This is a genomic window from Ruegeria sp. HKCCA4812 (assembly GCF_013034245.1).
In the GTDB taxonomy this organism is placed as follows: domain Bacteria; phylum Pseudomonadota; class Alphaproteobacteria; order Rhodobacterales; family Rhodobacteraceae; genus Ruegeria.
This window is the reverse complement of record NZ_WQFQ01000004.1, coordinates 114,411-170,100: the sequence shown is the minus strand read 5'-3', so window position 1 is coordinate 170,100 and position 55,690 is coordinate 114,411. Positions and strand designations below refer to the sequence as shown.

Here is a 55,690-nt window from a genome sequence, read left to right as displayed (position 1 = left end):
TGCCGCATCCGCGAAGCCGGCCCGACAGTCACAGCAAAACTCGGGCGCATCCTGCAAAACGCCCGAAGCCTATGCGGCCCTGCGTGATCTTCCAGCCGGCAGATTCCTTGTTGATTTCGACTTTGCCGCAAACGTGCTGCGCCATACCGACCATTCCGTTCTGGCGGGCAATTATCACCGGAATCAGGCTGGAATTCTGGCGCAGATCGAACTGTTCCGATCGGACGCGGACCAGATCGGATCTCGCCTGACCGAGCTGGACGTGGATTACGTCATGCTCTGTACGTCCGCGCCGCGTGCCGAATTCTGGTCCTGGGCGTCACAGGGTCGTGGTTTGCAGTCGCGATTGATTGCGAGTGAAATCCCGGCCTATCTCAGACGGATACAAGCTGCGGAAGGTGCAGCCTTTCAGATCTTCCAAGTGACTGGGGCAGGCTAGGCCAGACAAGATCGACCGTCAGGCGTGGCGCTTCACGATCACCGACCCGACCGAATACCCGGCGCCGAAAGAACAGATCAGGCCCAGATCACCCTCCTGCAAGTCGTCGGAATACTTCGAAAACGCGATGATCGACCCCGCAGATGACGTGTTGGCATAATCCTGAAGGATGTTGGGTTGCTCGCCCGGCTCGGGTTCGCGGCCCAGAACTTTCTTGCCGATGAAGTCGTTCATCGTCTTGTTGGCCTGATGCAGCCACAGGCGTTTCAGATCAGAGTTTCCGACCCCTTCGGCATCCATGTGGTCGCTAATATGGTTGCTGACCATCGGCAGTACTTCCTTGAATACTTTCCGACCGTTCTGCATGAACTGCATGTCGCGCCGGTCGGTCAGCCCGTCTGGGCGCGAGCGGCGCAGAAAGCCGTTGTTGTTGCGGATATTGTTGGAAAACGCAGTGGCGCAGCGCGTCGACAGAATTTCGAAATGCGGCCCTTGTGCGTCTTCGATCCGTTCGATCAGCGTTGCCGTCGCCACATCGCCAAAGATGAAATGGCAATCGCGGTCGCGCCACTCCAGATGGCCCGAGCAGATTTCGGGGTTCACCACCAACGCCGCCCGCACCGATCCCGACCGCACCATATCCGCCGCGGCCTGAATGCCGAACGTGGCCGACGAACAGGCGACGTTCATGTCAAAGCCGAACCCGTTGATCCCCAGTTCCTGCTGGATTTCGATCGCAATCGCCGGATAGGCGCGCTCGTGGTTCGAAGCCGCGCAGATTACCAGATCAACATCCGCCGCCGTACGCCCCGCCTGTGCCAGCGCCTTGTTGCAGGCATCCACCGCCATTTCGGTCATGATGCCGGGTTCATCATCGCTGCGCTGCCGCAGCAGTGGATGCATCACGTCCGGGTCCAGCACGCCGCTCTTGTCCATCACGTAGCGGTTTTCGATCCCCGATGCCTTGACGATGAACTCTTCCGATGAATGCTGCATCGGCTCCATCCGTCCGGCGGCGATGGCTTCTGCATTCTTGGCGTTCTGCTTGTCGGCATAAGCGTTGAATGCCTCGACAAGCTCGGCATTGGTGATGACGTTCTGAGGCGTGAAGACACCGGTACCGGTGATGGCGGGGGTATACATGGCGAGCCCTGAATGTTTCGGATTTGCCCAAAATGCAGTCACGTTGTGATTTGATCAAGGTATGTTGACCTAAGGGAATGTGCGTAAAGCCGTAGCTTCATATCTTGAATAGTTCAGAAACTGAAGTATATGACCCCTCCAAACGCGCGGAGATCCCCGATGCCCGACGATATCAGCACCAGGCTTGGCCGCCTCAGCCCCGAGATTCAGGCGATCATGGGGGTATATGCCCTGTACTGGAAACTGGAAGAGACATTCGACAGCATCGAAACCGACCTGAGCCACCCCGAATGCCACATGCTGATCAAGCTGGATCAGCCGAAACGCATGGGGGTTCTGGCTGCGGATATGCTGAGTGTACCGTCCACAATCACCGCCACCGCGGATTCGCTGGAAAAAGCCGGCTATCTCACGCGCGAGCGTGACCCCGAAGACCGCCGCGCCTGGTTGCTGGTGCTGACCGAGCGTGGCGAAGAAGCCCGCAACATGCTTGTGGCCGAGGCCGGAGACCTGTTTCACAGGGCCTCGGGCCTGAACGACGAAGAAACAGCCGAATTCGCGCGACTGGCGCGCAAAATCCGTGACAACGTTTTGAAAACGGGAATTCCCGAGGGACTGAAGAAATGAAACTCCTGACCTCTCTGGGCCTTGCACTGGCCGTTTTGGCAACTCCGATTGCCGCTCAAGATACTCCGAAACCGGTCAAGCTGATGCAGGTGCACGAAACAACGCCCGGCTTCACCCGCCAGTTCTTCGGTCGTGTTGCAGCGCGGCAGACGGTCGATCTTGCCTTTCAGGTCGCCGGTCAGATCGTCGAAATGCCGGTCAACGAAGGGTTTGTCATCCCCAAAGGAGGCCTGATTGCGCGACTGGATCAGGAGCCGTTCGAACTGCGGCTCGAACGGGCGCAGCTGCAAAAGGAACAGGCCGACCGAACCGTCGCACGTCTGTCGCGTTTGCGGGGCACCACGGCCAGCCAGGTGGCGGTCGATGACGCAGAGACCGAAGCGCAACTGGCCGCGATCGCACTGCGCGATGCCGAATACGAACTGGAACACGCGACTTTGACCGCACCATTTGACGCGCTGGTCTCCAGCCGCGCGGTCGAGGCTTTTACCACCGTATCGGCAGGCACGCCGATCGTCCGCATCCACGACATGTCCGAACTGCGCATCGAGGTGGATGTGCCCGAGATCCTGTTTCAACGCTCGGGCCAGAACGACGATATCACCATCACCGCCAAATTCCCCGTTAGTGATGAAGTCTTCCCGCTGGAAATCCGTGAATTCGACGCTGAAACCTCAAGCGTCGGGCAGACCTTCCGCATTCAGTTCGGCCTGACTCCGCCCGAGGGGCTTCAAATTCTTCCCGGCTCGTCCGTCACCGTCAACGTAAAGGTCCAGGATGAGCGCACAGGCATCATCGTGCCGGCGACGGCCGTCATCGCGGATGCAACAGGTGAACTGAGCGTCATGGTGTTCTCTCCCGCTGGCGCGGATGAAGGCACGGTCCGCCGCGTTCCGGTGACAATCGAACCCACGCAGTCGGGCGATGTTCGGGTGTTGAAGGGCTTGTCTGACGGTGACGAAGTTGTTGTGGCTGGCGGTGCTGTGCTGACAGACGGTCAGTCCGTGCGCCGGTTCACCGGTTTCGCGAACTGAGGGGCAGACTGATGAACATCGCGCGCGCCTCGATTGATCGACCGCTTTACACATGGCTGATCATCCTCATTGCCCTCTTCGGTGGCATCTGGGGATTCACGTCGCTTGGTCGTTTGGAAGACCCGGCTTTCACCATCAAGAACGCGGTCATCGCCACGCAGTATCCCGGTGCCACGGCGGAACAGGTGGCGCTTGAAGTGTCCGAACCCCTTGAATCCGCGATCCAGCAGATGGGTGAGGTGGATGTCATCACCTCGGTCAACCAACCCGGACAATCGCTGATCGAAGTAGAGATCAAGTCGACCTACGACGGCACCGAACTGCCCGATATCTGGACCCGCCTGCGGGCCAAGGTGCGCGATGCCGCCCGCGGGCTTCCGTCGGGTGTCAGCCAACCCTATGTGAATGACGGGTTCGGTGATGTGTTCGGCCTGTTCTATGCGGTGACCGCCGAAGGGTTTTCGGACGCCGAAAAGCATGAACTGGCAACGTTTCTGCGTCGCGAACTGCTGACCGTGGACGGCGTCGCCGATGTCGAGGTTCAGGGCCTGCCGGACGAGGCGATTTTTGTAGAGCCCGATCTGGCGATCTCGGTGAACCAGAACGTCCCGCTGCAAGCGATCAACGAAGCCATAGCCAATGCGGATTCGGTGAATTCCTCGGGGTCCTTGCGGTCTGAAGATGCCCGTACCACCATTCTGACGGCCGAGGGTTCGGACAGTGTCTCGGCCATTGCGGGCCTGTCTGTCGGCTCGCAAGGGCAGGTGATCAACCTGTTCGACATGTCCGATGTCTATCGCGCCCGTCAGAACGATCCGGACATCATGATCCGCTACAACGGAACCGAAGCCTTTACCCTCGGCATCGCCGGTCTGGCGACGGAAAACATCGTCGAGGTCGGCAAGCGGGCTGACGCCAAATTCGCCGAGCTGGATGCGAATATCCCCTTCGGTGTCGATATTCTGCCGATCTATCAGCAACATGTGGTGGTCGAGCAGGCCTCGAACGACTTTCTGGTGAATCTGGCCATGTCAGTGGCCATCGTGGTCGCCGTGCTGGGAATCTTCATGGGGTGGCGCGCGGCCATCGTCGTCGGTTCGACCCTGTTGCTGACCGTGGTCGGCACGCTTCTTTTCATGTCACTGTTCTCGATCGAGATGGAACGGATTTCCCTAGGCGCGCTGATCATTGCCATGGGTATGCTTGTGGACAATGCCATCGTGGTGGCCGAAGGGATGCAGATCGCGATGTTGCGAGGAAAACCTTCGCGCGATGCGGCTGAAGATGTGGCGTCAAAAACCCAGATTCCCCTGCTTGGAGCCACCGTAATCGGCATCATGGCCTTTGCCGGGATCGGGCTCAGCCCGGATGCGACGGGCGAGTTTCTGTTTTCCCTGTTTGCGGTGATCGGCATTTCGCTGCTGCTCAGCTGGATACTTGCCATCACGGTCACGCCTTTGCTGGGGCACTATTTCTTCAAGCAGGGCAAGGAGGGTGAGATCGACGCCTACGGGGGCATCCTGTTCCGCACATATGGCGCGATCCTGCGGTTTGCGCTCCGTTTCCGGTGGCTGGTTGTTGCGGGTCTCATCGGCGTAACCGTTGCGTGCTATGCCGGGTTCGGGTTGATGAAACAACAGTTCTTCCCCAACTCGAACACGCCTTTGTTCTTTGTGCATTACAAGCTGCCTCAGGGCACGCCGATTGCCCGCACGGCACAGGACATGGCGGTTTTCGAAGATTGGCTGACCCAACGCGATGACGTGGTTTCGGTCACGACATTCGTCGGTCAGGGGGCAACCCGGTTCATGCTGACCTATTCGGCAGAGAAACCGAACCCGAGCTATGGTCACATGATCATCCGTACGGAAAGTCTGGATGACATCCCGGCCTTGCAAGCGGATCTGGAAGCGTTCGGGTCGGTCCAGTTCCCCGAAGGCGAGTTCGGAACCAAGCGCCTGGTGTTTGGCCCCGGCGGCGGCGATCCGATCCAGGCCCGGTTCTCGGGCAGCGATCCGGTGGTACTGCGACAACTTGCGGACGAGGCCGTGCAGCGCATGGCGGCGGCGTCGCCCAACGCCCTGCTCGTTCATCATGACTGGCGCGAACAGGAACTGGCGGTGCAGCCGATCTATGCCACGGAACGGGCCCAGACCGCGGGCGTCACGCGCGAAGATATTGCGGCCACGCTGCAATTTTCGACCGATGGCATCACGGGCGGTGTGCTGCGGGAACGTGACCGCCTGATCCCCATCATCCTGCGTCGTCCGGCGGACGGAGATTATTCCATCGTCGATCAGGTGGTGTATTCGGACCAATCCGGGAAATTTGTACCAATCGAACAGATGGTCGATGGATTCGAGTACAAATCCCTCAATACGCTGGTTCATCGCCGCGATCGTGTACTGACCATCACTGTCGGCGCGGACATCCCGCCCGACCTGACGGCGGCTCAGGTACACGCCGAAGTTCGGGACGCCATCGAGGCCATCGAACTGCCACCGGGCTACAAGATGGAGTGGGGCGGTGAGTTCGAAAACTCGCGCGACGCGCAGGAAAGCCTGGGTAAACAATTGCCGCTGAGCCTGCTGATCATGGTGCTGATCTCGGTCCTGCTGTTCAACGCGATCCGTCAGCCGATCATCATCTGGTTGCTGGTTCCGATGTCGGTCAACGGCGTCGTCATCGGCCTGTTGGGAACTGGGCTGCCCTTCACCTTTACAGCCCTTCTGGGCCTGCTCAGCCTGTCGGGCATGCTGATCAAGAACGGCATCGTGCTGGTGGAAGAGATCGACCTGGTTCGCGCCACGGGCAAACCCCTGCGCGAATCCATCGTCGAAGCCTCCGTCTCGCGTTTGCGCCCTGTGATGCTGGCTGCGATCACGACCATTCTGGGCATGGCGCCGCTGCTGACCGATGCGTTCTTCGTCTCGATGGCGGTGACGATCATGGGCGGGCTGGCTTTTGCGACCGTCCTGACAATGGTCGCCGCGCCGGTGTTCTACCTGCTCTTCTTTGCGCGCGATGAAAAACGCGAGGCGCGGGCAGCCTGAACACTGGCCTCTTGTGGGTCCAGCTGAAAAGCTGGGTCCAATCAGGTTAGATCAAAGGAACAAACGGCACGTCACAGGCGGCCAGTGCAGTGAAGATTACGAGAACCAGAAATGCGCGCCTGTTGACCTGAACTCAACGGGCGCGCATCTTTTCGTTCATTGATGAGCCAATTGTGGCTCAGGCGGGTTATCCCTGAAGGGATTTCACCTCGACATCCCCTTCGGCCTGCGCCTTGATGGCCAGAGCGGCAGCATGGCTTGCGGCGGCAGTGGTGAAATACGGGATCTTGTCATAAAGCGCGATGGACCGGATGGCCTTGCTGTCCTCGACCGCCTGCGCGCCTTCGGTGGTGTTCATCAGCAGTTGAACCTGACCGTCTTTCAGCATGTCGACCACGTCCGGGCGGCCTTCATAGACCTTGTTGACCACGTCGCATGGCACACCTTGTTCCGCCAGCCAGCTTTGCGTGCCGCGGGTGGCGACCAGCGTGAAGCCTTGTTCGACCAGTACCTGGGCGGCCTCGAGCATCGCCGCGCCCTTGTCGGCATCCTTGATCGAAATGAAGGCCCGGCCCGAGGTCGGCAGCACCATGCCCGCGCCCATCTGCGCCTTGAGGAAGGCGCGCGGGAAATCGCGGTCCCAGCCCATGACCTCGCCGGTCGAGCGCATTTCCGGGCCCAGGATGGTATCGACGCCCGGAAAACGGGCGAAGGGCAGGACCGCCTCTTTCACCGAGAACCATGGCATGTCCGGGTCGGCCAGCGTCATCTGATCTGCGATCTTGGTGTCGTCCACGGTCTTGTAGGGCGGACGCTGCGGGAAGCTCGCCAGCTTTTCGCCCGCCATGACGCGCGCGGCGATGGATGCAATCGCGCTGTCGGTGGCCTTTGCCACGAACGGCACGGTGCGCGAAGCGCGCGGGTTGACCTCGATCAGGTAGATCTCGTCATCCTTGATCGCGAACTGCACGTTCATCAGGCCGACAACGTTCAGCGCCTTGGCCAGCTTGAACGCCTGATCCTTGATCTGCGCGATGATCTCTTTCGACAGCGAATAGGGCGGCAGCGAACAGGCGCTATCGCCCGAGTGCACGCCGGCCTCTTCGATATGCTGCATGATGCCTGCCACATGCACATCTGTGCCGTCGCACAGCGCGTCCACGTCCAGCTCGACCGCGCCAGACAGATAGCTGTCCAGCAGAACGGGACTGTCGCCCGAGACCACCACGGCCTCGTTGATATAGCGTTTCAGCTGGTCCATGTCGCGCACGATCTCCATCGCGCGGCCGCCCAGAACGTAGGATGGGCGGATCACCAGCGGAAAGCCGATTTCCTCGGCGATTTCCAACGCCTGCGCGTCGGTCGAGGCGATGCCGTTCTTGGGCTGTTTCAGCCCCAGCTCGTTGACCAGCGCCTGAAAACGCTCGCGGTCTTCGGCCAGGTCGATCGCGTCGGGCGTGGTGCCCAGGATCGGGATGCCCTCGGCCTCAAGCGCGTTGGCCAGTTTCAGCGGTGTCTGTCCACCGAACTGAACAATGACGCCGTGCAGCGTGCCGTTTTCCTGTTCCTTCGTCAGGATTTCCATGACGTGTTCAAAGGTCAGCGGCTCAAAATACAAGCGATCCGAGGTGTCATAATCGGTTGAAACCGTTTCGGGGTTGCAGTTGATCATGATGGTTTCATACCCCGCCTCGGTCAGCGCGAAGCAGGCGTGGCAGCAGCAATAGTCGAACTCGATGCCCTGACCGATGCGGTTTGGGCCGCCGCCAAGAATGACGACCTTTTTGCGGTCGCTCGGGCGCGCCTCGCATTCGACCTCGCCCATCATGGGCGCTTCGTAGGTCGAATACATGTAAGGTGTCTGCGCCTCGAACTCGGCCGCGCAGGTGTCGATGCGTTTGAACACCGCTGAAACGCCCAGATTGCGGCGCGCGCGGCGGACGTTGTCTTCGTCACGGCCCGTCAGCTTGCCCAGACGCGCATCGGTGAAGCCCAGCATTTTCAGCTTGCGGATGCCGTCCTCGGTGACGGGCAGGCCGTCCTTGCGGAGCTGACGCTCGGCCTCGACGATCTCGCGGATGCGGGCCAGGAACCAAGGGTCGAACTTGGTGACGCCGAAAATCTCGTCGTCGCTCAGGCCATGGCGCATCGCTTGCGCGATGGTGCGCAGGCGGTCGGGTGTCTGCTGGCTGATCGCCTTGATCACGGCGGCCTTGTCGTCGGCCTCGTCCCAGAGGTCCACGTTCAGGCCGGGGATTTCGACCTCATCAAAGCCGGTCAGGCCCGATTCCATCGAGGCCAGTGCCTTTTGCATCGATTCGTGGATCGTACGGCCAATCGACATCGCCTCGCCCACCGACTTCATCGCGGTGGTCAGATAGGGTTCGGAACCGGGGAATTTCTCGAAGGCGAATTTCGGAATTTTTGTCACCACATAGTCGATTGTCGGCTCGAACGATGCCGGTGTGACCTTGGTGATGTCGTTGTCCAGCTCGTCCAGCGTGTAACCCACGGCCAGCTTTGCCGCGATCTTCGCGATCGGGAAACCGGTGGCCTTGGATGCCAGCGCCGACGAGCGTGACACGCGCGGGTTCATCTCGATCACGACCATGCGGCCATCTTCGGGGTTGATCGCCCATTGCACGTTCGAACCACCGGTCTCGACGCCGATCTCGCGCAGAACGGCGATCGAGCCGTTGCGCATGATCTGGTATTCCTTGTCGGTCAGCGTCAGCGCCGGGGCCACGGTGATCGAGTCACCGGTATGCACGCCCATCGGGTCCACGTTTTCGATGGAACAGACGATGATGGCGTTGTCGGCGGTGTCGCGCACCACTTCCATCTCGTATTCCTTCCAGCCCAGCAGGCTTTCATCGACGAGGATCTGATTGACCGGCGAGGCATCCATTCCCGAGCGGCAGAAATGGATGTAATCCTCGCGGTTGTAGGCCACGCCCCCACCGGTGCCGCCAAGCGTAAAGGCGGGGCGGATGATGGCCGGCAGGCCGATTTCTTCCAACTCATCAAGCGCCATCTGCACACCGGCATCCAGATCGGCCGTGCCGTCCTCGCGCTTGGGCGCGGTTACGATGGTCGCTTTCGGGTTTTCCAGCCCCAGCCGGTCCATCGCCTCGCGGAACAGGGCGCGGTCTTCGGCCATTTCGATGGCATCGCGCTTGGCGCCGATCATCTCGACGCCGAATTTCTCCAGCACGCCCATTTCTTCCAGTGCCAGCGAGGTGTTCAGGCCGGTCTGTCCGCCCATGGTGGGCAACAGGGCGTCAGGGCGTTCTTTCTCGATGATCTTGGCGACCACTTCGGGTGTGATCGGCTCGATATAGGTGGCGTCGGCCAGACCGGGGTCGGTCATGATCGTCGCCGGGTTCGAGTTCACCAGAATGACCCGGTATCCTTCCTCTCGCAGGGCCTTGCAGGCCTGAGCACCGGAATAGTCGAATTCACAGGCCTGACCGATAACAATGGGGCCCGCCCCAATGATCATGATCGACTGGATGTCGGTTCTTCTCGGCATGGCCTTGTTCCTTCGATTGTCCGCGAGTCAGGGCACCGCCCCAGCGCCCAAATTGTCCTGCGTTATAGGGACCGCGCAAAAAGGTGCAAGAGGTATCGGAAACAGGGGCGAAATTGCCGCTTTCCCCTCTTTCACTTGGCAGAGTATTCTCTATATGGCCCCTCACGGCAAATGAGGATGCAAGTGCGTATTCGTTTCGATCAGGGACCGGCCGGGCGAGGAACCCGGTTTCAGCGTCCGTCTCAGGTGATCCGCGCGGATGTGGCGGAGGACGTGCCCCAGGCTCTGGCGGCGCTGGACGAGGCGCGCGCAGCTGGTGCCTGGCTGGCTGGGTATGCGAGTTACGAACTTGGCTATGCGCTCGAACCCCGGCTCAATGGTCTTTTGCCGGAAGAACGACGCCTGCCTTTGTTGTGCTTTGGGGTGTATGACGCGCCGGATCGGGTCGCCCTTCCGTCGCCTGCGGGCGAAGTGGGCGCATTCCGGCCGCGATGGGATGAAGCGCGATACGGCAAGGCCTTCAGGGCCGTGCATGACGCCATCGGTGCCGGCGACATCTATCAGGCCAACCTGACCTTTCCGATTGATCTGACCGTCTCGGGCAACAGCGAAATGCTCTATGCCGCGCTGACGGCGGGGCAGCCGGTGGGCCACGGAGCACTGGTGCAGCAGGATGGGCTGCCCGATCTGCTCAGCCGCTCGCCGGAGTTGTTTTTCCGCACCGATGAGGGTGGACGGATCGAAACCCGGCCGATGAAGGGCACGCAACCGCGCAGTGAAGACCCGGATGAGGATGCGCGCCGCCGGGCTTTTCTGAGCGCGGACGAAAAGAATCGGGCCGAGAACCTGATGATTGTTGATTTGCTGCGCAACGATATCAGCCGCGTCGCGCTGCCCGGATCCGTTCATGTGCCTGACCTGTTCCGGGTGGAAACCTATGCCACCGTGCATCAGATGGTCTCGCTGGTGCGGGCGCAGCTGCACAAATGCGTGGGGTTGGGTGAAATACTGACGGCACTGTTTCCCTGCGGGTCGATCACCGGAGCCCCCAAGATCCGCGCGATGGAAATTCTGGCGGAACTGGAGCCATGGGCGCGCGACATCTATTGCGGGACGATTGGCTGGGCCGCGCCGGATGGTCGGTCCGAGTTCAACGTGGCCATCCGCACCTTGATGCTTGAGGATGATCAGGCCACTCTGAACGTAGGCGGCGGTGTCGTTTGGGACAGCACCGCCCCGTCAGAGTATGAGGAGGCGTTATGGAAAGCCCGCTTCGCCCGCCAGCTGAACCTGATTTCAGCCTGATTGAAACACTGGCCTTCCGCCCGGATCAGGGCTTTGTCAGGCTGGACCGCCATCTTGCACGAATGGCCCGTACTGCGCGGGTGTTCGAGATTCCTTTCAACCCCGATGAAGCGACCGCCCGACTGAGTGGCGCTGCTTGTGACTCCCCGCTGCGTTGCCGTCTTACGCTGGATGTGTCGGGCTCGTTCGATCTGTCGACCGGCGAACTGGTGGACAATCCCAGAACCTGGCGCGTCGCCCTGTCGGATCAGCGTCTGGCTTCGAATGACCTGTGGTTGCGTCACAAGACCACGCGCCGTGCGCTCTATGATTCCGCGCGCGCAGCGCTGCCCGAAGGGGTGGACGAACTGTTGTTTCTGAATGAACTGGATGAGCTTTGTGAAGGCACCATCACGAACCTGTTTTTGGAAATGCCTGATGGCCGGGTTCTGACGCCCGCTTTGTCCTGTGGGCTCTTGCCGGGGATACTGCGCGAAGAACTGTTGGAAAACAAAGCGGTCACCGAAGCCGTGCTGACCTTGACCGACCTGAAAAATGCGCAAACTGTGCGGATCGGAAATTCACTGCGCGGACTGATCGAGGTGGAGCTGATAGACGGGTGACAAAAAACAGCATGATGATCGGACCGCCGGTTGCATTGCGACGGCTGCGGCTGGAATTTGGCCTGTTCTATATTGGCTTGCCGCTGCTGATCGCTGTTCTTTTCCCTCCGAACTGGATGTTTCCGGCGCTGTTTGCGCTGACCGGGCTTGGTATCGTGCTGTTGCACCGGACGCCCGGGTTTCAATGGGCCGAGCTTCGTTATGGCTGGGCCAACTGGACCCTGCGCGAGGTGGCTTTGTTCTCTGCCATCGTGGCTGCCTTTTGTGTTGGTCTGATTCAGATCACGCGCCCGGATGCCGCGTTCTTCCTTCTTGTGCACCGCCCCGAAATGCTAGCCTTCATCTGGGTCGGCTACCCACTTTTGTCAGCGCTGCCGCAAGAGCTGCTGTTCCGCCCTCTGTTCTTTCGCCGCTATCACGCGATCCTGCCGGATGGGCGTGCGGCCTATCTGCTGAACGCGGCCATATTCTCGTTCGCGCACCTGATGTACTGGAGCTGGATCGTCGCGCTGATGACATTCGCCGGCGGCCTGCTGTTCACATGGGCCTACCGGCAGCGTGGGTCATTTTTCTATGCGGTGTTGCTGCACGCAATTGCGGGCAATATCATTTTTGCGGTGGGGCTGGGCGTATATTTCTACTCGGGCAATGTGCAAAGGCCGTTTTGAAGGGGCAACCCGCCTTGACTTTCCGGGGCTGACAGGGTGTATCGGCGCGACGAATTCTGCGCCCGAAGGGATATTCCATGCACGCCTATCGCAGCCACACCTGCGCCGCCTTGACCGCCGCCAATGTTGGAGAAACCGTTCGCCTGTCCGGTTGGGTGCATCGGGTTCGAGATCATGGGGGCGTGCTGTTCATCGATCTTCGCGACCATTTCGGCGTAACCCAGATCCTGTGCGACGGCGACAGCGCCGCCTTTGCCGAGCTGGAAAAGGTGCGGTCCGAATGGTGCATCCGTATCGACGGCACCGTCAAAGCCCGTGACCCGGACCTGGTGAACCCGAAACTGCCCACCGGCGAGATCGAGGTTTACGTACGCGAACTGGAAGTTCTGGGGGCCGCCGACGAATTGCCGCTGATGGTCTTCGGCGATCAGGAATACCCCGAGGAAACCCGCCTGCGCTATCGCTATCTGGACCTGCGCCGCGAGGCGATGCAACGGAACATGACCCTGCGCTCGGACGTGGTTGCGTCCATGCGCAAACGGATGTGGGATCAGGGCTTTCGCGAGTATCAGACGCCGATCATCACCGCCTCGTCGCCCGAAGGCGCGCGCGACTTCCTGGTGCCTTCGCGCCTGCATCCGGGCAAATTCTATGCGTTGCCGCAAGCCCCGCAGCAGTTCAAGCAGCTGATCATGGTGTCGGGCTTCGACAAGTATTTCCAGATTGCGCCCTGTTTCCGAGATGAAGATCCACGGGCTGACAGGTCGCCCACCGACTTCTACCAATTGGATCTCGAGATGTCCTTTGTTGAACAGCAGGACGTGTTCGACGTCATTCAACCTGTTCTGACCGGCGTGTTCGAAGAATTTGGCGGCGGTCGCAAGGTTGATCAGGACTGGCCGCAAATTTCCTACAAGGACGCGGCGCTGTGGTATGGCACCGACAAGCCGGACCTGCGGAACCCCATCAAGATGCAGGTGGTGTCCGAGCATTTCCGCGGTTCCGGTTTCGCGATCTTCGCCAAGCTGCTTGAACAGGAAGGCACCGAGATCCGCGCGATCCCCGCGCCGGGCGGCGGCAGCCGCAAGTTCTGCGACCGCATGAACGCCTTTGCCCAGAAAGAGGGTCTGCCAGGCATGGGCTATATCTTCTGGCGCGATCAGGGTGAAGGGATGGAGGCTGCGGGACCGCTGGCCAAGAACATCGGCCCCGAACGCACCGAGGCAATCCGTCAGCAACTGGGTCTGGGTGTCGGCGATGCAGCCTTCTTCCTGGGTGGCAAGCCAAAAACCTTTGAAAAGGTTGCCGGCAAGGCGCGTGACGTGATCGGTGAGGAATTGAACCTGACCGAAAAAGACCGTTTTGCTTTTGCCTGGATCGTCGATTTCCCGATCTATGAACAGGACGAGGAAACCGGCGCGATCGATTTCGAACACAACCCGTTCTCGATGCCGCAGGGCGGTATGGAGGCGTTGAAGGGCAACCCGCTGGATGTGCGCGGCTACCAGTATGATCTGGCGTGCAACGGGTACGAGCTGGTTTCAGGCGCGATCCGGAACCACAAGCCGGAAATCATGCTGAAGGCCTTTGAACTGGCAGGCTATGGCGAGGATGAAGTAAAATCCCGCTTTGGTGCCCTGTTCAATGCCTTCCACTACGGCGCCCCGCCACACGGTGGATGCGCGGCTGGTATCGACCGGATCGTGATGCTGCTGGCAGATGAGGCCAATATCCGCGAAGTCATGATGTTCCCGATGAACCAGCGCGCCGAAGATCTGATGATGGACGCACCTTCGGACCCGACCTCGGATCAGTTGATGGAGCTGGGTCTTCGCATTATCCCTCAGGACCAGTAAAAAAACCGCCCGCGTATCGCGGGCGGATTTTTCACGCAGGCAGCGTGTGTCAGTCCAGCGGGTCTTTCAGATCGGTTCGGTTGACGCGGATGGAACGCGCGGCCTGCCGTGTTTGGCGGTACAGCCAGATGCACAAAAGGGTTGCAGTGATGAAATACGCTGTCACCATTTCAAATCGCCTCTCGCTGTTCCAGTCGGTTCTGCACCATCCCGGCAACCTGCGCCGCCTGCGCCATGATCGGCGTCCCGTTCGCGCGTGACAATGCCAGCTTTCGCGCTGCTTCCGCCAAGGGCCTGTCATTTGCCTCGCGCGCGACGCCGTGCAGGAACTGTGCGGCGTAGTCCAATGTGCGGTGATCGTTGGGACCAGCGAGCACATCGGCGATATGGGCCATGTCGTCCTGATAGGCCAGAGGGTCAGGGCGGATGATTTCATCGCGCACGGCATGAAGCCCGCTGGGGCGCCGGTCCTCTGGCAGGCGTTCCAGAATGGATTTTTGAAAATGTGACATTGATTTTAGCGGCTTGGACAAAAACCCATCCGCGCCGGCCGCCAGAGCCATGTCTTCGCTGCCGTCATCGCCCGAAAGGCCCATGATGACACTGATACGGGGCGTGGCCTCGGCCAATTCGGCGATCAGGTCGGCGCCGGGACCGTCCGGCAGGCCCATATCGACCAGGATGACCGAAGGCCGATAGATCTGTAGATGCCTTCGGGCCGATTTCAGGCAATCCGCACGGCGAATGCGCGCGCCGCTGTGTAGGCACATCAGGCGGATGGCATCGCAAGCGTACCGGCTGTCTTCGACAACCAATATGGTCTGACCCAGCAAGGGTCGAGTCGCGGTGGGCGCGGCGGTGGTGGTGGCAAGTAGGCCCGAATCGTCCATGGCAGCTCTCCTATGCAGCAGATGCTTCACGCTAGGAACTTCTGGCTAACACGACGTTAACGCGCGATTTGGCGCACTTGTCCTTTGGCGGATCAGCCCCCATAACCCATGCAACGCAGGACAGCAGGAGTGAGACATGATTGGACGTCTGAACCACGTCGCCATCGCCGTACCGGATCTTGATGCGGCGTCCGAGCAATACCGCAACGCGCTGGGCGCCAAAGTCGGCGCGCCGCAGGACGAGCCGGATCATGGTGTCACGGTCGTGTTCATCGAACTGCCCAACACCAAGATCGAACTTCTGTATCCGCTGGGTGATGACAGCCCGATCAACGGGTTTTTGGAAAAGAACCCGGCCGGCGGCATCCACCATGTGTGTTACGAGGTCGAGGATATCATCGCGGCCCGTGATCATCTGAAAGCGACCGGAGCCCGTGTTCTGGGATCAGGTGAGCCCAAGATCGGTGCGCATGGTAAACCGGTTCTGTTTCTGCACCCCAAGGATTTCAACGGCTGCCTAGTCGAGCTGGAGCAGGTATAACCCCCAGCCCCGGAGGGCCTGAAATGACCATTACTGCCGCGCTGGTGTTGTTTGCCGTCATCTGGTTCATGACGTTGTTGGTGGTGCTGCCCATTCGCATCAAAACCCAGGGCGATCTGGGTGACATCGTTCCCGGCACGCATGCGGGCGCGCCGGAAGTGCATCACATGAAAAGAAAGATGTGGATCACCACCGGTATCTCTGTGATTCTGTGGGCGATCATCGCCGGAATCATCCTGTCGGGCGTGATCTCGGTGCGGGATTTCGACTGGCTGAACCAGTTGGAGCCAAGGTAATCCCCGTCAGGCCTTTTGGCCTGACAAGGCATGATAGATATGGGTGAACGTGGCGGCCCCGATGATCGGGATCACCAGGTTCACCAGCGGCACTGAAAGCGGAATGGCGATCAATGTGCCCGCCACCCAGATCGTCGTTGAATGTTTGGCCCGCAGCTTGCGCGCGCCATCGCGCCCGATCCTTCGCATCGCGGCAAGGGTAAAGTATTCACGCCCCAGCAAAAATCCGTTCATCGCCCAGAAGATGAAAGGCGCAAGCGGGGTGAAAATCGCATAGAGGATCAGCGCCAGCAGGTTTGCCACAATCAGAACGCCAAGGAAGCTGAGACCGTCCATAAGCGCCTCTGAGGCCGGGATGCGCCGTGCGGGCGGCAACGCCGGAAAATGCTTGTCCTCAACCGCCTGTGCCACCTCGTCCAGAAAGATCGAGGTGATGGCCGACGCGACCGGCACCATCAGAAAAACGGGCAGGATCAGGACGAGCACGATACCGGAATAGTTCAGAACGTCGTTAAGCCACGGCACAGCCCCCACAAACGGCAGTGAGATTTCGCTGCCTGACAGCCAGTTGATCAACCAGATCGCACCTGCACAGGCCAGAACCAGCAGCAGAATGGTCAGACCCACGCCGCGCAGCAATACGGCGCGAAACCTGGGGTCTCCGGTCTGGCCAAGTGCGCTGAAAAAGGCGTTCAGGATGATCATTCCGTAACCCACTCTGTCAACGCGGCCACGTCGGGCCGGGGGCGTTCCGGAGGGGTCGCTCCCTCGGTGGCGATATGAATTAAACCGGCCACGCGTTCGTTTTCGGCAAGCCCGAAAGCATCGACACAGAATTCGCGATCATGTGTTTGCCAACCCGACAGCCAATTGGCGCCCCAGCCCGCAGCCAGCGCGGCATTCAGCAGCGCCAGGCAGACCGCGCCAGCAGAGTAGGATTGTTCGATGGCCGGAATCTTTTCGGATTGTTTGCGAACCTCGATGACCGCGACGGCCAGATGCCCCATATCGAACTGGCTGCGCGCCTTGGCGATGTCTTCCGGGCTTTTGTTCAGCCTTTGTCCGCAGGCCTCGGTCAGGGTCGCCAGGCGTGGCATGGCGCCCTTTTCCAGAACAATAAACCGCCAGGGCTCCAGTTTGCCGTGATCGGGGCTGCGGGCTGCGGCCGTCAGCAACGGCAGCAACTCTTCCCGGGTTGGGGCCGGAGCAACCAGTGTCTTGGCCGGCCGGGACCGGCGCGACTGCAAAAACTCCAGAGCGGCAGGGTTTTTCAGGGACATATGTTAACTTCCTTTACATCGGGACTCTGTATCTTGGTCGGTATTCTGCCCGCTTCAAGGGCACGCCAATGGATTGCGTGGATCAATTTCATTACGACGTGCTTCGTGCAAGACTTTGAGAAAAAAAGAGGAGACAATGGCGAAACCCAAACGGCGCGATCTGCCGGATCTCAGCGCGATGGCGCAGGCCGGGGCCGTGTTCAAGCTGAAGGTGACGCCCAAGGCGTCCCGCGATCGGGTGAGCGTCGAAGACGGGCAGATCAAGGTATCCGTTACGGCCCCGCCGGAAAACGGTAAGGCCAACAGGGCCGTGCAGTTGCTGCTTGCAGAATGTCTTGGCGTCGCGCCCTCGACCCTGACGCTGAAGCAGGGGCAAGCCGCACGGATCAAGCTGTTTTCCTATGACCCTTGAGGTCCGGTTTCGCGAATTTGATAAACACCTTCGGGCAGATCCAGCGCGGCCGCCAGATCCCGCACCTGCTCGGGCGACAACGTGATCTTCTGTATTTGATCGGTGCGGGGATCAAGTTGTTCCAGCGTGACGCATTCCGCGAAATTGTTGATCACCACATCTTCCTGCAAAGGTTGTTCACCTTCGTCCACAAGCGTAATGACCGTCGAGTCGAATTCATGCTCAATCGTAAACATGAGGCCAGAGTGCAAGCCGCCGGGGCGCAATGCAAGCCGTTCGTTGAACCGGCGGTGTGGTTTCGCCGGCACGGGCGTACTATGTTGAAATCACGGCCATTCGGTCTCAAAGGATATGACATGCACAGATGGTTTGTTTTTTTGCTGTCCCTGCTGCTTGCGGCATGTGGAGAGGGGGCCTTGCGCGTCCAACCCGCCGAGGAATGGCGGGGGGATGAGCCAGAGGCCGAACCGATGGTGCAAACCTTCCGAGAGGTCAGTCGGGCCGTTGGGGCGGAAGCCCGCAGACAGTGTCTGAAACAGACGACCGGGCAGAATTGCGACTTTCGGATTCTTGTCGACTTGAACCCTCAGGCTTCGGTCAATGCATTCCAGACGCTGGATGAGAACAAGCAGCCGGTGATCATATTTACCCGCTCGATGATCGAGTCTACCCAGAACGCGGATGAACTGGCGTTTGTCATGGGGCATGAAGCAGCCCACCACGTGTTGGGGCATATCGCCAGGCAGAGTGAAATCGCCAGCGCCAGCGCGGCTGAGTTCGGGCGGGTGGCAGAGTTGCGCGGCGGGGACGCCGCCGCCATTGAAGAGGCGCAAAAGCTGGGCGCGCAGGTCGGCGTTCAGGCTTATGTGAAAGACTTTGAGCTGGAGGCAGACCAGCTGGGAACCATCATCACGTATAATGCGGGATACAATCCGTTGGTCGGGGCAAGATTCTTTGATCGCATCCCGGATCCCGGTGACAGGTTTTTGGGAACCCACCCGCCAAATGCACAACGTGTGCAGATTGTGCGGGAAACAGCAGAGCAATTGGGTTTGTCCCAATGACCGAACTTACATGCTTGGGTGTTGTCATGACGGATCGCGGCTCGAAATACGCGGTGTCCGGGGCGCAGGTCACGACGCGGGCTGAAATCGACGCCGTTTTGAACGATTTGAAATCCGACAAGAGCTATGCCAAGGCCACCCACAACACCTGGGCTGCGACTTTGCCGACCGGCGCGTTGAAAGCTGACGACGGGGAAAGCGGCGCGGGCATGGTGATCCTTCGGATGATCGAACGCGCCGGGCTGAAAAATCACTTAATAGTCGTGACGCGCTGGTATGGGGGCAAGAAATTGGGCGGGGACCGCTTTCGCCGTGTTCAGGATGCCACGAGGGCCTATCTGGATCACATCGGCGTCCAATCTTGACCTGAGTCAATGTTTGCCTTCGCGGATGCGCTACCCTTTGGACACAGCGTGAAAGCGAAAGGAAACAGCATGCCCTCACACGAGACCCTTCGGCTGCATGCCGGGGTGGTGGACGATATGGCCAGAATGCTGGACATTGATCTTGAGGAAGCCGCCATTGATGGTTCCGTTTCCGTGGACCAGATCTCTGATGCTGTTTTGCGCTGTACCGACTGCCCGAACCCGGATCACTGCAAAAGTTTGCTGAACGATCCCGGATCTGCTCGGCGTACGCCCGAATACTGCCGAAATCAGGAATTGCTTCACAATCTCCTGCCTTGACACAAAGGTCTGCCATGACACATCTGGGCGAAATCATGACCCATCTGCGCTTGGTGTTGCGTATGGGGCAAGCAACCGGAACCGACTTGGCCGCGGCCTATCGGAAAGGTCATCTGAAACAGGAAGAATGGGCTGAAATCGTGCAGCAGTGTCGCGGCTGTTCCTGGGCCAAGGACTGCCCGGAATGGTTGGAACGGCGTGAGCAGGTTGAACAGGCGCCGTCGACATGCCCGAATCGCAAATACTTTGCAGCCCTCAAAACCAAGCAGGTGGAGAACGCTTGATGTCTCAGGTCGCGTTAGGGGAAATCGAAAAGCACTTTTGGCTTACACGCTCGGTTTCACGCTGCATGGGCATTTCAATGACCGAAGCGATGGCCGAAGGACGTCTTTCACCCGAAAAATACGCCGAGCTTGTCACACGGTGCCGCGCTGCCGGATGTGATGTGCAATGCGAGTTTTGGCTTGCCCGGCAGCAGGGAACAGCTGCCACTGCTCCGGATTTTTGCCCCAATGCCGAGATACTGAATGGGTTGAAAACCTGATCAAAGCCCGTTGTGCGTTCCGTCGCACAAAGGCGGTTTCGAACTGTGTTTGCAGCCACAAAAGAAGACCTTTTTGCTGCTTTCCGCAGTATATTTCACAGGCTCTAACCCGGTGCCTTTGTGCGATCCGTCGCAAAACGGCTGGCGGCTGGATTTGCCGCAGGCGCACCAGAAATAGGTTTTCCCTTCGACGACCTCGACCGGAAATGGCGATTTCCGGGCAACAATGGGCGCGTTTGACATATGGCTTCTCCGTCTTTGGCTGAATTTGCTGCAACAGTTTAGGGCGCCGGAGTCAGAAGAATAGGTTTCACGCCTCAAAGAACATCATTGCGCCATTGGATTGGCATGGATTCGCTGTGACTCACGAAGACGTGATCGATTCAGTTGCCAGATTGTCGTTCAGCCCGTATTCTTAACTTGGCCCCGAAAAGCTGGGCAATATCAGAAAAGTAATAAAGGATTGACGGACATGAAACTGAAACTCGCTGCCGTTGGCGCATTTGCACTGATCCTGACTGCCTGTGCGCAGCAGGAAGAACCGACACCTGTTTACGTTCAGCCCAGCTATGACAAAGCCGGCACACCCAGCTGTCCGGGTGGTTATCAATTGGCCACAACCGAGGCTGGCCAGACGGTCTGTGACCCAATCACTCAGTAAGCCATTCGCAGGCGGCCCGGACCCGGACCGCCTGTACGCTTTCGGGAAAAACCGTCACCAGTCGTGGCGGTTTTTTCTTGCCTGCGATTTCTCGGCTATCGGACAGGTTGCGTTCTTCGCGTTGCGTGAACCCTGTTTAGTGCCTTTTGAAGCCGTAGGTATGCTTGAACTTGAATGACTTGAATTTCTGTCGTTTGACCGACCTGTAGGGGATATGCCCGAGGACACGCCGTTTGGGAGCGGTGTATCGATAAACAGGGGCCGGCTTTTTGATATGCGCCTTGGGCCGCTTGACATGTGACTTGGCCTTCGGGGCCACGTAATACCGGTTTATCTTGTGACGGCCGTTTTTGTGAAAGCTTAGATGTTTGCCGCCAACCGTAATGAATCCGGCAGAGCCGACCTGTGTAGGCTGGGCGTACCCGGGAGTGGCCACGAAATGCGCGGCCATCAGGAAAACCACGCAATTCAGGCCAAGCTTGAAGATACGAGACATGAAAACCTCCATGATTGGCTTTCAGTCCAAGATCGGGTCTGACCGCGTGTTCGGCCAATAAACTCGGTTCACGCTTTGCCCATATGCCGTGTGCTCGACGCGGTGTCGGACCTTAGACAGGCTTGCCCCACAAATCGTATTCTCCGGCCTCGTCCACTTCGACCGTGACGATGTCACCGGGCTTGAGGTTTTCGAACCCCTCATCGATGAACAGGTTGCCGTCGATCTCGGGCGCGTCTGCTTTGGTGCGGCAGGTGGCGGCCTCGTGATCGACCTCGTCCACGATCACCTCAAGCGTCTGTCCGACCTTTGCCCGCAACTTGGCCTCCGAGATCGCCTGTGCCTTTTCCATGAAGCGATCCCAGCGTTCCTGCTTGATTTCGGCCGGAACTTGATCGGGCAGGTCATTTGACCGCGCGCCATCGACGTTTTCATACTGAAAACACCCGACCCGATCCAGTTGAGCCTCGTCCATCCAATCCAGCAGGGTCTGGAATTCCGACTCCGTCTCGCCCGGATAGCCGACGATAAAGGTCGATCGCAGGGTGATATCCGGGCAGATCGCGCGCCAGGCCTTGATTTCATCCAACGTTCTGGCCGACGCGGCCGGGCGGGCCATGCGTTTCAGCACATCCGGGTGGGCGTGTTGAAACGGGATATCCAGATAAGGCAGCACGTTGCACCCGGCATCCGCCATCAGCGGAATCAGGTCTCGCACATGCGGATAGGGATACACATAGTGCAGCCGCACCCAGGCATCGAGCTGCCCCAGCTCGCGCGCCAGATCGGTGATATGGCTGCGCACTTCACCATCTTTCCACGGGTTGATGTCGTATTTCCGGTCCAGCCCATAGGCCGAGGTGTCCTGCGAAATCACCAGCAGCTCACGCACGCCGTTTTGCACCAGCTTTTCCGCCTCGCGCAGAACCGCATGCGCCGGGCGGCTGGCCAGTTTTCCGCGCATGTCGGGGATGATGCAGAACTTGCACTTGTGGTTGCAGCCTTCGGAAATTTTCAGATAGCTGTAATGGCGCGGCGTCAACTGCACGCTGCTGGCGGGCAACAGGTCCACGAAAGGATCAGGATCGGGGGGCACGGCGGCATGCACCGCATCCAGCACCTGCTCGTATTGGTGTGGGCCGGTGACAGCCATGATGCGGGGGTGATGTTCGCGAATGTAATCCGGCTCGGCCCCCAGACAGCCGGTCACGATGACTTTGCCGTTTTCCACCAGCGCCTCTCCGATCGCGTCCAGCGATTCCGCTTTGGCGCTGTCGAGGAACCCGCAGGTGTTCACGATGACAGCATCGGCCCCGGCATAATCTGGCGAAATGCCGTATCCTTCGGCACGTAGCCGGGTCAGAATGCGTTCACTGTCGACCAACGCCTTCGGGCAGCCCAACGACACCATGCCGATGGTCGGCTGGTTCGATTGGGGTGTCTCGGTGATCCGGGCAGAAGGTGCCAGGTCGGGGCGGAGGTTCGGCGGGTTTGTCGTCATGCGCGGCATATAGTCGGGAAAGCTTGCCCTTGCAAATGTGATGCGTGATTTGAATGATCACGGCAATGACAAGCCAAAAGGCGGAGAGCAGAATATGAAATGGCTGATGCGCATCCTGTTTATCGTTGTCGCCGTGATCGCGTTGATCATTGGCGCACTGTTACTGATGCCGGGGGAAAAGCTTGCCGCGATTCTGGCCGAGCAGGTCAAGGCCCAGACCGGGCGTGATCTGACGCTGACCGGTGATGTGCGCATTTCCTTCTGGCCGGTGGTCGGGATGGAAACCGGACCGGTGCATTTCGGCAACGCAAGCTGGGCCGGACCGGAGCCGATGCTCAGCGCGGATAGCCTGGCCGTCGGAGTGGACGCTGCCGGGCTGTTGAATGGGGATCTGCGGATAAAACGAGTTTTTGCAGACAATCCCGTGTTGCGGTTGGAACGATCAGATGGGCGCGGCAATTGGGAGTTGAGCGCCCCGACAACCGCGACAACTGCGGTCGCGACCGGGGGGCCCACGCCGGCTGAGCCCTCGGGGCAGGTCACGCTGGATCAGCTGGAGCTGACAAATGCACGGCTGATTTACGTGGAAAATGGTTCGACGCAGATGGATTTCTCGGGCGTGACGCTATCTGCAAGCTGGCCCGAGGTGGCGGCCCCGTTGGTGATGGAGGCCGCCATGCCAGTGCCTGGAGGAGCGGTTCAGGTTGACCTGAAAATCCCGGACTTACCGGCATTTGCCGCCGGGTCAGTGACTGATCTGGAACTGGCTTTGGCGGCCCCGGGCGGAGAGATCGGATTTGACGGGCGCGTCAATCTTGCGGGTGAAATGGATGGAACCACCAAGGTCGTAACGCGGAACACCGAAAGGATGCTTGCCGCCTTCGGTCAGGTTGGCACATCCGTACCGCCCGGATTGGGCAAAATCGCCGACATTTCAGCGCATATGACGTATACGCAGGACGGTCGGATTTCCATGCGGAACATGGTTGCGCAATTGGATGACAACCGGTTTGTGGGCGAGGCGGATATCACCATCTCGGACCCGCCGCGTCTCGTGGCCCGTCTGGATGCCGGTGATCTGGATCTGTCGCGGATTTCCGAAACGGGTTCTGCCCCAAGCGGCACGTCTCAGGCAAACGCTCCTGCACCTGAGGGGTGGTCGAAGGAGTCTATCGACGCGTCCGCTCTGGCCTTGGCGAACGGTAAGATTCGCCTGACGGCCAACTCGATCGCCGTGCCCGGAATGACGTTCGGCAAAAGTGACCTGACCCTGTCGCTGGATCGGTCGCGGGCCGTTCTGGAAATGCACCCGGCCACGCTGTTTGCGGGTCAGTTGCACGGTCAGGTGGTGGCCAACAACCGCAACGGCCTGTCTGTCGGCGGCAACGTGACCGCCACCGGGATCGATCTGAAACAGGCACTGACCACGATGGCCGGGGTCAAACGCCTGTCGGGAACCGCTGCGGGAGCGTTTGAGTTTCTGGGCGTCGGCCAATCCGAGGATCAGATCATGCGGTCCCTCAGCGGCAAGGGAAACTTGGATGTCGGTCCCGGAGTGATTTCCGGGCTCGATCTGGACCGATTGATGGGGCAGGGCACCGGATCAGGCGGAACCACCGTGTTCAACAGCCTGACGGCCAGTTTCACCATCGACCAGGGCGTGTTGACGAACAGCGACCTGCTCATGTCACTGAAGAATTTCCGCGCAGATGGCACCGGTACAGTGGATCTGGGAGCTCGAAACATCGACTATCTGTTCACGCCCGTGGCGCTGCGTGCCAATTCCGGGCAGGGGATATCGGTTCCCGTTCACATCAAAGGCCCCTGGAGCGATCCGGCGATCAAGCCGGACCTGACCAAGGTGATCGAGGCGGCCGCGGATGTGAAGGTCAAGGAACTAGAAGACGACGCCAAACAGAAGGTTTTTGAAAAGGTCGGCAACGAATTGGATACGACGATCACCGACAGTGATCAGATCGAAGACGCCATCAAGAATAAACTTGAAGAAGAGGCAAAAAAAGGTCTGCTCAAATTATTCGGCGGCGACTGAGCAACCATCGTGCTTGGGGCATCGTGATATGCCCCAAGCAGTTGTGTTCAGATGGTTTGGTCGTAATCGCCGACACCGGGCTCGGTTCGGATGACGGCGTCAATGTCCGCGAAGATGGCGCGCATCTCTGCCTCGCTTTCGCTGCTTTCACAGACGACGACCAGATTGGGGGTATTGGACGAAGCCCGCACCAGGCCCCAGCTTCCGTTGTCCAGAATCACGCGTGCGCCGTTCACCGTGACCACTTCTTTGATTGCGCGGCCAGCGAGTGTTTCGCCCGCATCTCCCTTGGCGACCAGCTTGTCGACCAGCCGCTGAAGGATTTCATATTTCTCGGTATCGGCGGCGTGGGGCGACATCGTGGGGGTGGACCAGGTCTTGGGCAGGGCCTTGCGCAGGTCCGACATGCTTTTGCCCGGGTTGCGGTCCATCAGTTTGCAGATTTCGACTGCGACACGCATTCCACAGTCGTATCCACGCCCGATCGGTTCGGCCAGAAAGTAGTGGCCTGATTTTTCGAACCCTGCCAGTGCCCCGATTTCCTTGACGCGGCGCTTCATGTGGCTGTGGCCGGTCTTCCAGTAATCGGCATTGACGCCCAGGGCCTGCAACTCGGGGTCGCTGGCAAACAGACCGGTGGATTTCACATCCGCAACAAAGGTCGATCCGGGGTGAAGCTTGGCCAGATCACGCGCCATGATCACGCCAACCTTGTCGGCAAAGATCTCCTCACCCTCATCATCGACGACGCCGCAGCGGTCTCCGTCACCGTCAAACCCAAGCGCCAGATCGGCACCGCTGGATTTCACCGTGGCGGCCATGTCGTGCAACATCTCCATGGCTTCCGGGTTCGGGTTGTAGTTGGGGAACGTATAGTCCAGCCGGTTATGGCTGGGCACGAGCTCAACCCCGATCCGTTCGAAAATCTCGGGCGCAAAGGCCGAAGCCGTACCATTCCCGGTTGCGCAAACCACTTTCAGCGGGCGGGACATTTTGAAATCGCCGACCAGATCGTCGATATAGGCCTCTTTGACGCCATCGACGAACTCGTACGAGCCGCCTTCGCGCGCGACGCCCTCGCCGTTCAGTACGATGTCCCGCAGTTCCGACATTTCATCCGGGCCATGGGTCAGCGGGCGGTCAAATCCCATTTTGACCCCGGTCCAGCCGTTCGGGTTGTGGCTGGCGGTGACCATGGCCACTGCGGGCACATCCAGATGGAACTGCGCAAAATAGGCCATGGGGCTGAGGGCCGGGCCGATGTCTTTGACACGGATACCAGCCTGCATCAGGCCCAGCATCAGGGCATTCTTGATCGCCAGTGAATAGTCGCGATAGTCGTTGCCGACTGCGATCACAGGCTCGATCCCGCGCCTGTGCATCTGTGTGCCAAGCCCCAGCCCAAGTGCGGTCATGCCGGGCAGGTTGATCTCTTCAGGATATTTCCAACGGGCATCGTATTCACGGAACCCGGTGGGCGTGATCATCGCGTCGCGCAGAAAGTTCCAGCTGTTGGGTGTTACCTCGGTGAGGGGTTTGATCATAACAAGTCTCAATCGTTAAATCTGTATCGGATTCGCTTTAGCAAGCGCATCAAATCGCATCAATGTGTCAACAAGTTGGGGCATCTGGTCGAGCGGGATCATATTTGGCCCGTCCGATGGGGCCGAGTCCGGGTCCTGATGGGTTTCGATGAACACGGCCCCAACACCCAGAGAAACGGCGGCGCGGGCCATTACCGGTGCAAATTCGCGTTGTCCGCCCGAAGACCCGCCCTTGCCTCCGGGTTGCTGCACGGAATGGGTGGCGTCCATCACCACCGGATACCCGGTTTTCGCCATTTGGGGCAGCGCACGCATATCGGCAACCAGCGTGTTGTAGCCAAATGAGGTGCCGCGTTCGGTCAGCAGGATATTCTGATTTCCGGTGCTTTCGATTTTGTCGACGATGTTGGTCATTTCCCAGGGTGCAAGGAATTGCCCCTTTTTCACATTGACCGCTTTGCCGGTGTTCCCGGCCGCCAGCAGCATGTCCGTCTGACGGCACAGGAATGCCGGAATTTGCAGAACGTCCACCGCCTCGGCGGCGATGGCGCATTGCGCTTCGGTATGAACATCGGTCAGAACCGGGATACCCATCGTTTTGCGGATGTCATCCAGTACGTTCAGCCCCGCATCGATGCCCATGCCACGCTTGCCCGACAGGGATGTTCGGTTCGCCTTGTCATAAGACGCCTTGAAGACGTATTGCGCCCCGGCTGCGTCGCAGGCTTCTTTCATCTTGCCCGCAATCATCTGCGCATGGTCTGCCGTTTCAAGCTGACATGGCCCAGCTATGATGGTCAGCGGAAGGTCGTTGCCGACTGTCAGGTCGGAGATTTTAACATGTTTCATGAGTTTTATGAGGATACCTGTTCACGAAGGACCGACGCGGTAAGCGAGATCATCAGGTAGATACCAGCAAACAACAGGAATGCCAAAATCGTATTTTCGAACTTGCGCGGATAACTGGGTTCCTGACTGGGAACGGGGTTGACCGAGACGGTCAGATAGCGCACCTGCCGGTTGGCTTCGGACCGGGTCGCTTCCATTTGCTGCATTGCCGTTTGCAGCATCATGTCACGCGCCGCCAGGTCCGCCTGCGCGATCTGGATACGCACGCTCAGCCGCGCCAGCGAGTTTTCGCCGTCCGAGGCATCCTGCATCTCGGCATTCAGTTCTCTCAGAACTTTTTCCAGGCGGGCGATATCTGCCTTGACGCCATCAACCTTTGCCTTGTTCGGGCGCAGGTTGTCCTGAAGCGCGGCGAGCTCAAGCTCTTTGTCCTGAACCAGTATTTCGATTTCGTTGATGCGGGCACGCAGGCTGGCAATGACGTTTTCGGGGTCAAGAACCGCGCCCTGAAGCTGAAGCTCGATCAACTCTTCCTGAGCCTGCCTGCGCGCTTCCTGCGCCGCTTCGAAACTTTGCAGCGCGTCGCGCATCTGGTCTTCACGTTTTTTTCCGGACAAGGCATTCACCCTGTCTTCGGCATAAGAGATCAGGCGCTCGGAAAATTCGGTCGATGTCTGCGCGTCGGGGGCGGCAACCTCCATCCGAATGACCCCTTCGGTCGGGTCATAGCCGATGGTGATCATGCGTTTGAACAGCTTATAGGCGTCTTCAAGCGAGGCGTCCGGTGCCAGTCTTTGAATAGGGTCGATCCATTCCTGCTTGAAGACATCAGAAAACCCGGCATCGCGGTCCAGCAACAGCAAAGCTTCTTTCGATTCCAGAAAGGACTGAACCGAGATCGAATCCTGCGTGGTGGCGAATTGCGTACCGGCAAGAAGACCGCCGATATTGCCCGGTCCGCCATCCGCTTGCAGGATCAGGAATTCGGAATCGCTGGCATACATCGGCGTGGCGATGCGGTAGAAATAGAAGCCGACAATGAAGGTCGGCAGGAACACAAAGGCCGCCAGACGCGCAAACAGTCCAAACAATTTACGCTTGCGACGACGGGCGATGTCTTTTTGGATTTGGCCAATTTCAAAATTGCGCCGCTCAGCCGGGCTGAGCTCGGGCCCGGGCAGGTTTGTTTTCTCTGCACCCATGGCCTGCGGCAGTTGAACGTTGATCCTGTCCTTGGGTTTGTCACCCTCGTCCGACGGCCTTGCGGCGGCAAGGTCCAGAAGATTGGTGCGCTGGAAGGGGTCGATGCCCTTTTTGCGCAGCAATCGCACCGCGTCATAGTCCGACGTCGCGGCCAGACCATGTTTCTGCGCCAGACGTCGTGCGATACGCAATTGACGGCCCGTCAGGCCTTCGCGCTTGATGTCATCCAGCTGCGTGCCGGGCTGCGCTTCGCCGGCGGCCTCGGGGCCCTGCGTCGCGTTGCGAATACGCGAGATGGCGTCCGATCGCGCCTCGGCCGAACTTTCCGTCTGGCGTCTGCGGCGCCAGTTGTATTTTCTAACCTTGGGTTTCGTAGTCATAAAGCTGCTTTGCCTCTTCCAAGGAGTCAAACATATACAATTGCCCGTCCAGAAGTACGGCCGCTTTCTGGGCGAATTTCTCCAACACGGACGGGCTGTGCGATACGATCACCAAAGTCGTCGTGCGCAACCTTTCCTTCAGGATCGCCCCTGCCTTTTCGTTGAATTCGACATCTGTTGTTGCCGGCATCCCTTCGTCGATGAGATACATGTCAAAGTCCAGCGCCAGCATCAAAGAAAAGGTGAAACGCGCCCTCATCCCAGAGGAGTAAGTGGCAAGGGGCTGGTCGAAATATTCGCCCAGACCGCAGAGCCATTTGCAGTAGGCCTCGATATAGTCGGGGTCCATACCGTAGATCTTGGCGATGTAGCGCGCGTTCTCAAGCGCTGACAGTTTTCCCGACACGCCACCGGTGAACCCCATGGGGAAAGAAACCCGGCATTCGCGACGGACCACGCCTTCGTCGGGTTTCTCCAGGCCGGCCATCATGTTGATCAACGTGGTTTTTCCGGTTCCGTTCGGGGCCAGAACGCCCAGTGAGGTGCCCAGTTCGACCCGAAACGAGACCCGATCCAGAATCACCTTGCGGCGCGTTCCGGTCCAGAAGGATTTGCTGACGTTGTCGAATTCTAGCATTCGGGGTCTGCTGCTCGTTTCGTTCGTGTTGTCGCACTTGCGGGCGGCCAGAAAGGGTATTTTTTACCGTCCCATGTTGGCTACATTATGTCGAATTATGAAACAAATGATCAATGCGGTCCGGTTGCGCGCATGAATGTCTGATTGGGTGCAGCAAAGGTTATCGGTCACTTGGTGCCGCGTCAGGTCGTTATTATCTGTTTTGGCAGCCAACAACAGACCGGATGGGCAGCGGCCTTCAGGATCAGATGAACGCGTTACGTCAGGAAATCCGCGCCTGCCGCTTGTGTGCCGACAGGTTCGCGCAAACAGAAACCGCACACGAGCCGCGCCCGGTGGTCTGGTTCCGCCCCGGAACACCGATCCTTGTCGCGGGGCAGGCACCGGGCGCCCGTGTGCACGAGTCGGGGCGGCCCTTCACCGACCCGTCCGGCGACAGGCTGCGGCACTGGCTGGGGATTGGTGAGTCGGTTTTTTACGATCGCGACCGTGTTTCGATCGTACCGATGGCGTTCTGCTTTCCTGGGTATGATGCGCGCAATGCTGATCTTCCGCCACCTGCGATTTGCCGCAAGACCTGGCACGACCGGGTGATGCAGGACCTGGGGCGTGTGCCGCTGACCGTGTTGGTTGGAGGTCATGCACACAAGTTTCATCTTGGCGCGCGCGGGTCGGTGACGGACACCGTTCGCAACTGGCGGGACCATGCGCCGCGGGTCTTTGCCTTGCCTCACCCGTCCTGGCGCAATACGGCATGGTTGAAGAAAAACCCGTGGTTCGAGGCTGAACTGCTGCCTGTTTTGCGTACACGGGTCCAAGAGGTGCTGAATGACTGAATCCACGGCGTTGGACACTGCGCATGCCGCGATGCAGGCGGACCCGACAAGTGATGCCGCCCGTCTGCGTTTCTTTGAACGGCTTGCCGATAGCGAGCTGTTTCTGATGCTGACCGAAGAAGCGCGGGACGAAAATATCTCGCCCGAATTGTTCGATGTGGCTGACGGGCGCTTTGTTCTGGCCTTTGATCGTGAGGACCGGCTGGCGCAGTTTGCCGGGCGGCCCGTGCCTTATGTGGCGCTGTCGGGGCGGGTGCTTTCGGGGATGCTGTCGGGGCAGGGCATCGGGCTTGGTTTGAACCTGGAGACTGCGCCATCTTCGATGCTGGTCCCTGCAGAAGCCTTGGAATGGTTGGCTGAAACGTTGCAACACAGCCCGCAAGAGGTCGAGGAAGAGCTTGCCGAGTTTTTGCCCCCTGCCGGTCTGCCGCAGAACCTGCTGACCGCACTGGATGCGAAACTGGCGACGGCGGGCGGACTTGCCAGCGCAGCCTATCTGGTTGCCACCAAGTCCAAATCGGGCGCGCAGGGCCATCTGTTGGGATTTGTCGATGCGATTGAAGGGGCCGAGCCCGCTTTGGCCAAGGCCGCGTCCGAGGCGCTGACCTTTTCCGGGATCGAGGCAGGCGCAATGGATGTCGGGTTTTTCACCGCAAGCGAGGCCGCCGCCGCGCTTCTGGCCAAGGTGGGCCTTCGGTTTGATCTGCCCCAGCCGCAAATTGCCGAAGCGGTCCGCGAAGCCCCCGGCAGCAATCCGGACAACCCACCCATTCTGAAATAACCATCCAAACGCAAACACGCGGCGCAAGCTGCACCGCGTGTCGTTGCGCCCGGGATGTGTTTATTCCGCCGCTGCTTCCAACTTGTCCTGCGTGCGGGTTTCGAAATCGCTGGCGTCGTGGCGTTCGTGAAGCTGCGTGTGCGGCTCGCCAAAGGCGCGGTTGACCATGCGGCCGCGCTGAACCGCAGGGCGCGCGTCGATAGCCTTGGCCCATCGCATGACGTTCTTGTAGGATTCCACGTCCAAGAACTCTGCCGCGCTGTAAAGGCGGCCCAGAACCAACTGGCCATACCAGGGCCAAATCGCCATGTCGGCGATGGAATAGTCTTCGCCCGCGATGAAGGTTTTCTCCGCCAGTTCACGATCCAGAACATCCAGTTGGCGCTTGGTCTCCATAGCGAAACGGTTGATCGGGTATTCCCATTTCTCGGGTGCATAGGCGTAGAAATGCCCGAATCCACCGCCCAGATACGGCGCGCTGCCCATCTGCCAGAACACCCAGTTCATCACCTCGGTTCGCTCGGGGCCGGATGCCGGCAGAAACGCGCCGAACTTTTCGGCCAGATGGAACAGGATCGAGGCGCTTTCAAAAACACGAACAGGTTTGTCGCCCGACCGATCCCAAAGCGCGGGGATTTTCGAGTTCGGGTTGGCCTCGACAAAGCCCGAGCTGAATTGATCGCCTTCTCCGATGTTGATCAGCCAGGCGTTGTATTCAGCGCCTTCATGACCAAGTGCCAGCAGCTCTTCCAGCATCACCGTGACTTTCACGCCATTGGGTGTCGCGAGCGAGTACAGCTGAAGAGGATGCTGTCCGACGGGCAAGTCCTTGTCATGGGTCGCTCCGGCGATCGGTCGGTTGATGTTGGCGAATTGTCCGCCACTTTTACTGTCCCAGGTCCAGACCGTTGGAGGGGTATAGGAGGGTTGGTCGCTCATCTCTTGCCTTTCTTGCCTATGTCAGGGCTGCCATACAGCTAATATTGCAAACCGCCGAGTCCAACCCCACTCAACTGGCGTATTCTGTAACAATCCGCCGCCAAACTCTCACGTTTTCTCGTGTCGGGTCACAGCGGCGTTAGGGGGACTACGCAGCGCTTGGGAATCGCATATTGTCCTGTCAGACCTGCCGCAAGGCATCACGGACTTAGTTGACCCGAAAAGGATGAACGACATGAAACGCTTTGCATTGACACTCGCTGCGGCCATAGCGCTGGCGGTTCCGGCTTTGGCCGGCCCTCAATATATCGACGGTACAGGTTTTGCTGTTTCGGGTTATGATGTCGTTGCCTATCGCAGCCTGGATCAGATGCCGGTGGGCCAGTCGCAGCCCGAAGGTGTGCGCGGAAATGCCAACATCACCGCCGAATACAACGGTGCGACCTGGGCTTTTGCGACCGAGGAAAACCGCGACAAATTTCTTGAAAACCCAGCATACTACGCGCCGCAATATGATGGGCACTGCGCTTACGGCGTGTCGCGTGGTGGCAAGGTTCCGGCAAATCCGAACCTGTGGCGGATCGTGGATGACAAGCTGTATCTCAACATCACCGACGTGGTCGTCGGATTTTTCGAGGAAGACATTCCAGGCAATATCAATCTTGCCGAAGGAAACTGGCCCGGTATCGAACCAAGCGACGCTTCTACCAATGTGATCCCGAAATTTACGTCTGAAGGCCCGATCGCAAACTGATCCGGCAACACAAGATCAGGGCCCGGCTGGTTCAGCCGGGCCCAGGCCGTTACCCCGCAAGCCAGAATTGATCCCGAATATCCTGATCGGCATCAAACCTGATCCGCACGCTCTTGGCGCCCGGAAACTTCCGTTCGCGGATCGTATCGGGGATGATGACTTCTCCGGCGCCGGTGTCTTTTGACTGAAAGCTCAGAATTTCAGCCTCGGTGTGGCGCGCGTTGGTCAGGACGGTCGTTGGCAAGGCCACGCGATTTGCCCCATGATGCACGGGCGTGGTGACAAAATAGGTCAGATGCCGCCCGTAACACCCGACCGCGTCGGGAACGTGATCCGAGACACATGCATCAGATCTGTCCTGAACATCCGCTTCATCCGGCATTTGTGGCAACCTCTGGTCGGGATTCAGCATCGCCTTGCAGGCGGCGATATCCTCCAGCGGAAGTTCGATGATGCGCTTTTTCAAGCGGGGTCGGCGTGGTTGCGGAGGGCCGGAACTGGCACCACCTTTTGTAACCAACCCTTCCTTGCGCAGAAAATCATATGCCGCTTTGGCGCGCGAAAAACCGGAACTGTCCCCATCCTTGTGATCGGGATGTGAATGGAAGGCGATCTGCCTCCAGGCGTCCCTGATCTCTTGGGAACCGGCGCAGGGACTCAACCCCAGATCCGCCAACGCATCCGCGCGCGCCCGCACTTTATCGACAGGTTCCATACTCAAAACACTCTTTACAAACTACACAGAACCAGTGTGGTCACAGTCATAGTTTTGTCAAATTTCTGGGATGATTTGCCGGGCTGGGGACAACAATCGCGATGCTGAGATTCAATTGTCCCTCAAAGGCGCCGTTTCAGGGGCGGGGTTGTGAAACAGTGCACATCTTCTGAAACGACAAACGCCCGGGCGTAAACGTAACCCGGGCGAATCATTGGGTTTTTTGAAAGTCAGGCGACGTTTTCCAACTCAACGCTCGGTGTAATGCCCAGTGCAAAGCAGACATCGCGCGTCAGTTCGGGACGGTTCAGTGTATAGAAGTGCAGCTTGTCCACGCCGCCTTCGATCAGGTCTGAACACAGCTCTGTGCAGATTGCCGTGGCCAACAGATCCTCACGCTCGTCGCGCACCGCCTTTTCAAACGCCTGTTCGACCCACAGGGGAATATGCGTGCCACAGCGCTTGGCGAAGTTGCGAGCACCTGCCCAGTTCTCGATCGGCAAGATACCAGGCACGATCGGTTTGTCGATACCGGCCTTGGCGCAAGCATCGCGGAACCGAAAAAAGGTTTCGGCTTCGAAGAAGAACTGTGTCAGCGCTTCGTCTGCGCCTGCGTCCAGCTTGGCCTTCAGCCAGTCCACATCCGCAGCCATGTTTGCAGCCTCGGGATGGGTGTCGGGATAGGCCCCGACACGGATGCTGAACATTTCGGTTTCGGCCAGAGCCTCGATCAGTTCGACTGAACTGGAAAACCCGTCGGGGTGCGGCACAAACTTGTCCTGACCCTTTGGCGGGTCGCCGCGCAGGGCGACGATGTCCTGCACGCCGGCGCGGGCAAAGGTGTCTGCGATCTCCAGCGTTTCCTGCCGCGAAGCATCGACACAGGTCAGATGAGCGGCCACGTTCAGGCCCGATGACTTGTGCAGGGTCGAAACCGCGTCGCGTGTCAGTTCACGCGTCGTGCCACCAGCGCCGTAGGTGACGGAAACAAAGCGGGGATCCAAAGGGGCCAATGTCTGGACCGTGTCCCAAAGGCGGAAAGAGGCTTCCAGAGTTTTGGGCGGAAAGAACTCGAAGGAAATTTCAGGTTTGGACATTGTGGCCTCACTGGATCAACTGAGCCTCTTGTGCCATGGCAAGCATTGTGAAACAAACTCATATTACTCAACAACAACATGAATGCTGTTTGAAATGCATATTGAATTCCGGCACCTGCGCACCATCAAGGCGATCCATGAATGCGGCGGGCTGGCCCGCGCTGCGGATCAGTTGAACATCACCCAGTCCGCATTGAGCCATCAAATCAAAGGGTTGGAGGATCAGGCCGGGGTCGAGCTGTTTCTGCGCCGCTCCAAACCCATGAAACTGTCGGCTGCCGGTTTGCGCCTGTTGCGATTGGCCGAGCAGATCCTGCCGCAGGTCGAAGCCGCCCAGAATGAATTTTCTTCGCTGCGGGACGGGCGCACAGGGCGGATGCACATAGCCATTGAATGCCACGCCTGTTTCGAATGGCTGTTCCCGGTGCTCGAATCCTTCAGGAAATCTTGGGGTGACGTCGATGTCGATATCCGCCCCGGTCTGGCCTTCGACGCGCTTCCGGCCTTGCAGAAGGAAGAGGTCGATCTGGTGGTCTCGTCCGATCCCGAAGACCTGCCGGGCGTCGAATTTGTCGAACTTTTTGATTATAACGCGGTGTTTGTGGCCGCTTCGACCCATCCCCTGGCCAAGAAAGGCTTTGTCGAGGCCGAGGATTTTCGCGGCCAGACCCTGATCACCTATCCGGTGGAACGCACGCGTCTGGATGTGTTCAGCCAGCTGTTGATCCCGGCACGGGTTGAGCCTGCAACGATCCGGCAGGTGGAACTGACCGCCGTCATTCTGCTGCTGGTTGCATCGAACCGGGGCATTTCAGTGCTGCCGGATTGGGTCGTGCGCGAGGTCAAATACAACTCGGACTACGTCACCAGACCCTTGACGAAAGAGGGTATTACACGGCGTCTCTATGCCGCGGTCCGGTCGGAAGATCTGGAGAAACCCTTTGTGCAGGAACTGGTGAAACTGGCCCGGGAAGAAGCGCGCAAGCTGCAATCCCAGTAACGGCGTTTCCTGCGGGTCTGTTATGCGCATCATTCCTCTTGGCAAGGGCGCATTGCGGCAGTATACGCGCGGTTTGACCGGACAGGAGCCTTTTGACAATGGTTGGCAGCGCAAATCTCAACATCATGATCAAGGCCGCGCGCAAGGCGGGGCGTTCTTTGGTTAAGGATTTCCGTGAAGTCGAGAATCTGCAGGTGTCGATGAAAGGCGCTGGTGATTTCGTCTCGAAGGCCGACATCGCCGCCGAAGCCATCCTGAAAGAAGAGCTGCTGGGCGCACGGCCGACCTATGGCTGGCTGGCCGAAGAGGGCGGCTCCATCGATGGCGAGGATCCGACCCGCCGCTGGATCGTCGATCCGCTGGACGGCACCACCAATTTCCTGCACGGCCTGCCGCATTGGGCGATTTCCATAGCACTGGAACACAAGGGCAAGATCGTTGCCGGCGTGATCTATGACGCCGCCAAGGACGAGATGTTCTTTGCTGAAAAGGGTGAGGGCGCCTGGATGAACGACACCCGTATTCGCGTGTCGGGTCGTCATCGCATGATTGAATCGGTCTTCGCGACCGGTTTGCCCTTTGGTGGCCGCTCGGATCTGCCTGCGACTTTGCAGGATCTGGCGCGTCTGATGCCCGCCTGCGCCGGTGTGCGTCGTTGGGGCGCCGCCGCGCTGGATATGGCATACGTGGCCGCAGGCCGATACGAAGGCTTTTGGGAACGCCGCCTGAATGCTTGGGATCTGGCCGCCGGTGTGATCATCGTCAAAGAGGCTGGCGGTTTCGTGCAGGCGCTGAACCCTGAAGGCAACGTGCTGGAAGATGGTGAAGTGATCTGTTCGAACGAACCGATCTTCGATCAGTTCGCCAAGGTGATCCGGGGCTAGGCGCCCTTTGAACCAGCTTTAGCGGCGCGGAACGCGCGGAATGCGGGATTGTGACAGCTTGTACTTCGCCTCCGGGTGGGGCGGGTGTCCATGGGTGCGATCCCAGAACTGAATTCCGCCGCGTCTCAGCCACAGCGGTATGCACAGGAACAGGCCAACGGCAAACCCTCCGGTATGGGCCCAATAGGCGATGCCGCCTTCGTCCGGATTGCTGGTGACGCTGCCAAAGAACTGTATCGCCAGCCAGACGCCCAGCATGATGAAGGCGGGAATGGTAAAGACCCTGAAATAGACGATCAGGATCAGCAGGATATCCACCCGTGCTTTCGGGAACAGCAACAGATACCCGCCCATCACGCCCGCAATCGCGCCCGAGGCCCCAACAGTGGGAACTTGGGACTCGGGCCCGGTGATGACGTGAATCAGGCCCGCGCCGATTCCAGCCGCCATGTAAAACAGCAGGAAGGGCAGATGGCCCATCTCGTCTTCCAGATTGTCACCGAAGATCCAAAGAAACAGCATGTTGCCCGCCAAGTGCATCCACCCCCCGTGCAGGAACATGGATGTCACGAGGGTTTCCAGTCCGAACCCGTCGCTGACCCGCGCCGGGATGATGGCGTAGTCGAAAAACAGCCTGCCGATCCGTGGCCCATCATCCATGATCCCCGCATAGCTGAGGAATATCAGGGTATTGGCCGCCAGCAAGGCATAGACAACATAAGGTGTGCGCCCCGAGGGGTTATGGTCGCGGATCGGAAACATGCCGTGACGCTGGGCTTTTGTGCGTCCAGCGTCAAGGCAAGCTTATGCCGCACCTCCCAACAAAGCTGCGTTTCCGCCCGCCGCGGTCGTGTCCACGCAGACATGGCGTTCACCCAGAACACGCGCGCGGTCGGGCTTGCCGGGTATAAGCGGCAGAATCGGGCCGTCGCGGCGCGCCAGATGCTGTTCGATCAGCCGCGCTGTTTCGTCATCTCCCCACCAAAACACGCCCGAAATGCCGGTCAGGTTTTCCAACCGGTGCAGGTCAAGCATCCCGGTCGCCTGAATGGCGGTGCCACCCAGCGCGAGTACAGCATCGGCCTGCGCACGCGCTGCGGCCTCTCCGGGTCCCAAGCACAGAAGAGGCGGACGGGGATACTCGCTCAGGCGGTTTGATTCACCGGTCGGGCCGGGCAGGGACCGGGTTTTGACCTGCGCAGGTTGACCTTGTGCCGCAGGCAGATCAGCCACGGCGCCCCAGGTATCCGCCGTGCTTTGACGGTCGGGAGCGCAGAACCGGATCATGTAGTTCGGCCCGCCCGCCTTGGGGCCCGTGCCTGACAATCCTTCGCCACCAAAGGGCTGAGACCCGACGATGGCGCCGATCTGATTGCGGTTCACATAGATGTTGCCCGCATGGATCGCCTCGGTCACATGCTGCACACGGTCGTCGATGCGGGTGTGCAGACCAAAGGTCAGGCCGTATCCGGTGGCGTTGATATCGGCGATGATCTTGTCGATCTCTTGCGACTTGAACCGGGCGACGTGCAGCACCGGGCCGAACACCTCGCGTTCCAGCGCGGCGATGCCGGGGATCTCGATCAGTGTCGGAGCAACAAAGATACCTTCGGGCGGCAACGGAAGCTCTTTCAGCACCCGCCCTTCGTGGCGCGCCTTGGTCACATGCTCGGCGATGCCCTGGCGGGCCTGTTCGTCGATCACCGGTCCGCAATCCGTCGACAAAAGCCAGGGGTCGCCGACCGACAGCGCATCCATCGCCCCTTTGAGCATGGTCAGAACGTCATCGGCGATGTCTTCCTGCAAATACAGGCAGCGCAGGGCGGAACAGCGCTGGCCCGCCGACTGAAAGGCGCTTTCGATGATCGACTGCACGGCCTGTTCGGGAAGGGCGGTGCTGTCGACGATCATTGCATTCAGACCGCCGGTTTCCGCAATCAGCGGCGTACCGGGGCGCATGGATCCGGCCATCGCCGCACGGATTTTCAGCGCGGTGGCTGTTGACCCGGTGAAGGCCACGCCCGAGACGCGCGGATCCGACGTCAGCGCCGCACCCACGGCGGGCCCACCTGGCAACAGTTGCAGCACATCGCGTGGTACCCCCGCCTCGTGCATAAGCTGAATGGCACGATGTGCGATCAGGGGCGTCTGGGGCGCAGGCTTGGCCAGAACTGCGTTTCCGGTTGCCAGCGCAGCAGAGATCTGCCCAGAGAAAATCGCCAGCGGGAAGTTCCACGGGCTGATGCAGGTGAAAATCCCCGCGGGTTCGGCATCGGGCATGTTGGCTGCATAGTAACGCAGGAAATCCACCGCCTCGCGCAGTTCGGCCACCGCATCAAGCAGCGACTTCCCGGCCTCACGTGCCAGCAGGGCAAACAACTCGCCATAATGGGCTTCGTAAAGATCGGCTGCGGCATTGAGGATGCGGGCGCGTTCGGCAGCTGGGGCATCCCAGGGGTTGGCCGAGGCCAGTGCCATTTCCACATCCGCCGCGCTGGCTGGGGCCACCGCGCCGGGCCTGTCCTGCGGCCGTGCCGGATTGATCACCGGCTCATCCGCATCGGGTTTGGCCGCGTCGGCCAGCAAGGGTTGCGCATACCAGTGATGGGCGCGGAACTGATCCCGTGCCGCATCAATCTGATCCAGGGTTGGTGTGTGATGCAGGTCAAAACCCCTGGAATTCGGTCTTTCAGGCTGGAACAATTCCGGCCCGGTCGGCAGTGCGGGCGGAGGGGTCCGGATCGCAACAAACGGATCGGCGGCGACCACTTCCGGTGGCACATCCTCGTCCACAATCTGGTTGACGAAGGATGAATTCGCACCGTTCTCCAACAAGCGCCGAACCAGATAAGCCAGCAAGTCGCGATGCGCCCCCACCGGTGCATAGATGCGGCACCGGGTGTTCTGCTTGCCCATCACGATCTGATGCAAGGTCTCGCCCATGCCGTGCAGGCGCTGGAACTCGAACGGTTGATCCTTGGCCATGTGAAGGATGGCGCTGACCGTGTGCGCGTTGTGCGTGGCAAATTGCGGATAGATCCGATCGGTCATGCCCAGCAGTTTGCGTGCATTGGCGATATAGGAGACGTCGGTTGCCGCCTTGTGCGTGAAGACGGGAAAGCCATCCACCCCTTCGACCTGCGCGCGTTTGATTTCGGTATCCCAATAGGCGCCCTTGACCAATCGCACCATAATCTGGCGATCGTGACGTTCGGCCATGCCGTACAGCGTATCCAGTACCAGGCCTGCGCGCGGGCCATAGGCCTGAACCACGATGCCAAACCCGTGCCAGCCGGCAAGGGCCGGGTCGGACATCACCGCCTCTATCACCTGCAACGACAGCGACAGGCGATCCGCCTCTTCTGCATCGACGTTCAGGCCCATTCCGGCCGCCTTTGCCAGCAGGGCCAGCGCCCGCAGCCGCGGCACCAGCTCGTCCATCACACGCTGTTCCTGTGCCAGCTCATAACGGGGGTGCAGAGCGGACAGTTTTACCGAAATGCCCGGGTTGGCGCGGATGTCGTCATGGATGCAGGCCTCGGCAATGGCCGAGATGGCGCGGGAATAGGACAGGTGATAGCGCGCCGCGTCCGCTTCGGTTCGGGCTGCTTCGCCCAGCATGTCGTAGGAATAGGTATAGCCTTTCTCCTCCATCCCGCGTGCGCGGTCCATGGCGGACTGAATGGTTTCCCCCAGAACGAACTGCCGGCCCATCTCTTTCATCGCGTGCGCCACGGCAGTGCGGATCACCGGCTCGCCCAACCGCTTGATCGCACCGCGCAGCGCCCCGACCGGAGACGCCTTGCCCTCGTCCAGAACCTTTCCGGTCAACATCAGTGCCCATGTCGAGGCATTCACCAGCGAGGACGAGGATTGCCCCAGATGCTTGCCCCAATCGGAGGGCGCGATCTTGTCTTCGATCAGCGCGTCAATTGTGTCGGCATCCGGCACGCGCAGCAACGCTTCGGCCAGACACATCAGGGCGATGCCTTCGTCGGTGGATAGGCCATATTCGGCCAGAAACACCTCCATCAACCCCGGAGAAGTGCTGGACCGGATGTCGCGCACAAGCTGCGCAGCCGCGGCGCCGATGGCGCTGCGATCCGTGTCCGTCAGGCTGGCCTGAGAGATCAGTGTCTCAAGAACTGCCGACTGATCGGCATAGGTGGAAGTATCGATGAGGGTGCGCAGGCTGTGTGACATATGTCCTCCGGTCTTTGTGATAATATAATGCGGAAAAATCAGGACAACGGACTGAGTTTGATGTAATTGAAGGAGAATGACCTGAATTTTTGGCATCGGACAGTTCAAATGAGTTTTCCTGATCTTGATCGGTTTGACCGGTCGATTCTAAGGATTCTGGCCGAGGACGGCCGTATCTCGGTGGCCGATCTTGCGCGCGAGATCGGGCTGTCGAAATCTCCGACGCAGGCGCGGCTCAAACGGCTGGAGGCGAGCGGAGTGATCACGGGCTATCGGGCGATGCTGGATCCGATCCGGCTGGGGCTGGATCACGTCGCGTTTGTCGAGGTGCGTTTGACCGATACCCGCGAAAAGGCGCTGGCCGAGTTCAACGCAGCCGTCCGCAAAACCGCCGAGGTCGAGCAGGCCCATATGATCGCGTCCAATTTTGACTATCTTCTGAAAGTGCGCACCGCCACGATGTCGGAATACCGCCGTGTATTGGCCGAGAAGATCTCGTCTCTGCCGCATGTCGCCAATACCTCAACTTTTGTTGCGATGGAGGCCGTGAAGGAAACCGGTATGCTGGGCGGTTTTGAACATCAGCCTTGACGCGGTGGAATTATGGCCCACCCTTGTTTCGTGATGCGAACCTGTGCTGCAACGTTTTTACTGATCGCGTGTTCATGCTTGGCCATGGCCGAGACATGCCCCACGGCTCCGGATCATATCGAAGGTGTGGATTCGCTGATCAAGCAGGTCCAAAAGGCGCAATCGCAAAGCGACGCCCGGGTCATCTCGAATAAAATGTGGGAACTTTGGACAGACGCGCCGGATGCCCGGTCGCAGACCCTGCTGGATCGAGGAATGGCGCGACGAGAGGCGTGGGATTTGTCGGGCGCATTGGACGATTTCAACCAACTTGTCGAATATTGCCCGGATTACGCCGAAGGCTACAATCAGCGTGCTTTCGTAAACTATCTGAGGCAGGATTTTGACGCGGCATTGCGCGACCTGAATGTCACGATCGAAATGTCGCCAAACCATATCGGTGCGCTGAGTGGGCGAGCTTTGTCCCTGATGGGGTTGAGACGCCTGGAAGACGCGCGTGCAGCACTGTCCGAGGCGCTTGAGCTCAACCCGTGGCTGTCCGAGCGGGCCTTGTTGGAGCCAGGCGGCCTTCTGGAGCCGCCCGGAGAAGATATCTGACAGCCGGATCGGGCAAGTTTGGACGCCGGGCGAAATCGCCAAACAGGTGCCGTTCGCGGCCACCTCGGGGACTTTGGCCCCGTAATCAGAAGGGCAAATGGGTGGCAAAGCCGTCAGCGTGACAGTATCCGGCGCTTTTCGGCCATGGCTTCGCGTCGCCGCTGTTCGATCCCGAGTTTGAATGATTCTTCAACAAAGTCGATGTGATCCTTTGCCGCTTTTTCGGCCCGCTTCTCATCCCCTTCGATCACCGCGCGACCAAGTTCGAGATGTTGTTGCAGCAGCTTTTCGCCGGTCCCGTCAATCGTGCGCAAGAAGTCGCGATTGTAGAAAACGCCCTTGCGGGTGAGTTCGTAGATCGACGCCATCATGTGGATCAGGGTCGCGTTCTGGCTGGCATCCACAATCGCGGAATGCAGCGCAAAGTCCGCCTCTTGCGAAGCCTTGGCGTCCTGCTCCTGCCAGGCACGCTCGTTTTCATCAAGGATCTCGGAAATCCGTTCCTTGTCTGCCTTGGTGGCGCGACGTGCGGCAAGCCGGGCCGCGAAACCTTCCTGCTCGCGGCGATACTCCAGATAGTCGAAGAAAGCCGGCTCGTGGCGTTCGTACAAAGCAAGAAGCGCGGGCATCATGGCTTGTCCGGTCAGGGCCGCGACGAATGTTCCCTCACCGTGTTGCGTTGTGACCAGCCCGCGTTCTTCCAGCACCTGAAGGGCCTCGCGCAACTTCGGGCGCGACACGCGCAACATCTCGGCCAGATCGCGCTCGGAAGGCAGTTTTCGGCCCTGCTTCAGGATGCCCGAAGCGATCAGGTCCTCGACCTGTGAAACCACCGCATCAGCCAGCGATTCGTGTCCAACCGGTTCAAAAATCGCCGTGGTGTTCATGAGATATTGCCCCGTGTGACGCTGAAATAACCAGAATAACTGGTAAACAAAGATAACCATATCCGTTCAGATTTCAAGCGCGAGGCTGTTCTTCCCGGACGTGAATTACGTGTCTGTTTCTGAATGATTTTTGGAGAATCTGTTGTTCTTTGAGGCAGTCGTATCGGGATTTTGCAGGGCTTGTAGAAGGCGAGATTCCAGTTTCGGTTAGCGCCAGTGGTAAACAAAGTTATTGACTGGTTTAAGCTGGTAAAGTTAGTTTACCACCGGAGCGGCGCTGGAAGAGCCTGCGCCACTGATCGGAGAAAACCCGACCAACCCTGGAGGAGATTTCATGAAGAAGACCCTGACAAGCCTGGCCGTGGCCGCCAGCCTGCTGGCGGCACCCGCAGTTGCGGCGGACAAGCTGCTGCTGAAAACACCGATTGCCTTTTCGACCGAACTGCCGGGCCTGGGTTCGCCTATTCCACGTGTGGCTGATCAGCTGGAACTGATGTCCGGCGGCACGCTGAAGATGAAGGTGTACGAGCCGGGAAAACTGGTGCCGCCCTTCGAAATTCTGGACGCCGTGTCCACCGGCAAGATCAACTCGGGTTACACTACGGCCGGTTACTGGGCCGGAAAAATCCCGGCTGCGCCGCTGTTCTCGGCCGTGCCGTTCGGCCCCGAGGCGGGCGAATACATGGCTTGGCTGTATTATGGCAACGGCATGACCCTGTATCAGGAGATGTATGATCAGGCCGGTTACAACGTCAAAGTACTGCCCTGCGCCATCATCGCGCCGGAAACCTCGGGCTGGTTCGCGTCCGAAATCAATTCGCCCGAGGACCTGAACGGGCTGAAGATGCGTTTCTTTGGTCTGGGCGGCAAAGTGATGCAAAAACTGGGTGTGGCGACCTCGCTGCTGCCAGGTGGCGAGATCTTCCCCGCATTGGAAAAAGGCGCGATTGACGCGACCGAGTTTTCAATGCCTGCCATCGACGCGCGCCTGGGCTTCCACAAGCTGGTCAAGTTCAACTATTTCCCCGGCTGGCATCAGCAGGCGACCGTGTTTGAACTGCTGATCAACAAGGACGTCTGGAACGAAACCAGCGATCAGCACAAGGCAATCATCGAAAGCGCCTGCAAGGCTTCGATGGCGGACAGCTTTGCCGAAGGCGAAGCCATCCAGCACGCGGCCCTGATCGACAACGTTGAAAACAACGGCGTCACCATCAAGCAGTGGTCGCCCGAGATGCTGGATACCTTCCGCGCGACCTGGGAAGAGGTTGCCGCAGAAGAAGCCGCCAATGATGCCTTCTTTGCCAAGGTTCTGGCCGACATGAACGAATTCCGAGACGGCTATAACCTCTGGAAGACGAACGCCTTCCTCCCACGTCAGTAATCTCTCCCTCACTGACGTTGCTGGGGCGGCCCGATCCGCCGCTCCGGTTCCTGCTTTTCGATCTTCGGACTTTCTAACCTTTCACTACCCGTATTCCGGGTTGCTGAGCGAGGAATGACCATGACCACCCAAAAGAACCTCAACGATCCGGTCGAAGCCTATGAAGGCATCCTGGAACACCCCGATTCCGACCGCCAGAAAATCGCCGTCGCGATCGACGCCGGGGTCAAGGCTGTGGGTCATGTCGTCATGTGGGCCAATGTCCTGCTGATGGGCGCGATCTTCGCACAGGTCTCGCTGCGCTACCTGTTCAGCCAGAACTACCCGAAACTGGATGAGATCCAGTGGCATTTCTATGGAATCGTCACGATGATCGGCATCTCGTATGCCCTGATCACCGACAGCCATGTGCGTGTGGACGTCCTGCATATGCAGCTTTCGCGCCGCGCGCAGCGGATCATCGAGGTGATCGGCATCCTGACCCTGCTGACCCCGTTCATCTATCTGATGGTCGATCAGGGTTATGATTATTTCTACGAAAGCTTCCGCGTCAACGAACGCTCGGACAGCCCAACTGGCCTGCCTGCGCGTTGGGCTTTCAAGGCGGTGATTCCGATCAGCTTTGTCCTGTTGGCGCTGGCCGCGTTGGCACGGTTGATCCATGACGGGCACGCGCTGATCTACGGGCCGGCCTCGGAACGTGAAGGCGCGCCGCTGCGCCGTATTCTGCTGGTTCTGGCCGTGTTCGCCGCTGTTTGCGTGGGCTTGACCTTCCTTGTCGAAACGACCGAGGAAAAGCTGGTCATCGCGATGTTCCTGACCTTCATTGCGCTGCTGTTCACTGGCTATCCGGTGGCATGGGTGCTGGCGGGTGTCGGTGTGGCTTATTGCGGTCTGGCTTACTTGTTCGACAACGATCTTATGCTGTGGACGGGTCTTGAGAGCACCTTTACCGGGCTTGATTACCTGACCCTGGGTGCTGTGGTGAACCGGGTCTACGCGACCATGTCCAACGCGGTTCTGGTTGCGCTCCCGATGTTCATCTTCATGGGGCTGATGCTGGACGAATCCGGAGTGGCCGAGCGTCTGATGTCCTCGATGCAGCGCCTGTTCGGGACGGTGCGCGGAGGACTGGCCATCACCGTGACCCTGATCGGGATCATTCTGGCGGCCTCGACCGGCATCATTGGTGCCTCGGTTGTTCTGCTGGGCGTACTGTCGCTGCCGTCGATGATGCAGCAGAAGTACCAGCCGACGCTGGCGGCGGGCGTGGTTTCGGCCTCGGGGACATTGGGCATTCTGATCCCGCCCTCAATCATGCTGGTGATCATGGCCGACCAGATGGCGCTGTCCGTCGGAGACCTGTTTATGGCCGCGGTTTTCCCGGGCGTGATCATCGGCGGGCTGTACCTGACCTACATCTTCATTCTGGCTCTGGTGAAACGCGACGCGGCCCCCGTGCCCGAAGGCGCCAAAGCCCCCGACTGGGCAGCCGTTAAGGACGTGCTGATCGCCGTCATCCCGACGCTGATGCTGATCCTTGCCGTGCTGGGGTCGATCTTTGCCGGTCTGACCACGCCAACCGAAGCGTCCGGCATCGGTGCCTTGGGTGCGACCCTGCTGGCGCTGGGCTATCGCAAGCTGACCTTTGCCAAGCTGTGGAACGTGTTGGTGTCGACCTTCAACACCACCGCCTATATCTTTGCGATCTTCCTCGGCGCGACCGTGTTCTCATACGTGCTGCGCGAGTTGGGCGGGGATGAGTTGATCGAACATGTGGTGCAATCCACCGGCTTTGGTGCCAACGGGACAATTCTGTTCATCCTGTTCATCGTCTTCCTGCTGGGCTTCGTGCTGGACTGGATCGAGATCACGCTGATCGTGCTGCCCCTGATGCGCCCCATCGTGAACGGTCTGGGCATCGACATCCCAGGCTTTGGCGTTCTGGATGAACCGGCGCTGGTGTGGTTTGTGATCCTGGTTGCGGTGACGCTGCAAACCAGCTTCCTGACGCCGCCTGTTGGCTTTGCCTTGTTCTATCTCAAAGGTGTTTGCCCACCAGAGATCAAGCTGACGCATATCTACAAGGGCATCATCCCATTTGTCCTGCTGCAATTGACCGGATTGGCGCTAGTGTTCCTGTGGCCGACCCTCGCCACCTGGTTGCCGTCGGTCGCCTACTAAGGAGCTTATCGGATGCGCCTGAGCCAATGTCATAACTTCCACGACTTCCGGCGGCTGGCCAAGCAACGACTGCCGGGGCCGATCTTCAATTACATCGACGGTGGCGCGGATGATGAGGTGACGTATCGGGAAAACACCAAGGCGTTCGACCGCTGCGATCTGTTGCCTTCGGTCCTGCGCGGGGTTTCGGACGTGGACATGTCCGTCACGGTGATGGGGCAGAAACTGGACATGCCGGTCTATTGCTCACCCACCGCGTTGCAGCGCCTGTTCCACCATCAGGGCGAGCGCGCCGTCGCGGCGGCGGCCGAGAAATACGGCACCATGTTCGGAGTATCCTCTCTGGGCACCGTCTCGCTGGAGGAGCTGCGCCAAAAACACAAGAACCCGCAGGTCTATCAATTCTACTTCCACAAGGATCGCGGGTTGAACGCCGCCATGATGCAGCGCGCCAAAGAGGCGGGCGTCGAGGTCATGATGCTGACCGTCGACAGCATCACTGGCGGCAACCGCGAGCGTGATCTGCGCACGGGGTTCTCGATCCCGTTCCGCTTGACGCTGGGCGGCATGATACAGTTTGCGATCAAGCCGATGTGGGGCATCAACTATGTCACCCATGAAAAGTTCCGGCTGCCTCAGCTTGAGGAACATGTGGATATGGGCGGTGGGGCCAGTTCCATCGGTGGGTATTTCACCGACATGCTGGATCCGTCGATGAACTGGGATGACGTGGCGCAGATGGTGCGCGACTGGGATGGTCAGTTCTGCTTGAAGGGGATCATGACCGTCGAGGATGCCAAACGCGCGGCTGAGATCGGTTGCACCGGCATCATCCTGTCGAACCACGGTGGCCGCCAACTGGACGGATCGCGCACGCCGTTCGATCAACTGGCCGAGATTGTCGATGCCGTCGGCGACAAGCTGGACGTGATGATGGACAGCGGCATTCAGCGTGGCACCCATGTGCTCAAGGCGCTTTCGATCGGGGCCAAAGCCGTGGGTATCGGGCGGCACTACCTGTATCCTCTGGCTGCTGCGGGGCAGGCTGGGGTCGAACGGGCCCTTGGGCTGATGCGTGCCGAGATCGAGCGCGACATGAAACTGATGGGTGTCACCAGTGTTGGCCAGCTCAGCCGCGAGAATATTCGTTTCCGCAATCCCTAACCCGAAACGGGGGCCGATATGACCAATGACGCGTTGATCAAACATTTCCGCTCTATCGTCGGTACGCGTCACGTGCTGATTGGAGAGCGCGCGACAGAGCGCTTTCGGCGCGGTTTCCGCTCGGGCGAGGGTGAGGCGCTGTGCGTCGTTCAGCCGGGGACCCTGCTGGAGCAATGGAAGATCCTGCAAGCCTGCGTTGCAGCCGACAAGATCGTCATCATGCAGGCGGCCAATACTGGCCTGACCGAAGGGTCTACGCCGTCCGGCACCTATGACCGTGACGTAGTTCTGATCAACACGCGCCGGATGGATACTCTGGTGCCCTTGAACGACGCAGAGCAGATCGTCAGCTTTCCGGGCGCCACGCTTTTTGCGTTGGAAAAACTGTTGGCCCCGTTCGGACGCGAGCCGCATTCGGTGATCGGTTCGTCCTGCATCGGCGCGTCGATCGTGGGTGGAGTATGCAACAATTCCGGCGGTTCTCTGGTAGAGCGCGGTCCGGTTTACACGGAACTTTCCGTCTATGCGCAAATCACCGAACAGGGTGAATTGGAACTGGTCAACCATCTGGGCATCGATCTGGGCAGCACGCCGGAAGAGATCCTTGCAAACCTCGATGCAGGGAAATTTGAACGCAATCCCGGGGCAACCAACAAACGCGCATCGGCCAGCGACTACGCACAGATCGTGCGGGATGTGAATGCGGAAACGCCTGCGCGGTTCAATGCGGACAAGGCCAAGCTTTTCGAATCTTCGGGCTCGGCCGGGAAGCTGGCCGTTTTTGCCGTGCGCCTTGACACCTTTCCCAAGAACGAGGTCGAGAAGGTGTTCTATGTGGGCACCAACAATCCCGACGATCTGGCGGACCTGCGGCGCCACATATTGTCAGAGTTCAAATCGCTGCCGGTTTCGGCCGAATACATGCATCGCGAAGCGTTCGATATTGCAGCACGCTATGGCAAGGACACGGTCGTGATGATCGACAAGCTTGGCACGGACCGTCTGCCGATGTTCTTTGCGATGAAAGGCGCCGTGGATGCCCGCCTGCGGCGCGTTCCGTTTTTGCGAAATTTCACCGATCGTTTCATGCAGGCAGCAATAGCTTTGTGGCCCCGTGTCCTGCCCAAACGGATGACGGATTTTCGCGACAAGTACGAACATCACCTGATCCTGAAAATGAAGGATGAAGGTGTGTCCGAGGCCGCTGAGTGGTTGCCGCGATTTCTGAATGGCCGGGATGGCGGATTTTTCGAATGTGATGCGCGCGAGGCCAGGATCGCAGGCCTTCATCGTTTTGCGGCGGCAGGCGCGGCGGTGCGTTACATGGCGATCCATTCGGACGACGTCGAAGATATCATCGCACTTGACGTCGCACTGCGCCGCAACGACCAGGACTGGCTGGAGAAGCTGCCGCCTGAGATCGAAGACCAGTTGGTTCACAAACTCTATTACGGGCACTTCATGTGCCACGTGATGCATCAGGACTACATAGTCAAAAAAGGGGCTGACCCAAAAGCTCTGAAGGCCGCAATGTTGAAACTGTTTGACGAACGCGGCGCGGAATACCCTGCTGAACATAACGTGGGGCACCTTTATAAGGCCAAGCCCGACCTGGCGGCACATTACAAATGCTGTGACCCGACCAACTCGTTCAATCCCGGTATCGGCAAAATGTCCAAGGCGAAGAATTACCAATAGCCGGTTTTCCTGCGCGGCAGGGTGCTGTGAAAACGGCCGACAGATTCGTCGGGTTCTGATGAAAAGGGTGTTGGTGCCCGACAGCCTGATATCCTGAGCGCAACCCCGCAAGCATCTGCCGCGCAGAAGGCTGCCAGAACCGAATGAACGGAGTGTGCCAGGTATAGGGGAGATTCGGACGGCGCAGTCGGGGTCGTCGAAATCGGCAGAGGATTTCGCGTTGAGACGTGGAATTCAGCCGCGTATGGCACAGATCGTTCGGTTTTGAGTATCACACACACGCATTTGTCAGGCTGTCCGGGATTTGAACCGGCGGGTTTATGCGGTCAATTGACAGAGCATCGTTCTGTTCAGGTAATTTCAGGGTCGCGTGATTTCTGACAGGTTTTCCTAGGGTTACCCTTGGCTTGCAATCGGCTTGCAGATCATCCCTGCGAAGCTGCGGGCCAGAAGCCCGTCTTGCATGCGAAAATTTGCAGGTGACCGAGGCCGGGAAAACGCCATTTATCCCTTATTTTTCGCGTTTTTTGGGGAACTACGGGAAACCCCCAATTTCGCGCCGCGACAAACAGGGGTAAACATAACTTACCGTACTTACCACACAAACACACACGGTATTAACTTTCCCCGATGAGGGGCTGGCCACACCCCCTCGGCCGGCCCCTCTTAACTTTTTGGGGTCATGGCAGTTGGGATCAGTGGCCATGCGGATCGTTACGGGCGTCGAAGGGCGCGATGATCTTTGCGCCCGGCGTCAGCTTTTGATCAATTCGGCGACGAGGGCGGGCAAATCTTGTGATGCGCCATAGGCCACGGTGTGTGGAATTTCGGCGACCGGTGTTTTCCGGTATCCTTCTGTAAACAGCAAAAACGGGATCTTCGCACGCGCAGCCGTTTCCGCGTCAACTTCGCTGTCGCCGACGAACAGGCGCGGGCCGGACGCCTGAAGCGCATCGAAGCTTGCGAACAGATGGTTGGGGTCCGGTTTTCGCGTCGAAAGGCTGTCGCCACCCAGAACCGCGTCGAAATACCGGGACAGGTTCAGTGCTTCCAGCACATGCCGCGCCGGTGTTTCGGGTTTGTTGGTGCAGACGCCCAGAACGCATCCCATTTGCTGCAATTTGGCCAATGCCTCTGGGATGCCGGGGTAGGGAACAGTCGTTTCGCTGGCCGCGGAATTGTAGTGTTTGAGGGTCAGTTGGGTCAGTTCCGCGTGGCGATCCAGCGGCAGCTCGCAATGCCGGATCATGCGTTCGACCAGCTTGGGTAAACCGTTGCCAACGAATCCTTTGATGATATCCGTCGCCAATGGATCATGCCCAACGTCGTTCAGCGTGCGGTTGGCCGCCGCCGCCAGATCGCCCAGGCTGTCCACCAGCGTTCCGTCAAGATCGAATACAACTGCTGCGGTCATGTTTGCTTGCCCTTCATCGCCCGACCCAAGACCTAACCCGCCCTGTACCGGGGGGCAATCGCCTGTTTCAAAACGATGCTTGACAATCCTTACTAAAATAATCAGATTAAGCGACAGGAACAGAAAGCCAGCCCTCTCGGGGTCAGCCAAATCAATTGAAACGCGATAGATATGGCACCATGCCGAAACGCTCTGGAGATGTCCCGATGAACGTACAGAACCCGACCCCAACCCAAGGTTACGCTGTCTCGATGCTTCCCGCGCACAAGGCCGAGGATCTGACCAAGGGCGGCAACCTGGCCCATATAGAACTTGGCGATCAACTCTATACCCTGCGCATCACCCGTGCAGGCAAACTGATCCTGACGAAATGAGCGCGCCTTTAAAGCGCGGCGGCGCAGCGGTTGGCCGCCTTGCCGATCTCGATCCCATCGAAGCGGGTGCCGTGATGTACCTGCGGATGTGGAGCGAAGGCGAGGGCGGTCGTGCCGACGCTGCCAGCGATTTCCAAGTCGCGCTGGGCGCGGATTGCGGGCGTGCGGCAATGCTGACTTTGGATCGCTTGTGCTCGCTATGCGCCACCCATGGCCGTCGCCCCCTGATCCGGCATGGTCTTGGATGTGCATGCCTTGGCGCGGATGAGAATTGCTTTGCACAGATGATCGCGGCAGCGTCCGAAGGGGCGCGTGAAGATGCGATGATGCTGGCGTCTTTGATCGTACGTCCGGATTTTGCCCCCGCGCTGGCATCCCTGTCGGAAGAACTGGGGCTGACTCTCAGACGTATGACCGCAGGTTTCAAAATGCCGACCACCGGCCACCAGACCCCCTCGGCCGTGCTCCACTGACCCTGTGTGTGAAACGGTTGAACCCCGGCGATGCGCCGGGGTTTTTTCGTTCAGCAGCACCCGCATCCGGCATGGTGATGGTCATGATCGCAAACAAGGGCAGGGGTAAAGTCGCCCACCTCGGACAACACATCCCGCAGCGCCCACAGGATCATGTCAACATCCTCGGCCTCGATGGTCAGGGGCGGGCGGATTTTCAGGATGTTGTCCTTGGGCCCTTCGCTGCCGATCAGGATGCGGTGATCGCGCATCCGGTTTTTGACATAGCTGCAAATCTCGGTGCCTTCGCTTCCATCGAGGTTGATCAGTTCCACGCCGAGAAACAGCCCCATACCCCGCACGTCGCCAACGCAACCAAAGTCGGCTTCGATCTGGCGCAGCCCCGCCATCAGACGATCCCCCATCCGGCGGGCATTGTCCTGCAACCCTTCGTCATCGACGATATCCAGCACCTCTTTGCCGATCCGGCAGGACAGGGTTGAACCGCCAAAGGTCGAAAAGAACTCGATCCCGTTGTTGAAGCTGTCCGCGATCTCTGTGGTCGTCACCAGCACGCCCAGCGGGTGCCCGTTGCCGATTGGCTTGCCCATCACCACAATATCCGGAACCGCGCCCTGGTGTTCGAAGCCAAAGTAATACTCACCCAGCCGTCCCAGACCTGTCTGCACCTCATCGGCGATGCAAACACCCCCCGCAGCACGTATTTTTTCGTAAACCGCAGGCAGATAGCCTTTGGGTGGAATGATCTGGCCGCCGACCGACGGGAAGGTTTCCGCGATGAACCCTGCCACGCCCTGCCCTCGATCCCGAAGGGCGGCAATCGCCGGATCGACAAGATCAGCAAATTTCTGTGCCCGGTCCGCATCGTCACGCCTGAATGACCCGCGATAGTCATCGGCAACCTCTACCAGTTCAACCCAGTCGGCTTTCCCAATGCCGCCCGGTTTGTTGAATTTGTAGGCCGAGATCGCCACCGCAGCGTTCGTGTTCCCGTGATAGCCGTGATCCGGCGTCACGATCCCCTTCGCGCCGGTATGGGCGCGGGCCAGCCGCAGGGCCAGTTCGTTTGCCTCGGTTCCCGAATTGACAAAAAAGCAGACCTGTAGGTGATCCGGCATCTTCGACAGGATCTTGTCGGCAAATTCCACCTGTGCCGGATGCAGATAGCGGGTGTTCGAGTTCATCCGCTTCAACTGGTCCGCAGCCACGGCCTGAATGCGCGGATGGGCATGGCCCACATGCGGGACGTTGTTGTAGGCATCCAGATAAGGGCGGCCCCATTCGTCGAACAGGTGATGCTTCCAGCCGCGCACCAGCATGACCGGATCGTCATAGGTCAAGGATAAGTTGCCCCCGAAAAGCGCCCGCCGTTTGTGCAGGATGTCCGCTTTGTCAGTGGGGTGATAGAACACCTTGTCATCCGGTAGGTTCAGCAACGCCGCCGGGTTCGGGCAGACCGCGTGCCACAGCTCCAGTTCGTCCGGGTCTCCGACACCGGGCCAATCCGCTTCCATGCCATCGGTGGTCAGGGCCAGCTGGAAATGCACATGCGGGGCCCATCCGCCATTCTGGCCGGCATCGCCCAACCGCGCAAACGCGGCCCCCTGTGCCACCGGGTCGCCGGGTTTCAGCCGATCACAGCATTCCGAGTCCAGATGGCCATAGAGCGTATAGAACGGGTCGCCTTCGGGCGTTTCGTGATGCAGGATGATCACCCCGCCGTAATCAAGGTGCTGGTCGCGGTTTTCGACCACTTCGACCCGCCCGCTCATCGGTGCATGCAGAACCGTCCCGGCAGGCGCGAACACATCCACGGCCAGATGAACCGTCCGCCTGTCCGAGGCTTTCCAGGGGCCCTTGCGGAACCCCGGCTCGGCATAGATCAGGCGGGGCTCGTTATAGTAACCCAGCCACAGGTCCTGCCCGTATTCCTCGCCAACGCGCGCGGCCTCGGCCAAAGGCATGTGGAATGGGTCTTGGGGCCAGACGCAGTTTTCGACCGAAAGCGAGCCCATGGGCACATCGCCCAGGTCCTGGCCGAACATGTCGGCAAAATGTCCCCGGTGTTCCTGAAGATAGGCGTGGATGCGTTCAGCCCCATCAACCACGGGCAAGCCGCAAGCCGCCCGCAACCGCGCCGACATCAGCCCGCCATTGACTAACATGTTCTCAAGGAACCGCCAAGCGGGCGCTTGAGAGATCGTCACATAGGGATCATCCGGATTCTCGGCCGCCATCAGGGTCGAGTTGACGACCGACACGGCAAGCCGCATCCTCAGCAACGGCCAGATTAGGTCAACTTCTTCCGTCCGCAGCCGGTTGGCCGCGTGATAGCCCTTTACCAACGCAGCCAGTGCCCGTTCCGGTTTGGGGTGATCCAGCACGACATACGCGCCGGCAATCGCCAGATCGCAGATGCGCGGCGCGGCGCACATGTCGCCCAGATCGATCAGGCCCGAGATCCGCCGCCGCTCGCTCAGTTCTCCTTCGACCAGAATGTTGTAGTCATTGGCGTCATTGTGTATGGCCTGTTTCGGCAGGTCCGCAAGGGCGCCTGAGATTTCGGCAAACCCCTCACAGATTTCCGTCAGCAGTGCCCGCCGCGCGGGGTCAGGGATCGCGTTTAACTTGTCAGCAATCCAGCCCGCCTGCATCAGGTCCCATTTGAAACCGGCCCGGTGCAACCCTTCATGCTCAAACCCTTCCAGGGCCCGGTTGGTTGCCCCCAATACGCGGCCCAGTTTCAGGATCAGCTCTTCGGATTTTGGGGCGGCCTTCGCGTAACATTGGCCGGGCAGGCACTCCAACAGCCAAACCAGCCTGCGCTGTCCTTCAGATTCGGCAATCTCGGGCAGCATTTCGCCGGTCAGATCAGGGAATACCTTGGGAAACGGCAACCCCGGTGCCTCAGAAGCGATATGCGCCAGCGCCTTGATTTGCAGATCAACCAGATCCGCATCGCATCCGGTCCGCATGACCTTCAGCACATAATCCTGACCATTGGTGGCGTGCACCAGAAAATTCAGATCATATTCACCATCCAACCGCGTCAAACGGGCGTCCAGCCCCCAGAGCCGCCGCAGCGCGGCCGTCCAAAAAGCACTCAAATCGTCCATTCCCGTCTCCGCTCCGATCGCGCCGGAGCCCTCTTCATCTGGCCAAAAATATCCTCGGGGGGAATCGCGCCTTGGCGCGATGGGGGGCAGACAGCCCCCCCGCGTTACCCCATGGCCCGCAGGCGCTTGATCAAAGACGAGGTGTCCCAGCGGCCACCACCCAGTTTCTGAACATCCTTGTAAAACTGATCGACCAGAGCGGTGACGGGCAGGGACGCACCGGTTTCATTGGCGGTATCCAGACAGATGCCCAGATCCTTGCGCATCCAGTCGACGGCAAAGCCATGTTCGAACTGATCATCCAGCATGGTCTCATACCGGTTTGCCATCTGCCAGCTGCCCGCCGCGCCCTGGCTGATCACCTCGACCACGGCCCTTCCGTCCAACCCGGCCTTCTCGGCGAAGTGCAATGCTTCGCTCAGGCCCTGAACCAACCCTGCGATGGCGATCTGGTTGCACATCTTGGTCATCTGGCCCGCGCCGCTGTCCCCGATCCGGCGGCAGATCTTAGCATAGACCTGCATCACCGGTTCAGCCGCATCATACGCCGCCTGATCTCCGCCGCACATGATTGACAGAACACCGTTTTCGGCGCCTGCCTGGCCGCCCGAGATCGGCGCGTCCACGAAGGCGATACCCTGTGATTGGCCGGCAGCGTACAATTCCCGTGTGACTTTTGCAGAAACCGTGGTGTGGTCGACGAAAACAGCCCCGTTGGACATGCCGCGAAATGCGCCGTCCTCGCCCGTGCAAACCATGCACAGATCGTCGTCATTGCCGACGCAGGCCATCACAAATTCGGCGCCTTCAGCCGCGTCTTTCGGGGTGGCCGCCATCGATCCGCCATGCTGCTTTACCCAGGCTTCGGCCTTGGCAGCTGTGCGGTTGTAGACGGTGACGTCATGACCTGCGGCGTGAAGATGCCCAGCCATGGGATAGCCCATGACGCCCAAGCCAAGGAACGCGACTTTTGCCATTTTGTGATCCTCTCCGCTGTTCGGTCGGCTTCAGCGGTGCGTGCCTGGCCGAAATGTTTGGCGAAGACAAAGCAAAGCTGCGCCCAAAGGGCAACCCCAAGTCAGCCCTTCCCGCCCAGATCCTGCAGGATCGGGCAATCCGGCCTGTCATCCCCGGCGCAGGCGTCGATCAGGTGGCTCAGCGTCTCGCGCATCGCGTTCAGGTCGGCGATCTTGGCTTCGATCTGCGCCAGATGATCCCGCGCGACCTGTTTCACATCTGCACTGGCGCGGGTTTCATCCTCGTAAAGCGCCAGCAATGTCCGGCAATCCCCGATGGTGAATCCCAG

54 protein-coding genes (2 of these 54 only partly in view) are annotated in these 55,690 nt (G+C 59.4%); 31 read left to right on the top strand and 23 right to left on the bottom strand.

Translation table 11 applies throughout. The features are described from left to right. Positions 1–439 carry the final stretch of a hypothetical protein gene (locus GOW04_RS13300; RefSeq protein ID WP_171232870.1) on the top strand. The gene continues 1,466 nt to the left of window position 1, outside the view, so 439 of the gene's 1,905 nt are visible here — the last part of the coding sequence; its start codon lies off the left edge, out of view; its stop codon occupies positions 437–439. A gap of 18 nt (positions 440–457) precedes the next feature. Here the strand turns inward: GOW04_RS13300 and GOW04_RS13295 are convergent, their stop codons facing one another. Further along, positions 458–1,582: a beta-ketoacyl-ACP synthase III gene (locus GOW04_RS13295; protein WP_171232869.1), complete on the bottom strand. Its 1,125-nt coding sequence runs from the start codon at positions 1,580–1,582 to the stop codon at positions 458–460. A gap of 159 nt (positions 1,583–1,741) precedes the next feature. Between GOW04_RS13295 and GOW04_RS13290 the strand changes: the two genes are divergently transcribed. The 3 genes from GOW04_RS13290 to GOW04_RS13280 are packed head-to-tail and all read left to right on the top strand — an operon-like array spanning position 1,742 to position 6,296. After that, the gene (locus tag GOW04_RS13290) at positions 1,742–2,209 is read left to right on the top strand and encodes a MarR family winged helix-turn-helix transcriptional regulator (protein ID WP_152458966.1); all 468 of its coding nucleotides are present in this window, start codon (positions 1,742–1,744) and stop codon (positions 2,207–2,209) included. After that, complete coding sequence (locus tag GOW04_RS13285; RefSeq protein WP_171232868.1) at positions 2,206–3,243, top strand: efflux RND transporter periplasmic adaptor subunit; 1,038 nt, start codon at positions 2,206–2,208, stop codon at positions 3,241–3,243. Before GOW04_RS13290 ends, GOW04_RS13285 begins: the two co-directional genes overlap by 4 nt. An 11-nt stretch (positions 3,244–3,254) precedes the next feature. Beyond that, on the top strand, positions 3,255–6,296 hold the full coding sequence (locus GOW04_RS13280; RefSeq protein ID WP_171232867.1) for an efflux RND transporter permease subunit: 3,042 nt from the start codon (positions 3,255–3,257) through the stop codon (positions 6,294–6,296). A gap of 187 nt (positions 6,297–6,483) precedes the next feature. Here the strand turns inward: GOW04_RS13280 and carB are convergent, their stop codons facing one another. After that, a complete protein-coding gene (carB, locus tag GOW04_RS13275; protein ID WP_171232866.1) occupies positions 6,484–9,828 on the bottom strand; it encodes a carbamoyl-phosphate synthase large subunit in 3,345 nt (1,114 codons plus the stop codon). Positions 9,829–10,005: 177 nt separating this feature from the next. Here carB and GOW04_RS13270 point away from each other — a divergent pair, with 177 nt between their 5' ends. The 4 genes from GOW04_RS13270 to aspS all read left to right on the top strand — a co-directional run bounded on the left by GOW04_RS13270 (position 10,006) and on the right by aspS (position 14,259). Then, positions 10,006–11,133 carry an aminodeoxychorismate synthase component I gene (locus tag GOW04_RS13270; protein WP_171233018.1) on the top strand — a complete coding sequence of 376 codons (1,128 nt, stop codon included), beginning with the start codon at positions 10,006–10,008 and terminating at the stop codon, positions 11,131–11,133. Continuing rightward, a complete protein-coding gene (locus GOW04_RS13265) occupies positions 11,088–11,735 on the top strand; it encodes an aminotransferase class IV family protein (RefSeq protein ID WP_171232865.1) in 648 nt (215 codons plus the stop codon). Before GOW04_RS13270 ends, GOW04_RS13265 begins: the two co-directional genes overlap by 46 nt. Further along, on the top strand, positions 11,732–12,403 hold the full coding sequence (locus tag GOW04_RS13260) for a CPBP family intramembrane glutamic endopeptidase (RefSeq protein ID WP_371814401.1): 672 nt from the start codon (positions 11,732–11,734) through the stop codon (positions 12,401–12,403). The genes GOW04_RS13265 and GOW04_RS13260 overlap by 4 nt, the downstream gene beginning before the upstream one ends. 77 nt (positions 12,404–12,480) lie before the next feature. Beyond that, positions 12,481–14,259: an aspartate--tRNA ligase gene (gene aspS, locus GOW04_RS13255; RefSeq protein WP_171232864.1), complete on the top strand. Its 1,779-nt coding sequence runs from the start codon at positions 12,481–12,483 to the stop codon at positions 14,257–14,259. 170 nt (positions 14,260–14,429) lie between these two features. Here aspS and GOW04_RS13250 read toward each other — a convergent pair whose 3' ends face one another. Then, complete coding sequence (locus tag GOW04_RS13250) at positions 14,430–15,149, bottom strand: response regulator (protein ID WP_171232863.1); 720 nt, start codon at positions 15,147–15,149, stop codon at positions 14,430–14,432. 136 nt (positions 15,150–15,285) lie between these two features. On the opposite strand from GOW04_RS13250, the gene mce reads away from it, so the two are divergent. Then, positions 15,286–15,690 carry a methylmalonyl-CoA epimerase gene (mce, locus tag GOW04_RS13245; protein WP_171232862.1) on the top strand — a complete coding sequence of 135 codons (405 nt, stop codon included), beginning with the start codon at positions 15,286–15,288 and terminating at the stop codon, positions 15,688–15,690. Positions 15,691–15,713: 23 nt separating this feature from the next. Further along, entirely contained in the window at positions 15,714–15,986 is a 273-nt protein-coding gene (locus GOW04_RS13240) for a DUF1467 family protein (protein WP_171228979.1), read from the top strand. A gap of 6 nt (positions 15,987–15,992) precedes the next feature. On the opposite strand, the gene GOW04_RS13235 is transcribed toward GOW04_RS13240, so the two are convergent. Continuing rightward, positions 15,993–16,691: an EI24 domain-containing protein gene (locus GOW04_RS13235; protein ID WP_171232861.1), complete on the bottom strand. Its 699-nt coding sequence runs from the start codon at positions 16,689–16,691 to the stop codon at positions 15,993–15,995. Beyond that, positions 16,688–17,266: a nitroreductase family protein gene (locus GOW04_RS13230; RefSeq protein ID WP_171232860.1), complete on the bottom strand. Its 579-nt coding sequence runs from the start codon at positions 17,264–17,266 to the stop codon at positions 16,688–16,690. The genes GOW04_RS13235 and GOW04_RS13230 overlap by 4 nt, the downstream gene beginning before the upstream one ends. Positions 17,267–17,402: 136 nt before the next feature. Here GOW04_RS13230 and GOW04_RS13225 point away from each other — a divergent pair, with 136 nt between their 5' ends. Further along, on the top strand, positions 17,403–17,678 hold the full coding sequence (locus GOW04_RS13225) for a DUF167 domain-containing protein (RefSeq protein ID WP_171232859.1): 276 nt from the start codon (positions 17,403–17,405) through the stop codon (positions 17,676–17,678). On the opposite strand, the gene GOW04_RS13220 is transcribed toward GOW04_RS13225, so the two are convergent. Next, complete coding sequence (locus GOW04_RS13220; protein WP_170346090.1) at positions 17,666–17,914, bottom strand: hypothetical protein; 249 nt, start codon at positions 17,912–17,914, stop codon at positions 17,666–17,668. The genes GOW04_RS13225 and GOW04_RS13220 overlap by 13 nt on opposite strands. A gap of 120 nt (positions 17,915–18,034) precedes the next feature. Between GOW04_RS13220 and GOW04_RS13215 the strand changes: the two genes are divergently transcribed. The 5 genes from GOW04_RS13215 to GOW04_RS13195 all read left to right on the top strand — a co-directional run bounded on the left by GOW04_RS13215 (position 18,035) and on the right by GOW04_RS13195 (position 19,972). Beyond that, positions 18,035–18,742: a M48 family metallopeptidase gene (locus tag GOW04_RS13215; protein WP_171118712.1), complete on the top strand. Its 708-nt coding sequence runs from the start codon at positions 18,035–18,037 to the stop codon at positions 18,740–18,742. After that, positions 18,739–19,107: a YigZ family protein gene (locus GOW04_RS13210; RefSeq protein WP_171232858.1), complete on the top strand. Its 369-nt coding sequence runs from the start codon at positions 18,739–18,741 to the stop codon at positions 19,105–19,107. The genes GOW04_RS13215 and GOW04_RS13210 overlap by 4 nt, the downstream gene beginning before the upstream one ends. A gap of 69 nt (positions 19,108–19,176) precedes the next feature. Beyond that, the gene (locus GOW04_RS13205; RefSeq protein WP_171232857.1) at positions 19,177–19,428 is read left to right on the top strand and encodes a DUF6455 family protein; all 252 of its coding nucleotides are present in this window, start codon (positions 19,177–19,179) and stop codon (positions 19,426–19,428) included. Positions 19,429–19,442: 14 nt separating this feature from the next. Continuing rightward, entirely contained in the window at positions 19,443–19,712 is a 270-nt protein-coding gene (locus tag GOW04_RS13200) for a DUF6455 family protein (protein WP_152458951.1), read from the top strand. Further along, positions 19,712–19,972 (top strand): DUF6455 family protein, encoded by a 261-nt coding sequence (locus GOW04_RS13195; RefSeq protein ID WP_171232856.1) that lies wholly within the window; start codon positions 19,712–19,714, stop codon positions 19,970–19,972. The genes GOW04_RS13200 and GOW04_RS13195 overlap by 1 nt, the downstream gene beginning before the upstream one ends. Here the strand turns inward: GOW04_RS13195 and GOW04_RS13190 are convergent, their stop codons facing one another. Continuing rightward, positions 19,973–20,215: a CDGSH iron-sulfur domain-containing protein gene (locus GOW04_RS13190; RefSeq protein WP_171232855.1), complete on the bottom strand. Its 243-nt coding sequence runs from the start codon at positions 20,213–20,215 to the stop codon at positions 19,973–19,975. Between the two features lie 229 nt (positions 20,216–20,444). Here GOW04_RS13190 and GOW04_RS13185 point away from each other — a divergent pair, with 229 nt between their 5' ends. Further along, positions 20,445–20,633: a hypothetical protein gene (locus tag GOW04_RS13185; RefSeq protein ID WP_050604769.1), complete on the top strand. Its 189-nt coding sequence runs from the start codon at positions 20,445–20,447 to the stop codon at positions 20,631–20,633. Between the two features lie 136 nt (positions 20,634–20,769). Here the strand turns inward: GOW04_RS13185 and GOW04_RS13180 are convergent, their stop codons facing one another. Beyond that, positions 20,770–21,129 carry a hypothetical protein gene (locus GOW04_RS13180; protein WP_171232854.1) on the bottom strand — a complete coding sequence of 120 codons (360 nt, stop codon included), beginning with the start codon at positions 21,127–21,129 and terminating at the stop codon, positions 20,770–20,772. 112 nt (positions 21,130–21,241) lie between these two features. Continuing rightward, positions 21,242–22,630 (bottom strand): 30S ribosomal protein S12 methylthiotransferase RimO, encoded by a 1,389-nt coding sequence (rimO, locus tag GOW04_RS13175; protein WP_171232853.1) that lies wholly within the window; start codon positions 22,628–22,630, stop codon positions 21,242–21,244. Positions 22,631–22,670: 40 nt separating this feature from the next. Between rimO and GOW04_RS13170 the strand changes: the two genes are divergently transcribed. Further along, positions 22,671–24,680: an AsmA family protein gene (locus GOW04_RS13170; RefSeq protein WP_254430146.1), complete on the top strand. Its 2,010-nt coding sequence runs from the start codon at positions 22,671–22,673 to the stop codon at positions 24,678–24,680. A gap of 47 nt (positions 24,681–24,727) precedes the next feature. Here GOW04_RS13170 and GOW04_RS13165 read toward each other — a convergent pair whose 3' ends face one another. From GOW04_RS13165 to GOW04_RS13150, 4 genes are read right to left on the bottom strand one after another with little or no spacing between them, the layout of a single operon-like run. Next, positions 24,728–26,224: a phosphomannomutase/phosphoglucomutase gene (locus tag GOW04_RS13165; RefSeq protein WP_171232852.1), complete on the bottom strand. Its 1,497-nt coding sequence runs from the start codon at positions 26,222–26,224 to the stop codon at positions 24,728–24,730. 15 nt (positions 26,225–26,239) lie between these two features. Beyond that, entirely contained in the window at positions 26,240–27,073 is an 834-nt protein-coding gene (gene kdsA, locus GOW04_RS13160; RefSeq protein WP_171232851.1) for a 3-deoxy-8-phosphooctulonate synthase, read from the bottom strand. Positions 27,074–27,078: 5 nt separating this feature from the next. After that, on the bottom strand, positions 27,079–28,656 hold the full coding sequence (locus tag GOW04_RS13155) for a capsule biosynthesis protein (protein ID WP_152458944.1): 1,578 nt from the start codon (positions 28,654–28,656) through the stop codon (positions 27,079–27,081). Further along, on the bottom strand, positions 28,634–29,293 hold the full coding sequence (locus GOW04_RS13150; protein WP_152458943.1) for an ABC transporter ATP-binding protein: 660 nt from the start codon (positions 29,291–29,293) through the stop codon (positions 28,634–28,636). The genes GOW04_RS13155 and GOW04_RS13150 overlap by 23 nt, the downstream gene beginning before the upstream one ends. A 224-nt stretch (positions 29,294–29,517) precedes the next feature. Here GOW04_RS13150 and GOW04_RS13145 point away from each other — a divergent pair, with 224 nt between their 5' ends. Together GOW04_RS13145 and GOW04_RS13140 are read left to right on the top strand one after the other, a co-directional pair. Next, entirely contained in the window at positions 29,518–30,129 is a 612-nt protein-coding gene (locus GOW04_RS13145; protein WP_254430145.1) for a uracil-DNA glycosylase family protein, read from the top strand. Continuing rightward, a complete protein-coding gene (locus tag GOW04_RS13140; protein ID WP_171232850.1) occupies positions 30,122–30,910 on the top strand; it encodes an SseB family protein in 789 nt (262 codons plus the stop codon). The genes GOW04_RS13145 and GOW04_RS13140 overlap by 8 nt, the downstream gene beginning before the upstream one ends. A 60-nt stretch (positions 30,911–30,970) precedes the next feature. On the opposite strand, the gene yghU is transcribed toward GOW04_RS13140, so the two are convergent. Then, the gene (gene yghU / locus GOW04_RS13135) at positions 30,971–31,849 is read right to left on the bottom strand and encodes a glutathione-dependent disulfide-bond oxidoreductase (RefSeq protein ID WP_171232849.1); all 879 of its coding nucleotides are present in this window, start codon (positions 31,847–31,849) and stop codon (positions 30,971–30,973) included. Between the two features lie 235 nt (positions 31,850–32,084). Between yghU and GOW04_RS13130 the strand changes: the two genes are divergently transcribed. Beyond that, a complete protein-coding gene (locus tag GOW04_RS13130) occupies positions 32,085–32,603 on the top strand; it encodes a YHS domain-containing (seleno)protein (protein WP_171232848.1) in 519 nt (172 codons plus the stop codon). A gap of 49 nt (positions 32,604–32,652) precedes the next feature. On the opposite strand, the gene GOW04_RS13125 is transcribed toward GOW04_RS13130, so the two are convergent. Both GOW04_RS13125 and metF read right to left on the bottom strand, forming a co-directional pair. After that, on the bottom strand, positions 32,653–33,318 hold the full coding sequence (locus GOW04_RS13125) for a J domain-containing protein (RefSeq protein WP_171232847.1): 666 nt from the start codon (positions 33,316–33,318) through the stop codon (positions 32,653–32,655). 230 nt (positions 33,319–33,548) lie between these two features. Beyond that, positions 33,549–34,415, bottom strand: a complete 867-nt coding sequence (gene metF / locus GOW04_RS13120; protein ID WP_171232846.1) for a methylenetetrahydrofolate reductase [NAD(P)H] — start codon at positions 34,413–34,415, stop codon at positions 33,549–33,551. A 94-nt stretch (positions 34,416–34,509) separates the two neighbouring features. Here metF and GOW04_RS13115 point away from each other — a divergent pair, with 94 nt between their 5' ends. Both GOW04_RS13115 and GOW04_RS13110 read left to right on the top strand, forming a co-directional pair. Next, on the top strand, positions 34,510–35,415 hold the full coding sequence (locus GOW04_RS13115) for a LysR family transcriptional regulator (RefSeq protein ID WP_171119037.1): 906 nt from the start codon (positions 34,510–34,512) through the stop codon (positions 35,413–35,415). 98 nt (positions 35,416–35,513) lie between these two features. Continuing rightward, positions 35,514–36,299, top strand: a complete 786-nt coding sequence (locus tag GOW04_RS13110) for an inositol monophosphatase family protein (RefSeq protein ID WP_171118687.1) — start codon at positions 35,514–35,516, stop codon at positions 36,297–36,299. Between the two features lie 18 nt (positions 36,300–36,317). Here the strand turns inward: GOW04_RS13110 and GOW04_RS13105 are convergent, their stop codons facing one another. Both GOW04_RS13105 and putA read right to left on the bottom strand, forming a co-directional pair. Continuing rightward, positions 36,318–37,061, bottom strand: a complete 744-nt coding sequence (locus GOW04_RS13105) for a rhomboid family intramembrane serine protease (protein WP_171206233.1) — start codon at positions 37,059–37,061, stop codon at positions 36,318–36,320. A 42-nt stretch (positions 37,062–37,103) separates the two neighbouring features. Continuing rightward, positions 37,104–40,502 carry a bifunctional proline dehydrogenase/L-glutamate gamma-semialdehyde dehydrogenase PutA gene (gene putA / locus GOW04_RS13100; RefSeq protein WP_171232845.1) on the bottom strand — a complete coding sequence of 1,133 codons (3,399 nt, stop codon included), beginning with the start codon at positions 40,500–40,502 and terminating at the stop codon, positions 37,104–37,106. A gap of 108 nt (positions 40,503–40,610) precedes the next feature. Between putA and GOW04_RS13095 the strand changes: the two genes are divergently transcribed. Both GOW04_RS13095 and GOW04_RS13090 read left to right on the top strand, forming a co-directional pair. Then, positions 40,611–41,093 carry an Lrp/AsnC family transcriptional regulator gene (locus GOW04_RS13095; protein WP_152458934.1) on the top strand — a complete coding sequence of 161 codons (483 nt, stop codon included), beginning with the start codon at positions 40,611–40,613 and terminating at the stop codon, positions 41,091–41,093. Between the two features lie 84 nt (positions 41,094–41,177). Next, positions 41,178–41,690: a hypothetical protein gene (locus GOW04_RS13090; RefSeq protein WP_171232844.1), complete on the top strand. Its 513-nt coding sequence runs from the start codon at positions 41,178–41,180 to the stop codon at positions 41,688–41,690. A 113-nt stretch (positions 41,691–41,803) separates the two neighbouring features. Here the strand turns inward: GOW04_RS13090 and GOW04_RS13085 are convergent, their stop codons facing one another. Next, positions 41,804–42,577 carry a FadR/GntR family transcriptional regulator gene (locus GOW04_RS13085; RefSeq protein WP_152458933.1) on the bottom strand — a complete coding sequence of 258 codons (774 nt, stop codon included), beginning with the start codon at positions 42,575–42,577 and terminating at the stop codon, positions 41,804–41,806. A 334-nt stretch (positions 42,578–42,911) separates the two neighbouring features. Here GOW04_RS13085 and GOW04_RS13080 point away from each other — a divergent pair, with 334 nt between their 5' ends. The 4 genes from GOW04_RS13080 to dld all read left to right on the top strand — a co-directional run bounded on the left by GOW04_RS13080 (position 42,912) and on the right by dld (position 49,007). Continuing rightward, complete coding sequence (locus GOW04_RS13080; RefSeq protein ID WP_152458932.1) at positions 42,912–43,961, top strand: TRAP transporter substrate-binding protein; 1,050 nt, start codon at positions 42,912–42,914, stop codon at positions 43,959–43,961. A 114-nt stretch (positions 43,962–44,075) separates the two neighbouring features. Beyond that, complete coding sequence (locus tag GOW04_RS13075; RefSeq protein ID WP_371814400.1) at positions 44,076–46,145, top strand: TRAP transporter large permease subunit; 2,070 nt, start codon at positions 44,076–44,078, stop codon at positions 46,143–46,145. Positions 46,146–46,157: 12 nt separating this feature from the next. Continuing rightward, positions 46,158–47,309: an alpha-hydroxy acid oxidase gene (locus GOW04_RS13070; protein ID WP_171118676.1), complete on the top strand. Its 1,152-nt coding sequence runs from the start codon at positions 46,158–46,160 to the stop codon at positions 47,307–47,309. Between the two features lie 18 nt (positions 47,310–47,327). Further along, the gene (gene dld, locus GOW04_RS13065; protein WP_171232843.1) at positions 47,328–49,007 is read left to right on the top strand and encodes a D-lactate dehydrogenase; all 1,680 of its coding nucleotides are present in this window, start codon (positions 47,328–47,330) and stop codon (positions 49,005–49,007) included. 754 nt (positions 49,008–49,761) lie between these two features. Here the strand turns inward: dld and gph are convergent. After that, positions 49,762–50,421 (bottom strand): phosphoglycolate phosphatase, encoded by a 660-nt coding sequence (gene gph, locus GOW04_RS13060; RefSeq protein ID WP_171168853.1) that lies wholly within the window; start codon positions 50,419–50,421, stop codon positions 49,762–49,764. Positions 50,422–50,627: 206 nt separating this feature from the next. Here gph and hemP point away from each other — a divergent pair, with 206 nt between their 5' ends. Together hemP and GOW04_RS13050 are read left to right on the top strand one after the other, a co-directional pair. Then, positions 50,628–50,795 carry a hemin uptake protein HemP gene (gene hemP / locus GOW04_RS13055; RefSeq protein ID WP_083445319.1) on the top strand — a complete coding sequence of 56 codons (168 nt, stop codon included), beginning with the start codon at positions 50,628–50,630 and terminating at the stop codon, positions 50,793–50,795. Then, complete coding sequence (locus GOW04_RS13050; RefSeq protein ID WP_171232842.1) at positions 50,792–51,268, top strand: hypothetical protein; 477 nt, start codon at positions 50,792–50,794, stop codon at positions 51,266–51,268. The genes hemP and GOW04_RS13050 overlap by 4 nt, the downstream gene beginning before the upstream one ends. A 50-nt stretch (positions 51,269–51,318) precedes the next feature. Here GOW04_RS13050 and GOW04_RS13045 read toward each other — a convergent pair whose 3' ends face one another. The 3 genes from GOW04_RS13045 to cueR form a co-directional block, all read right to left on the bottom strand. Beyond that, a complete protein-coding gene (locus GOW04_RS13045; RefSeq protein WP_171232841.1) occupies positions 51,319–54,384 on the bottom strand; it encodes an aminotransferase class III-fold pyridoxal phosphate-dependent enzyme in 3,066 nt (1,021 codons plus the stop codon). Between the two features lie 104 nt (positions 54,385–54,488). Continuing rightward, complete coding sequence (locus tag GOW04_RS13040) at positions 54,489–55,361, bottom strand: NAD(P)-dependent oxidoreductase (protein WP_171232840.1); 873 nt, start codon at positions 55,359–55,361, stop codon at positions 54,489–54,491. 101 nt (positions 55,362–55,462) lie between these two features. Continuing rightward, positions 55,463–55,690, bottom strand: the 3' portion of a protein-coding gene (cueR, locus tag GOW04_RS13035; protein WP_171118663.1) for a Cu(I)-responsive transcriptional regulator. It continues 162 nt past the right edge of the window; only the last 228 of its 390 coding nucleotides appear in the window; the start codon falls outside the window, past its right edge; it ends in the stop codon at positions 55,463–55,465.

What these genes read in the sequence shown, in the direction of transcription:
- GOW04_RS13180 (WP_171232854.1), bottom strand. Translation starts at nt 21,129, where the DNA reads ATGTCTCGTATCTTCAAGCTTGGCCTGAATTGCGTGGTTTTCCTGATG.
- putA (WP_171232845.1), bottom strand. Translation starts at nt 40,502, where the DNA reads ATGTCACACAGCCTGCGCACCCTCATCGATACTTCCACCTATGCCGAT.
- kdsA (WP_171232851.1), bottom strand. Translation starts at nt 27,073, where the DNA reads ATGAAACATGTTAAAATCTCCGACCTGACAGTCGGCAACGACCTTCCG.
- carB (WP_171232866.1), bottom strand. Translation starts at nt 9,828, where the DNA reads ATGCCGAGAAGAACCGACATCCAGTCGATCATGATCATTGGGGCGGGC.
- GOW04_RS13145 (WP_254430145.1), top strand. Translation starts at nt 29,518, where the DNA reads ATGGGCAGCGGCCTTCAGGATCAGATGAACGCGTTACGTCAGGAAATC.
- mce (WP_171232862.1), top strand. Translation starts at nt 15,286, where the DNA reads ATGATTGGACGTCTGAACCACGTCGCCATCGCCGTACCGGATCTTGAT.
- aspS (WP_171232864.1), top strand. Translation starts at nt 12,481, where the DNA reads ATGCACGCCTATCGCAGCCACACCTGCGCCGCCTTGACCGCCGCCAAT.
- rimO (WP_171232853.1), bottom strand. Translation starts at nt 22,630, where the DNA reads ATGACGACAAACCCGCCGAACCTCCGCCCCGACCTGGCACCTTCTGCC.
- GOW04_RS13140 (WP_171232850.1), top strand. Translation starts at nt 30,122, where the DNA reads ATGACTGAATCCACGGCGTTGGACACTGCGCATGCCGCGATGCAGGCG.
- GOW04_RS13045 (WP_171232841.1), bottom strand. Translation starts at nt 54,384, where the DNA reads ATGGACGATTTGAGTGCTTTTTGGACGGCCGCGCTGCGGCGGCTCTGG.
- GOW04_RS13050 (WP_171232842.1), top strand. Translation starts at nt 50,792, where the DNA reads ATGAGCGCGCCTTTAAAGCGCGGCGGCGCAGCGGTTGGCCGCCTTGCC.
- GOW04_RS13225 (WP_171232859.1), top strand. Translation starts at nt 17,403, where the DNA reads ATGGCGAAACCCAAACGGCGCGATCTGCCGGATCTCAGCGCGATGGCG.
- GOW04_RS13090 (WP_171232844.1), top strand. Translation starts at nt 41,178, where the DNA reads ATGGCCGAGACATGCCCCACGGCTCCGGATCATATCGAAGGTGTGGAT.
- yghU (WP_171232849.1), bottom strand. Translation starts at nt 31,849, where the DNA reads ATGAGCGACCAACCCTCCTATACCCCTCCAACGGTCTGGACCTGGGAC.
- GOW04_RS13195 (WP_171232856.1), top strand. Translation starts at nt 19,712, where the DNA reads ATGTCTCAGGTCGCGTTAGGGGAAATCGAAAAGCACTTTTGGCTTACA.
- GOW04_RS13220 (WP_170346090.1), bottom strand. Translation starts at nt 17,914, where the DNA reads ATGTTTACGATTGAGCATGAATTCGACTCGACGGTCATTACGCTTGTG.
- GOW04_RS13205 (WP_171232857.1), top strand. Translation starts at nt 19,177, where the DNA reads ATGCCCTCACACGAGACCCTTCGGCTGCATGCCGGGGTGGTGGACGAT.
- GOW04_RS13075 (WP_371814400.1), top strand. Translation starts at nt 44,076, where the DNA reads ATGACCATGACCACCCAAAAGAACCTCAACGATCCGGTCGAAGCCTAT.
- GOW04_RS13110 (WP_171118687.1), top strand. Translation starts at nt 35,514, where the DNA reads ATGGTTGGCAGCGCAAATCTCAACATCATGATCAAGGCCGCGCGCAAG.
- dld (WP_171232843.1), top strand. Translation starts at nt 47,328, where the DNA reads ATGACCAATGACGCGTTGATCAAACATTTCCGCTCTATCGTCGGTACG.
- metF (WP_171232846.1), bottom strand. Translation starts at nt 34,415, where the DNA reads ATGTCCAAACCTGAAATTTCCTTCGAGTTCTTTCCGCCCAAAACTCTG.
- GOW04_RS13170 (WP_254430146.1), top strand. Translation starts at nt 22,671, where the DNA reads ATGCGTGATTTGAATGATCACGGCAATGACAAGCCAAAAGGCGGAGAG.
- GOW04_RS13150 (WP_152458943.1), bottom strand. Translation starts at nt 29,293, where the DNA reads ATGCTAGAATTCGACAACGTCAGCAAATCCTTCTGGACCGGAACGCGC.
- GOW04_RS13130 (WP_171232848.1), top strand. Translation starts at nt 32,085, where the DNA reads ATGAAACGCTTTGCATTGACACTCGCTGCGGCCATAGCGCTGGCGGTT.
- GOW04_RS13280 (WP_171232867.1), top strand. Translation starts at nt 3,255, where the DNA reads ATGAACATCGCGCGCGCCTCGATTGATCGACCGCTTTACACATGGCTG.
- GOW04_RS13040 (WP_171232840.1), bottom strand. Translation starts at nt 55,361, where the DNA reads ATGGCAAAAGTCGCGTTCCTTGGCTTGGGCGTCATGGGCTATCCCATG.
- GOW04_RS13155 (WP_152458944.1), bottom strand. Translation starts at nt 28,656, where the DNA reads ATGACTACGAAACCCAAGGTTAGAAAATACAACTGGCGCCGCAGACGC.
- hemP (WP_083445319.1), top strand. Translation starts at nt 50,628, where the DNA reads ATGAACGTACAGAACCCGACCCCAACCCAAGGTTACGCTGTCTCGATG.
- GOW04_RS13240 (WP_171228979.1), top strand. Translation starts at nt 15,714, where the DNA reads ATGACCATTACTGCCGCGCTGGTGTTGTTTGCCGTCATCTGGTTCATG.
- GOW04_RS13085 (WP_152458933.1), bottom strand. Translation starts at nt 42,577, where the DNA reads ATGAACACCACGGCGATTTTTGAACCGGTTGGACACGAATCGCTGGCT.
- GOW04_RS13230 (WP_171232860.1), bottom strand. Translation starts at nt 17,266, where the DNA reads ATGTCCCTGAAAAACCCTGCCGCTCTGGAGTTTTTGCAGTCGCGCCGG.
- GOW04_RS13290 (WP_152458966.1), top strand. Translation starts at nt 1,742, where the DNA reads ATGCCCGACGATATCAGCACCAGGCTTGGCCGCCTCAGCCCCGAGATT.
- GOW04_RS13125 (WP_171232847.1), bottom strand. Translation starts at nt 33,318, where the DNA reads ATGGAACCTGTCGATAAAGTGCGGGCGCGCGCGGATGCGTTGGCGGAT.
- GOW04_RS13210 (WP_171232858.1), top strand. Translation starts at nt 18,739, where the DNA reads ATGACCGAACTTACATGCTTGGGTGTTGTCATGACGGATCGCGGCTCG.
- GOW04_RS13070 (WP_171118676.1), top strand. Translation starts at nt 46,158, where the DNA reads ATGCGCCTGAGCCAATGTCATAACTTCCACGACTTCCGGCGGCTGGCC.
- GOW04_RS13250 (WP_171232863.1), bottom strand. Translation starts at nt 15,149, where the DNA reads ATGGACGATTCGGGCCTACTTGCCACCACCACCGCCGCGCCCACCGCG.
- GOW04_RS13235 (WP_171232861.1), bottom strand. Translation starts at nt 16,691, where the DNA reads ATGATCATCCTGAACGCCTTTTTCAGCGCACTTGGCCAGACCGGAGAC.
- GOW04_RS13165 (WP_171232852.1), bottom strand. Translation starts at nt 26,224, where the DNA reads ATGATCAAACCCCTCACCGAGGTAACACCCAACAGCTGGAACTTTCTG.
- GOW04_RS13185 (WP_050604769.1), top strand. Translation starts at nt 20,445, where the DNA reads ATGAAACTGAAACTCGCTGCCGTTGGCGCATTTGCACTGATCCTGACT.
- GOW04_RS13285 (WP_171232868.1), top strand. Translation starts at nt 2,206, where the DNA reads ATGAAACTCCTGACCTCTCTGGGCCTTGCACTGGCCGTTTTGGCAACT.
- GOW04_RS13115 (WP_171119037.1), top strand. Translation starts at nt 34,510, where the DNA reads ATGCATATTGAATTCCGGCACCTGCGCACCATCAAGGCGATCCATGAA.
- GOW04_RS13105 (WP_171206233.1), bottom strand. Translation starts at nt 37,061, where the DNA reads ATGTTTCCGATCCGCGACCATAACCCCTCGGGGCGCACACCTTATGTT.
- GOW04_RS13095 (WP_152458934.1), top strand. Translation starts at nt 40,611, where the DNA reads ATGAGTTTTCCTGATCTTGATCGGTTTGACCGGTCGATTCTAAGGATT.
- GOW04_RS13200 (WP_152458951.1), top strand. Translation starts at nt 19,443, where the DNA reads ATGACACATCTGGGCGAAATCATGACCCATCTGCGCTTGGTGTTGCGT.
- GOW04_RS13270 (WP_171233018.1), top strand. Translation starts at nt 10,006, where the DNA reads ATGCAAGTGCGTATTCGTTTCGATCAGGGACCGGCCGGGCGAGGAACC.
- GOW04_RS13295 (WP_171232869.1), bottom strand. Translation starts at nt 1,582, where the DNA reads ATGTATACCCCCGCCATCACCGGTACCGGTGTCTTCACGCCTCAGAAC.
- GOW04_RS13190 (WP_171232855.1), bottom strand. Translation starts at nt 20,215, where the DNA reads ATGTCAAACGCGCCCATTGTTGCCCGGAAATCGCCATTTCCGGTCGAG.
- GOW04_RS13215 (WP_171118712.1), top strand. Translation starts at nt 18,035, where the DNA reads ATGCACAGATGGTTTGTTTTTTTGCTGTCCCTGCTGCTTGCGGCATGT.
- GOW04_RS13265 (WP_171232865.1), top strand. Translation starts at nt 11,088, where the DNA reads ATGGAAAGCCCGCTTCGCCCGCCAGCTGAACCTGATTTCAGCCTGATT.
- gph (WP_171168853.1), bottom strand. Translation starts at nt 50,421, where the DNA reads ATGACCGCAGCAGTTGTATTCGATCTTGACGGAACGCTGGTGGACAGC.
- GOW04_RS13080 (WP_152458932.1), top strand. Translation starts at nt 42,912, where the DNA reads ATGAAGAAGACCCTGACAAGCCTGGCCGTGGCCGCCAGCCTGCTGGCG.